Annotated in this window: 57 protein-coding genes, 2 tRNA genes, 1 pseudogene, 1 riboswitch and 1 other annotated feature (1 of these 62 running past the window's edge); of the genes and pseudogenes, 16 read left to right on the top strand and 44 right to left on the bottom strand. The window is 36.8% G+C overall.

Translation table 11 applies throughout. The features are described 5' to 3' along the window. Positions 1 to 226: 226 nt before the first annotated feature. The 9 genes from rlmH to CD172_RS00995 all read right to left on the bottom strand — a co-directional run bounded on the left by rlmH (position 227) and on the right by CD172_RS00995 (position 8,425). Positions 227 to 706 (bottom strand): 23S rRNA (pseudouridine(1915)-N(3))-methyltransferase RlmH, encoded by a 480-nt coding sequence (gene rlmH, locus CD172_RS00955; RefSeq protein ID WP_103345186.1) that lies wholly within the window; start codon positions 704 to 706, stop codon positions 227 to 229. Positions 707 to 1,176: 470 nt separating this feature from the next. Then, the gene (locus tag CD172_RS00960; RefSeq protein WP_103345187.1) at positions 1,177 to 2,466 is read right to left on the bottom strand and encodes an arsenic transporter; all 1,290 of its coding nucleotides are present in this window, start codon (positions 2,464 to 2,466) and stop codon (positions 1,177 to 1,179) included. Positions 2,467 to 2,569: 103 nt separating this feature from the next. Beyond that, complete coding sequence (locus tag CD172_RS00965; protein WP_404829400.1) at positions 2,570 to 3,418, bottom strand: MBL fold metallo-hydrolase; 849 nt, start codon at positions 3,416 to 3,418, stop codon at positions 2,570 to 2,572. Continuing rightward, positions 3,378 to 4,154, bottom strand: a complete 777-nt coding sequence (locus CD172_RS00970) for a two-component system regulatory protein YycI (RefSeq protein ID WP_103345189.1) — start codon at positions 4,152 to 4,154, stop codon at positions 3,378 to 3,380. The genes CD172_RS00965 and CD172_RS00970 overlap by 41 nt, the downstream gene beginning before the upstream one ends. Beyond that, positions 4,151 to 5,488, bottom strand: a complete 1,338-nt coding sequence (locus CD172_RS00975; protein WP_103345190.1) for a YycH family regulatory protein — start codon at positions 5,486 to 5,488, stop codon at positions 4,151 to 4,153. Before CD172_RS00975 ends, CD172_RS00970 begins: the two co-directional genes overlap by 4 nt. After that, positions 5,478 to 7,310, bottom strand: coding sequence for a cell wall metabolism sensor histidine kinase WalK (gene walK, locus CD172_RS00980; protein WP_103345191.1), 1,833 nt, complete (start codon positions 7,308 to 7,310; stop codon positions 5,478 to 5,480). The genes CD172_RS00975 and walK overlap by 11 nt, the downstream gene beginning before the upstream one ends. 12 nt (positions 7,311 to 7,322) lie before the next feature. Then, positions 7,323 to 8,024, bottom strand: a complete 702-nt coding sequence (gene yycF, locus CD172_RS00985; protein ID WP_037565202.1) for a response regulator YycF — start codon at positions 8,022 to 8,024, stop codon at positions 7,323 to 7,325. A gap of 246 nt (positions 8,025 to 8,270) precedes the next feature. Then, positions 8,271 to 8,344 (bottom strand) — tRNA-Asp (locus tag CD172_RS00990). A 6-nt stretch (positions 8,345 to 8,350) separates the two neighbouring features. Then, positions 8,351 to 8,425 (bottom strand) — tRNA-Glu (locus CD172_RS00995). Positions 8,426 to 8,731: 306 nt separating this feature from the next. On the opposite strand from CD172_RS00995, the gene CD172_RS01000 reads away from it, so the two are divergent. Further along, entirely contained in the window at positions 8,732 to 8,986 is a 255-nt protein-coding gene (locus tag CD172_RS01000; protein ID WP_103345192.1) for a YrhK family protein, read from the top strand. 109 nt (positions 8,987 to 9,095) lie between these two features. Here the strand turns inward: CD172_RS01000 and CD172_RS01005 are convergent, their stop codons facing one another. The 22 genes and pseudogenes from CD172_RS01005 to hutH form a co-directional block, all read right to left on the bottom strand. Then, a complete protein-coding gene (locus CD172_RS01005; protein WP_103345193.1) occupies positions 9,096 to 10,382 on the bottom strand; it encodes an adenylosuccinate synthase in 1,287 nt (428 codons plus the stop codon). Positions 10,383 to 10,686: 304 nt separating this feature from the next. Further along, complete coding sequence (gene dnaB, locus CD172_RS01010) at positions 10,687 to 12,087, bottom strand: replicative DNA helicase (RefSeq protein ID WP_037565197.1); 1,401 nt, start codon at positions 12,085 to 12,087, stop codon at positions 10,687 to 10,689. A 298-nt stretch (positions 12,088 to 12,385) separates the two neighbouring features. Next, on the bottom strand, positions 12,386 to 12,832 hold the full coding sequence (gene rplI, locus CD172_RS01015) for a 50S ribosomal protein L9 (protein WP_037565191.1): 447 nt from the start codon (positions 12,830 to 12,832) through the stop codon (positions 12,386 to 12,388). Continuing rightward, on the bottom strand, positions 12,829 to 14,796 hold the full coding sequence (locus tag CD172_RS01020; RefSeq protein ID WP_103345194.1) for a DHH family phosphoesterase: 1,968 nt from the start codon (positions 14,794 to 14,796) through the stop codon (positions 12,829 to 12,831). Before CD172_RS01020 ends, rplI begins: the two co-directional genes overlap by 4 nt. 11 nt (positions 14,797 to 14,807) lie before the next feature. Then, positions 14,808 to 15,713, bottom strand: a complete 906-nt coding sequence (locus CD172_RS01025) for a DUF2232 domain-containing protein (RefSeq protein WP_103345195.1) — start codon at positions 15,711 to 15,713, stop codon at positions 14,808 to 14,810. Positions 15,714 to 16,052: 339 nt separating this feature from the next. Then, complete coding sequence (metX, locus tag CD172_RS01030; RefSeq protein ID WP_103345260.1) at positions 16,053 to 17,018, bottom strand: homoserine O-acetyltransferase MetX; 966 nt, start codon at positions 17,016 to 17,018, stop codon at positions 16,053 to 16,055. 73 nt (positions 17,019 to 17,091) lie between these two features. Further along, positions 17,092 to 17,193: riboswitch (SAM riboswitch) on the bottom strand. Positions 17,194 to 17,251: 58 nt separating this feature from the next. Next, entirely contained in the window at positions 17,252 to 17,581 is a 330-nt protein-coding gene (locus CD172_RS01035; RefSeq protein ID WP_103345196.1) for an AzlD domain-containing protein, read from the bottom strand. After that, on the bottom strand, positions 17,578 to 18,270 hold the full coding sequence (locus tag CD172_RS01040; RefSeq protein ID WP_103345197.1) for an AzlC family ABC transporter permease: 693 nt from the start codon (positions 18,268 to 18,270) through the stop codon (positions 17,578 to 17,580). Before CD172_RS01040 ends, CD172_RS01035 begins: the two co-directional genes overlap by 4 nt. Before the next feature lie 300 nt (positions 18,271 to 18,570). Beyond that, a complete protein-coding gene (gvpU, locus tag CD172_RS01045) occupies positions 18,571 to 18,954 on the bottom strand; it encodes a gas vesicle accessory protein GvpU (protein ID WP_037565179.1) in 384 nt (127 codons plus the stop codon). An 18-nt stretch (positions 18,955 to 18,972) separates the two neighbouring features. After that, complete coding sequence (locus CD172_RS12570; RefSeq protein ID WP_133173854.1) at positions 18,973 to 20,235, bottom strand: hypothetical protein; 1,263 nt, start codon at positions 20,233 to 20,235, stop codon at positions 18,973 to 18,975. 5 nt (positions 20,236 to 20,240) lie between these two features. After that, the gene (locus CD172_RS01055; RefSeq protein ID WP_103345198.1) at positions 20,241 to 21,092 is read right to left on the bottom strand and encodes a hypothetical protein; all 852 of its coding nucleotides are present in this window, start codon (positions 21,090 to 21,092) and stop codon (positions 20,241 to 20,243) included. 70 nt (positions 21,093 to 21,162) lie between these two features. Beyond that, positions 21,163 to 21,474 (bottom strand): annotated as a pseudogene (locus CD172_RS01060) (gas vesicle protein); the annotation flags it as partial. A 25-nt stretch (positions 21,475 to 21,499) separates the two neighbouring features. Next, positions 21,500 to 21,790, bottom strand: a complete 291-nt coding sequence (locus tag CD172_RS01065) for a gas vesicle protein K (protein ID WP_370672133.1) — start codon at positions 21,788 to 21,790, stop codon at positions 21,500 to 21,502. Beyond that, entirely contained in the window at positions 21,729 to 22,034 is a 306-nt protein-coding gene (locus CD172_RS01070; protein WP_037565174.1) for a gas vesicle protein, read from the bottom strand. The genes CD172_RS01065 and CD172_RS01070 overlap by 62 nt, the downstream gene beginning before the upstream one ends. An 18-nt stretch (positions 22,035 to 22,052) precedes the next feature. Then, entirely contained in the window at positions 22,053 to 22,862 is an 810-nt protein-coding gene (locus CD172_RS01075; RefSeq protein ID WP_037565172.1) for a GvpL/GvpF family gas vesicle protein, read from the bottom strand. Between the two features lies 1 nt (position 22,863). Then, entirely contained in the window at positions 22,864 to 23,118 is a 255-nt protein-coding gene (locus CD172_RS01080; RefSeq protein ID WP_037565170.1) for a gas vesicle protein GvpG, read from the bottom strand. After that, positions 23,118 to 23,885: a GvpL/GvpF family gas vesicle protein gene (locus tag CD172_RS01085; protein WP_037565169.1), complete on the bottom strand. Its 768-nt coding sequence runs from the start codon at positions 23,883 to 23,885 to the stop codon at positions 23,118 to 23,120. Before CD172_RS01085 ends, CD172_RS01080 begins: the two co-directional genes overlap by 1 nt. Positions 23,886 to 23,983: 98 nt before the next feature. Next, a complete protein-coding gene (locus CD172_RS01090) occupies positions 23,984 to 24,262 on the bottom strand; it encodes a gas vesicle protein GvpO (RefSeq protein WP_370672132.1) in 279 nt (92 codons plus the stop codon). Between the two features lie 84 nt (positions 24,263 to 24,346). After that, complete coding sequence (gene gvpJ, locus CD172_RS01095) at positions 24,347 to 24,694, bottom strand: gas vesicle protein GvpJ (protein WP_103345199.1); 348 nt, start codon at positions 24,692 to 24,694, stop codon at positions 24,347 to 24,349. Positions 24,695 to 24,785: 91 nt separating this feature from the next. Beyond that, positions 24,786 to 25,274 carry a gas vesicle protein GvpQ gene (gene gvpQ / locus CD172_RS01100; RefSeq protein ID WP_037565168.1) on the bottom strand — a complete coding sequence of 163 codons (489 nt, stop codon included), beginning with the start codon at positions 25,272 to 25,274 and terminating at the stop codon, positions 24,786 to 24,788. Positions 25,275 to 25,825: 551 nt separating this feature from the next. After that, the gene (gene serS / locus CD172_RS01105; protein ID WP_103345200.1) at positions 25,826 to 27,106 is read right to left on the bottom strand and encodes a serine--tRNA ligase; all 1,281 of its coding nucleotides are present in this window, start codon (positions 27,104 to 27,106) and stop codon (positions 25,826 to 25,828) included. A 54-nt stretch (positions 27,107 to 27,160) separates the two neighbouring features. Continuing rightward, positions 27,161 to 27,346, bottom strand: a binding site (T-box leader). Positions 27,347 to 27,411: 65 nt separating this feature from the next. Further along, positions 27,412 to 28,914 carry a histidine ammonia-lyase gene (gene hutH, locus CD172_RS01110; protein ID WP_103345201.1) on the bottom strand — a complete coding sequence of 501 codons (1,503 nt, stop codon included), beginning with the start codon at positions 28,912 to 28,914 and terminating at the stop codon, positions 27,412 to 27,414. 270 nt (positions 28,915 to 29,184) lie between these two features. On the opposite strand from hutH, the gene CD172_RS01115 reads away from it, so the two are divergent. Further along, positions 29,185 to 29,997, top strand: a complete 813-nt coding sequence (locus CD172_RS01115; protein WP_037565162.1) for an NAD(P)H-hydrate dehydratase — start codon at positions 29,185 to 29,187, stop codon at positions 29,995 to 29,997. A gap of 41 nt (positions 29,998 to 30,038) precedes the next feature. On the opposite strand, the gene gyrA is transcribed toward CD172_RS01115, so the two are convergent. From gyrA to dnaA, 7 genes are all read right to left on the bottom strand, one after another. Beyond that, a complete protein-coding gene (gene gyrA / locus CD172_RS01120; RefSeq protein WP_103345202.1) occupies positions 30,039 to 32,702 on the bottom strand; it encodes a DNA gyrase subunit A in 2,664 nt (887 codons plus the stop codon). Between the two features lie 36 nt (positions 32,703 to 32,738). Then, complete coding sequence (gene gyrB / locus CD172_RS01125) at positions 32,739 to 34,670, bottom strand: DNA topoisomerase (ATP-hydrolyzing) subunit B (RefSeq protein WP_172616724.1); 1,932 nt, start codon at positions 34,668 to 34,670, stop codon at positions 32,739 to 32,741. 12 nt (positions 34,671 to 34,682) lie between these two features. Beyond that, on the bottom strand, positions 34,683 to 35,798 hold the full coding sequence (gene recF, locus CD172_RS01130; protein WP_037565158.1) for a DNA replication/repair protein RecF: 1,116 nt from the start codon (positions 35,796 to 35,798) through the stop codon (positions 34,683 to 34,685). After that, positions 35,795 to 36,034: an RNA-binding S4 domain-containing protein gene (locus tag CD172_RS01135; RefSeq protein WP_081858172.1), complete on the bottom strand. Its 240-nt coding sequence runs from the start codon at positions 36,032 to 36,034 to the stop codon at positions 35,795 to 35,797. The genes recF and CD172_RS01135 overlap by 4 nt, the downstream gene beginning before the upstream one ends. 106 nt (positions 36,035 to 36,140) lie before the next feature. Beyond that, positions 36,141 to 36,845, bottom strand: coding sequence for a DsbA family protein (locus tag CD172_RS01140; protein WP_103345204.1), 705 nt, complete (start codon positions 36,843 to 36,845; stop codon positions 36,141 to 36,143). Positions 36,846 to 36,990: 145 nt separating this feature from the next. Continuing rightward, positions 36,991 to 38,124 carry a DNA polymerase III subunit beta gene (gene dnaN / locus CD172_RS01145; RefSeq protein ID WP_082624777.1) on the bottom strand — a complete coding sequence of 378 codons (1,134 nt, stop codon included), beginning with the start codon at positions 38,122 to 38,124 and terminating at the stop codon, positions 36,991 to 36,993. A 180-nt stretch (positions 38,125 to 38,304) separates the two neighbouring features. Further along, complete coding sequence (gene dnaA, locus CD172_RS01150; RefSeq protein ID WP_037565154.1) at positions 38,305 to 39,645, bottom strand: chromosomal replication initiator protein DnaA; 1,341 nt, start codon at positions 39,643 to 39,645, stop codon at positions 38,305 to 38,307. A 539-nt stretch (positions 39,646 to 40,184) separates the two neighbouring features. Here dnaA and rpmH point away from each other — a divergent pair. The 6 genes from rpmH (at position 40,185) to CD172_RS01180 (ending at position 45,895) form a co-directional block, all read left to right on the top strand. Then, complete coding sequence (gene rpmH, locus CD172_RS01155; protein ID WP_000240855.1) at positions 40,185 to 40,322, top strand: 50S ribosomal protein L34; 138 nt, start codon at positions 40,185 to 40,187, stop codon at positions 40,320 to 40,322. A 151-nt stretch (positions 40,323 to 40,473) separates the two neighbouring features. After that, on the top strand, positions 40,474 to 40,821 hold the full coding sequence (rnpA, locus tag CD172_RS01160; protein WP_037565151.1) for a ribonuclease P protein component: 348 nt from the start codon (positions 40,474 to 40,476) through the stop codon (positions 40,819 to 40,821). Positions 40,822 to 41,004: 183 nt separating this feature from the next. Next, positions 41,005 to 42,387: a tRNA uridine-5-carboxymethylaminomethyl(34) synthesis GTPase MnmE gene (gene mnmE, locus CD172_RS01165; protein ID WP_037565150.1), complete on the top strand. Its 1,383-nt coding sequence runs from the start codon at positions 41,005 to 41,007 to the stop codon at positions 42,385 to 42,387. 16 nt (positions 42,388 to 42,403) lie between these two features. Next, positions 42,404 to 44,278, top strand: coding sequence for a tRNA uridine-5-carboxymethylaminomethyl(34) synthesis enzyme MnmG (gene mnmG, locus CD172_RS01170; RefSeq protein ID WP_103345205.1), 1,875 nt, complete (start codon positions 42,404 to 42,406; stop codon positions 44,276 to 44,278). Next, positions 44,279 to 44,998, top strand: a complete 720-nt coding sequence (gene rsmG / locus CD172_RS01175; protein WP_103345206.1) for a 16S rRNA (guanine(527)-N(7))-methyltransferase RsmG — start codon at positions 44,279 to 44,281, stop codon at positions 44,996 to 44,998. A 39-nt stretch (positions 44,999 to 45,037) separates the two neighbouring features. Continuing rightward, positions 45,038 to 45,895 carry a ParB/RepB/Spo0J family partition protein gene (locus CD172_RS01180; RefSeq protein ID WP_103345207.1) on the top strand — a complete coding sequence of 286 codons (858 nt, stop codon included), beginning with the start codon at positions 45,038 to 45,040 and terminating at the stop codon, positions 45,893 to 45,895. A gap of 294 nt (positions 45,896 to 46,189) precedes the next feature. Here CD172_RS01180 and CD172_RS01185 read toward each other — a convergent pair whose 3' ends face one another. From CD172_RS01185 to CD172_RS01200, 4 genes are all read right to left on the bottom strand, one after another. Next, positions 46,190 to 46,777 carry an alpha/beta hydrolase gene (locus CD172_RS01185; RefSeq protein ID WP_103345208.1) on the bottom strand — a complete coding sequence of 196 codons (588 nt, stop codon included), beginning with the start codon at positions 46,775 to 46,777 and terminating at the stop codon, positions 46,190 to 46,192. Further along, a complete protein-coding gene (locus CD172_RS01190) occupies positions 46,778 to 47,413 on the bottom strand; it encodes a flavin reductase family protein (RefSeq protein WP_103345209.1) in 636 nt (211 codons plus the stop codon). A 24-nt stretch (positions 47,414 to 47,437) separates the two neighbouring features. Beyond that, positions 47,438 to 48,397 carry a ring-cleaving dioxygenase MhqE gene (gene mhqE, locus CD172_RS01195; protein WP_103345210.1) on the bottom strand — a complete coding sequence of 320 codons (960 nt, stop codon included), beginning with the start codon at positions 48,395 to 48,397 and terminating at the stop codon, positions 47,438 to 47,440. Positions 48,398 to 48,472: 75 nt separating this feature from the next. Further along, complete coding sequence (locus tag CD172_RS01200; RefSeq protein WP_037565140.1) at positions 48,473 to 48,901, bottom strand: MarR family winged helix-turn-helix transcriptional regulator; 429 nt, start codon at positions 48,899 to 48,901, stop codon at positions 48,473 to 48,475. Between the two features lie 276 nt (positions 48,902 to 49,177). Between CD172_RS01200 and CD172_RS01205 the strand changes: the two genes are divergently transcribed. The 3 genes from CD172_RS01205 to CD172_RS01215 all read left to right on the top strand — a co-directional run bounded on the left by CD172_RS01205 (position 49,178) and on the right by CD172_RS01215 (position 51,778). After that, positions 49,178 to 50,095: a M23 family metallopeptidase gene (locus CD172_RS01205; protein ID WP_103345211.1), complete on the top strand. Its 918-nt coding sequence runs from the start codon at positions 49,178 to 49,180 to the stop codon at positions 50,093 to 50,095. A gap of 171 nt (positions 50,096 to 50,266) precedes the next feature. Beyond that, positions 50,267 to 50,545, top strand: a complete 279-nt coding sequence (locus CD172_RS01210; RefSeq protein ID WP_037565137.1) for a GNAT family N-acetyltransferase — start codon at positions 50,267 to 50,269, stop codon at positions 50,543 to 50,545. A 24-nt stretch (positions 50,546 to 50,569) separates the two neighbouring features. Continuing rightward, positions 50,570 to 51,778, top strand: a complete 1,209-nt coding sequence (locus tag CD172_RS01215) for a hypothetical protein (RefSeq protein ID WP_103345212.1) — start codon at positions 50,570 to 50,572, stop codon at positions 51,776 to 51,778. A gap of 274 nt (positions 51,779 to 52,052) precedes the next feature. Here CD172_RS01215 and CD172_RS01220 read toward each other — a convergent pair whose 3' ends face one another. Continuing rightward, entirely contained in the window at positions 52,053 to 52,976 is a 924-nt protein-coding gene (locus CD172_RS01220; RefSeq protein ID WP_103345213.1) for a DUF5996 family protein, read from the bottom strand. Between the two features lie 231 nt (positions 52,977 to 53,207). Then, complete coding sequence (locus tag CD172_RS01225) at positions 53,208 to 53,723, bottom strand: YceI family protein (protein ID WP_037565133.1); 516 nt, start codon at positions 53,721 to 53,723, stop codon at positions 53,208 to 53,210. Positions 53,724 to 54,151: 428 nt separating this feature from the next. Here CD172_RS01225 and CD172_RS01230 point away from each other — a divergent pair, with 428 nt between their 5' ends. The 5 genes from CD172_RS01230 to CD172_RS01250 all read left to right on the top strand — a co-directional run. Then, positions 54,152 to 55,609, top strand: coding sequence for a carbon starvation CstA family protein (locus tag CD172_RS01230; RefSeq protein ID WP_103345214.1), 1,458 nt, complete (start codon positions 54,152 to 54,154; stop codon positions 55,607 to 55,609). A gap of 177 nt (positions 55,610 to 55,786) precedes the next feature. Further along, positions 55,787 to 56,239, top strand: a complete 453-nt coding sequence (gene ureE, locus CD172_RS01235; protein ID WP_103345215.1) for an urease accessory protein UreE — start codon at positions 55,787 to 55,789, stop codon at positions 56,237 to 56,239. After that, a complete protein-coding gene (locus tag CD172_RS01240) occupies positions 56,232 to 56,921 on the top strand; it encodes an urease accessory protein UreF (RefSeq protein ID WP_103345216.1) in 690 nt (229 codons plus the stop codon). Before ureE ends, CD172_RS01240 begins: the two co-directional genes overlap by 8 nt. An 11-nt stretch (positions 56,922 to 56,932) precedes the next feature. Beyond that, a complete protein-coding gene (gene ureG / locus CD172_RS01245; RefSeq protein WP_060552180.1) occupies positions 56,933 to 57,544 on the top strand; it encodes an urease accessory protein UreG in 612 nt (203 codons plus the stop codon). Between the two features lies 1 nt (position 57,545). Continuing rightward, a protein-coding gene (locus CD172_RS01250; RefSeq protein WP_103345217.1) for an urease accessory protein UreD crosses the window boundary here: on the top strand, positions 57,546 to 57,671 show its 5' portion. Its footprint extends 708 nt past the window's final position; the window shows 126 of its 834 coding nt (coding positions 1-126); it begins with the start codon at positions 57,546 to 57,548; its stop codon lies off the right edge, out of view.

Consider the following 57,671-nt stretch of genomic DNA (forward strand, 5'->3'; position numbering starts at 1 on the left):
TTCTAACATTATATGCCCCTTTTGTATAATATATTTACATCACCATTATGATGTTATATTTTATTTTTGGATTTTTTCACCATATTGAATTTATACTATATTAATAGTTACTCCTATTTTTAGTTTTATTTGTGATATGTTTCAAAAAAACATCACGTCAATTCTCATTAACCTCATACGTTTTGATATGCTCAAAATCCCTTTATGCTAAGGCTGAAAAGCCGCTTCACTTATGATACGCTTCGCCTCTATTTATTTTAAATGCGCGATACACTTGCTCTAACAAAACAACGCGCATCATTTGATGTGGGAAGGTCATTTTACTGAATGATAGCGCAAAGTTGCTGCGCTTCATGACGTCTTGGTGTAAACCGTTTGACCCACCGATGACAAAGGTAAAATCGCTTGCACCTTGCGTCATTCGTTGATCCAGTTCTTTTGCTAGTCCTTCTGAGCTTAACATTTTCCCTTGGATTTCTAACGTAATGACTGTGGATTGTGGTTTGATTTTCGCTAGGATGCGTTGGCCTTCTTTTTCTTTTACTTGTTCGATTTCTTTATCACTCATATTTTCTGGTGCTTTTTCATCTGGTACTTCGATGATCTCAACTTTCGTATAAGCCGTTAATCGTTTTTCATATTCGGCAATGGCCTGTTTCCAATATTTCTCTTTTAATTTTCCAACTGCGATGATGGTTATTTTCATGATTTCCTCCAATTTGTTTATAACTAGCAAGTTATCCACAGGTTATTCAGTTACTCACATATTTATCCTCATTATACCGAATTTGTATAAATTATTTAAGAATAAATGTGGATTTATCCTCAATAGTTGTGTATAAGTCTGTGAATATGTGTATAACTTTGTTGGTAATATAGTTATTAACATGTGGATTGTTTATAACCCCCTCATTTTGTACACATATTTGGGGATAAGTTTTCCTCTGTTTTGCACATTTATGCATGTAAAAAATTGAAAACAGATATTTCTTAGTATCTCAATTTTCTGTTATGTATATCTTACATGATTTACGTTTTCGAGCAATATCACTAACGTAAAATATTTAAGTGCTAAGTATTTTTACCTAGCACTTTTTACTTCTTAGACCATTTTTAATTTGTTTCTTCTCAAACACAATGAGGCATTTTATTGCGTAAAATCAACCAACATTTCCTTTAAAACATAAGCATACTTACATATAGTCCAATAAGCGTCACGAGTAACACTGGAATCGTCGTCACAATACCAATTTTAAAATACATTCCCCATGATATTTTCACACCTTTTTGAGCTAACACATGGAGCCATAATAACGTTGCAAGTGAGCCAATCGGTGTCATTTTAGGACCTAAATCTGCGCCGATGACATTCGCATAAATCATACCTTCCTTAAGACTTCCCGTTACACCTGCCTGATGAATCGCGAGTGCATTAATCATGACAGTAGGCATATTATTCATAACTGCTGATAAAAACGCTGACAACAAGCCCATACCCATGACAGATGCTAACGAGCCATAATTTGAAATCACAGTTAATATATGGCCAATTGCATGCGTGATACCAACATTTTTTAAACCAAACACAACGATATACATACCAATTGAAAATAAGACGATATTCCATGGTGCATCCTTAATAATTGCTTTTGTATGTACTGCAGGTGAACGTCTTGCCATGCTAATAAACATAACAGCTATCGAGCATGCAATAAATGATACCGGTATGCCTACCATTTCGCTTAGAAGATAACCCAGCATTAAAAACGCTAATATCCACCATGATATGTTAAAGAGTCGCCGATCTTTAATTGCCTCACACGGTTGTTTCACATGATGAAAGTTAAACGATTTTGGTATCGCTTTTTTAAAATAGAGCCATAACACAATCATACTTGCCCCTAAAGAAAATAAGTTGGGTAACCACATCCGATGTAGGTATTCAAGAAAGCCAATGTTGAAATAATCTGCTGATACAATATTCACAAGGTTACTGACCACAAGTGGAAGTGATGTGGCGTCTGCGATGAAGCCACTCGCTATAACAAAAGGAAAGACTGCCCGCGCACTAAATCCTAAGTGCCTTACCATAGCTAATACGATGGGTGTTAAAATCAGTGCTGCACCATCATTCGCAAATAACGCGGCAACAACAGCACCAAGTAACATCATATACAAAAACATTTTAAAGCCGTTACCTTTTGAAGCTTTCACCATGTGTAAAGCTGACCATTCAAAGAAGCCGATGTCATCTAAAACAAGTGAAATAATAATCAACGCAATAAAGGTTAGTGTCGCGTTCCAAACGATACCTGTTACTACACCGATGTCATTGAAACTAACGACGCCTGTAAGTATCACTAATGAAGCACCTATGAGGGCTGTAATACCGATATCTAAACCTTTAGGCTGCCAAATAATAAAAATCAGTGTGGCGATAAATATGATAACCGCAAGCAATGTCATCGGACTTTCCTCCTTTCATTTTAATGTGAAACGGACCGGTTTCATGTTTGAAAATATAAAAAGGGTTAAAAACGCAATATGTCGTTTTTAACCCTTGAAGTCGTTATAGCGTATAGATAGTTGTCGGTTGTGCTTTATCAGTATCACATAATTTTACGTCATTTACGGTATCGATATCGTGTTCACGTAAAATCTGTCCGACACTCATGCGTGCTAAATCTTTCATATTATTGTCTTGTGAGAGATGTGATAAATAGATGCGTTTGGTTTGACCAGTAATGACGTCTGTCATCGCGTGTGCAGCGTCTTCATTTGAGACGTGACCCATATCACTTAAAATACGTTGTTTCGTCTTCCATGGATAGCGACACATACGCAACATGTCTACGTCATGATTACTTTCAAAAATAAACGCATCACTGCCACGAATCATCCCTTTCATACGGTCTGAAACATAGCCTGTATCGGTAATCATCGTAAGTTTCTTATAGTTATTATGGAATATATAAAACTGTGGATCAATCGCATCGTGAGACACATTAAATGATTCCACATCAAACCCTGCGATTGATTTTGTTTCATACGGATTGAAAATAAATTTTTGAGCGCTTGGAATGCGTGAATCTTTCTTTTCAATACATGTCCATGTTTTTTCATTCGCATAAACAGGCAGGTTATATTTTCGTGCCAAAACGCCTAATCCTTTAATATGATCGGAATGTTCATGCGTCACAAGAATCCCATTTAAATCTGATATTTTTCGGTCGATTTGATCGAAAAGTGCTTCCATTTTCTTACCTGTTAAGCCGACGTCGACCAACAGGCTGCCTTTATCACTCTCTACAAAAGTGGCGTTACCTGTACTGCCACTTGCGAGGACACTCATTCGTATCAAGTGACCACCCTTTCTATTATTCTGTAATTTGCGGATTTGATGATACCGCTTCAACATAATACGTATGTTTTTTACCTTTTTTACTAACGGTAATTTCCCAGTTTGCTTGTAATACTTGTACGTTTGTTTCTTTAACTACCGTATAGTACCCCAGTCGAATACTATCTACCGACTGGCCAGCTTTTAAATATTGGTTATAATATAGTGTTTCAATAGCTTCACGCGCACTAATAACTTGACGTGGTTTATTATTTTCACCTTTAGACGGCCGGATGTCTTCCATTGTTGATTGCGTGTAAGATTTTGTTTTATTCCCATTAACATCAAAAGACAATCTGGCACGATTATTATTCATGATTGGATACCCATCATATGTTTGTTCATAAATAATTTTACCATCTTGCGTTTCATGATATTGATATTGGCTACCACCGTACACATTAGCATTGATGTACGGTTTTAAAATCGAAATGGGATCTTGACTCACATTCACCGCGTGCGCCATCTTTTGCGTTAACGTAAAACCATCTTTACTGGCTTCAGCATTATCATCTTCTTTCACATCTTTTTCAAAATCATGTGAGTCTCCAGTGATTAACTGCATTTTGACGCCATTAACATTTGGCATATCTTTTGGCAATTTAATATCTTCTTGTTCAAAATTAACGGCATTGTCGTTTTCAGAATCATTGACGTGCGATTTATTCACTTTATCAACATAAATATAAATTAAACATAAATTTGTCAGGAAGAAGACGACGATGAAAAGGGTTTTGGCTTGTTTCCAGTTCACGGCTTAATCAACTCCCCATTTTGAAATTCATACCAATCATTATCGTATTTAATATACCATGTTGGCACAAATTGACTATTATGTTGCACTTCAATACCATCATTTGAAGATTCTTTCGTAATCATACGGTAGCCGACAATCATTTGATCTACTTTAGAAAAATCCACACGACCATTACTTGCGAGCTCCGCCCGTACATCTTCTGCAGGTGGCAATGCTTTAGGCTTTTCGCCATTATCCACAGTGACATTTGTTTTCAACAATCCACGGCTATATTCAAAGATACCGCGCTCACCCCAAATCACGCGTATTTGGTTACGGATTGTTGAGTCAAATATAGGTCTACCATTAATGAACATTTGATAAATCATTTCACCTTTAGATCCATTCGTTTTAAATAAACGAAAATCATCGGTAAAACCACCGTGTTTATTAATGTAATCAAAGGTTCTTGGAATACTGATATTCATATCACGTGTACTATGTTCATCTTCTGATAAATTCGTGTAACTGTAGGTTTCTTTATTGGCATCATAATTTACCATGCCCGTATTGTTATTGTACGTTGTCGTACCGCTTCTTGTTGTCCGCACAATTGGCGTATCATCAAAAAGAATGGAATTAAGGTCTTCAACATTAATGTTGTTAAAAATCGTACGATACGTGCGTAAATCTTTCGGTGCTTTAGGCGCATATAAATAAGTCGCTTTATTTACTGTTGTTTGGTCCGTCAAAATATCCGTGTAAGGTTCAAGATTAGATGACATCTCATCTAGATGCCCTTTTACTGTTTTAACAGACACATCCGTCGTCATTTTTATAGCACGCTGACGATCCGCATCAATCGCATAGACGTCAACATCGTAACGACTGTTCATATCTAAAATAATGCGATTAAATTTAAAATTTGAAGGAACCTTAGCTGGTACATTCATCACTTCATTCAAATACATCGCAAGTGGGGTGTCTGTCGGGTAGTCTAAAATAACAAGATGATCACTTAATGTATCTAATGATAAAACATGATCATTTGAAAATTCTTCTACTTTAGAAATGTGATGCTTACTAAAGAGATTGGCAATTTCATTGACCGATGGAGTTGCAGAAGATCCTTCTATTTTACCTTGGTCTACATGCACCATTTGATTTGGGGTCATCACTTGCGCCGCTTCCTTATCATAACGCGCACCTATGGCTTTCGTATTTTCATGATGTGGATCGCTATATGTATCTGCCACATCAGGAGAAAAGTTCCAAATCTTTACAGTTAAAATGATACTCATTAAAACAAGGAGTCCTAAGATTATGGATTTGATGAGTTCTTTAGTCTGCATCCCAATCACCATCTTCAATAATTTCACACGGTAATGTTATAAAAATAGAGGTCCCTTGCCCTTCCACACTATTTGCCCAAATGCGCCCGTTGTGTGCTTCTACAATTTCTTTTGAAATCGCAAGACCAAGACCTGTTCCCCCCATCTTACGTGTCCGTGCTTTATCTACTCGGAAAAAGCGGTCAAAGATTTTGTCCACTTTGTTTATCGGGATACCAATCCCATTATCTTTAATACGCACTGTCACACGATTATGCACCGCATTTTGTTTCACGTGAAACTCTACACGTTTCTCACCGCGAGAATATTTAATTGCATTTGTAATCACGTTATCAAATACTTGCGTCATCTTGTCAGGATCGATTTCCGTGAATATAGATTTATGTGGGATGTCGCGCACGAATGTTGTATCTTTGGCGGACATCTCATGTCGATTGATGATTTTATTAACAAACATGTTAAAATCAACAATTTCTTTCGTAATTTGTTCTGTTTCATTATCCATTTTAGATAAATGAAGTAAATCATTAACGAGACGAATCATACGCTCTGTTTCTTCTCGTGTCACAGATAAAAATTGAGGCGCAATCGACTCATCTTTCCACGCGCCTTCTTCTAAAGCTTCGATGTAACTGTTCATCGATGTCAGTGGCGTACGTAATTCGTGTGACACGTTCGCAACGAACTCGCGACGTTCTTTTTCTACTTGTTGTTGTTCAGTAACATCATGTAACACGGCAATATAACCTGTTACGAAACCCGTATTTTGAACGATATTACTAAAGTTCACTCGCGCAATAATGCCTTCATCCTCATTAATATCAAGAAGAAAACTATCATGATTGTCGCTTAATTCTTCTAACGTATACGTATCACGTAAATCTAAAATATCAAATATATGTTGCCCAGTAACATCTTCTTTCATCTTACCGAGCATTTTAAGCGCCATGTCGTTGATAATACGCACACGCCCTCGACGGTCTGTCGCAATGATACCGTCACTCATGTGTGTGATAACAGAGTCTAAACGACGCTTTTCACTTTCAGTATTCGCTTGTGCTTCTTGCACACGTTTGGACAAGTTATTGAATGCTAATGCCAACTCACCAATCTCGTCATTGCCGTAGATTTTCACACGTTGCGTGTAATTCCCTTTCGACATTTCAACCGTTTGGTTACGCATATCTGTAATCGGTTTCGTAATTGTACGTGCAATAAAGAATCCCAATATAACTGTAATAATTAAAGAAATTAAAGTCCCAACAATAAAAATTTGATTAATATTATTAAGCTGGTCATAAACTTGGTTAATGTTGGATTCGATGTATATATCACCTATCAATCCTTTATTCGTTGTGACAGGCATATTTTTAACCCAAACCCGTTGCTTTCCTTCGCCATAATCTTTAAGAACTGTATCCGAATTTTCTTGTCCGAGTGAAAGCGCTTTTTGAATTGAACTTTCATTCGCTTTTTGATTAATCATATGACGATTGGATTGTTTAGACGTCGCTAAAATGATTTGATCTGTATCAATGAAGCGTATTTCAATCATTTCATTACGGTTGGCATATTCATTTAAAAGATTTTGAATATCTTTTTGAGTATTCGTCGTGCCATTCTCGTCCGCATATATTTTCTCAATACTGAGCTCAATTTGTTTCGCATTTTGAGAAATATTGGTTTTAAAGGTATCGGTCATTTCTTTTTCAAGACTGTTCGTAAAATAAAGACCGATAATTTGCATACCGATAATGATAAGTAACACATAAACAATAACGAGCTTCGTGTGAAGGGATTGAAATTGTTTTAACCACTTCATATTAAGCTTCCTCTAATCATGTTGTTGAAGAAAATAGCCTACACCACGACGTGTAACAATGTAGTCCGGGTGAGACGGATCATCTTCAATTTTTTCACGTAGACGACGAATCGTTACGTCAACAGTACGTACGTCGCCAAAATAATCATAACCCCACACCGTTTGAAGTAAATGTTCACGTGTCATTACTTGACCCATATGATTTGCTAAGTAATGGAATAATTCAAATTCACGATGCGTTAAATCAATATCTTCGCCACGTTTTTTAATCGAATACGCATCTGGGTAAATGACGATATCTTTAATCGTAATATCATTAGATTGTACTTCTGTATCTTGTGTAGGTTGTGTGTAATGGCGACGTAAGTTCGCTTTCACACGCGCAATGAGTTCACGTGTACTAAATGGTTTCGTAACGTAGTCATCTGCGCCTAACTCAAGACCAAGAACTTTATCAATTTCTGAGTCTTTCGCTGTTAACATAATGATTGGCATTTCGTATTTTTTACGTACTTCACGGCATACTTCCATACCGTCTCGACCAGGTAACATAATGTCTAGTAAGACAATATCTGGTTCTTTTTCATAAATTAAATCCACGGCATCATCACCGTCGTAGGCTACGTATACTTCGTAACCTTCTTTCTTCAAGTTAAATTCTAATATATCCGCAATTGGTTTTTCATCGTCGACTACGACTACTTTTCTCGCCATATGCTTTGACCCCATTTCATATTAAAGTGCAAAATTATACGTTTCCAATTGGCATAATCCTATACCTTATAATGTATCACTTCTAAAGTGCAAATTCTATCATTTACTTTATTCAACATTAATACAAATTAAAAAAGCAACACTATGATAATCGCATGGTTGTCATAGGTTGCTGTGAAAGTATTGTAAGGTTGGAGATGTGTTTGAATCAAAAAAATGCCCATCCATATTTGGATGGGCAAGTAGCGGTCCCGACGGGAATCGAACCCGCGATCTCCTGCGTGACAGGCAGGCGTGTTAAACCGCTCCACTACGGGACCATATCATGGTGACTCCTACGGGACTCGAACCCGTGTTACCGCCGTGAAAGGGCGGTGTCTTAACCGCTTGACCAAGGAGCCTCTTTTGAACACAAGATTGATTATAGCACCCCATTTTCACGATGGCAAGATAAATTTTAAATTTTTTTCAATAATTTTTCACACACGCTTTACAAACGCAACATAATACCTTCAAACCCCTTTATATCAATGATTCACTCTCACCTTTTTTAAACTTTTATCTCTCTCAAACACCTTATCACATCAATAAAATGATAAAAGTTAGTTTCATTATTATTGAAATTAATGTAATTCATAAGCAATACCTATGTCATCATGCCATAACGGGTATAACATACGAGTAAATTTTAAGGAGGGACTACCCACATGCCAAAAAAGCAACAAGCTAGTATAAATTTTAGTAATCAAAAAAATAGAAAGTCTTTTGTCTATAAAGCACTGTATCAACTTAATGATGTCGTACTTGGTCTCATTTTTTTAATCGGTAGTTTTTTATTTTTCTCTGATTCGACCGTATTTCAAGGTACTGTATTATTCGTTATCGGGAGTATTCAGATGATTATTCGTCCACTTATCGCTATGATTCATGATCTTCATATGGCAATAATAGACCGAAATTAACAACAACACTAATATACAAAAAAAGCCAGCAAATCCATTGATTTGCCGGCTTTTATATACTACAAGTCAGTCTTACCGTTATGTTGCGGTTAGACTTACCTCAGATGAATTAAACCCATAATTTTTCAACAATGTTCGTTTGATTACGGTCTGGACCTACAGAGAAGATTGAAATGTGAACGTTACATAATTCTGAAATACGTTCTAAGTAACGACGCGCGTTATCAGGTAATTCATCTAAACTACGTACACCTGTGATATCTTCTGTCCAACCAGGTAGTTCTTCAAAAATTGGTTTACAACGTTTTAAGTCATTTAAGTTCGCTGGGTATTCTGTAATTTCTTTACCATCAAGCTCATACGCTGTACAGATTTTAACTGTATCTAAACCTGTTAATACGTCGATAGAGTTGATTGATAAATCTGTAATCCCACTTACACGACGAGAGTGACGTAACACGACTGAGTCAAACCAACCTACACGACGTGGACGTCCTGTAGTCGTACCGTATTCACGACCAACTTCACGAATGTGATGCCCTTCTTCATTAAATAATTCAGTTGGGAATGGACCATCACCAACACGAGAAGTATACGCTTTACATACACCTACTACTTTAGATACGTGAGTCGGGCCTACACCTGTACCTACTGTTACGTTACCCGCAACTGGGTTACTAGACGTTACAAAAGGATACGTACCGTGGTCGATGTCTAACATCACACCTTGCGCGCCTTCAAATAAAACTTTTTCGTCAGCCACAAATGCATCATCTAACACTTTAGCTGTGTCAGTAACATATTGTGCCAAACGTTGACCCGCTTCGTAATACGGTTCGAAAATTTCCTCAAACGATGGTGCATCTTGTTTGAACATGCCTTGGAAATAGTCATTTTTATACGCTAAGTTTTCTTTTAAGCGTTGTTCAAAAACTTCTTTATCTAGAAGGTCTGCCATACGAATACCGATACGTTGTGCTTTATCTACGTATGCTGGGCCGATACCTTTTTTCGTAGTACCGATTTTATTATCACCACGACGCTCTTCTTCTAGTTCGTCTTGTTTTAAGTGGTATGGAAGGATGACGTGAGCACGGTTAGAAATGCGCAGATTGTCAGTCGCAATTCCACGTTCATTTAAGCCATCTAATTCTTTTAATAAAGCAACAGGATCTACAACGACACCATTACCAATAACAGATAATTTTTCTTTATAGAAAATACCTGATGGTACTAGGTGAAGTTTGTATGTTTCACCATCAAATTTAATTGTATGTCCTGCATTATTACCGCCTGAAAAACGTGTAATGACATCTGCTTGTTCTGCTAAAAAGTCTGTAATTTTACCTTTTCCTTCGTCTCCCCATTGTGTCCCAACTACTACGATTGATGACATAAGAGCACCTCCAACGTTTTCTCAATTAACCAAAGTGTATTTTACCAGTATGACAGATGGAATGCAAACCAAAAAACGAACGTTAATATCTATGAAAATTTTCATGACCTTGTTGAGTCGAATGTCTCCTCAAGCTTATGACAGCGCATTATTATAGCGTTTATCGTACAAAAACAACATTTCAAAATCCATACTTAACACAAAATACAATCGAAAAATCAATTAAAAAACCGTACATTAAAAATATATAATCGTTTAATGTACGGAAAAATTATTTTTTAGACTTAAATTTGTCACATTTTATTTAACCCATATCGGCATGTGCATAATCAATATCTGTAAATTTATTATATTGTTTCATGAAGTGCAATTTCACTGTCCCTGTAGGGCCGTTACGTTGCTTGGCGATAATGATTTCAATTTCACCATTTTCATCATTTGTTTGAGGTTCAAATCCAGCGTCATCATCATCCTCTTCACCATCACCACGATTATAATAGTCATCACGATATAAAAAGGCAACAATATCGGCATCTTGCTCAATGGACCCTGATTCACGAATATCACTCATCATTGGTCGCTTATCTTGACGCTGTTCCACGCCACGTGATAACTGACTCAATGCGATAACAGGACACTCTAGTTCACGAGCAATCCCTTTCAACATACGTGAAATTTCAGATACTTCTTGTTGACGGTTATCAGACGCACGTGAACCGCTTCCTTGAATCAGCTGTAAATAGTCAATCACAATCATATCAAGTCCATGTTCTTGTTTTAAGCGACGACATTTGGAACGTAAATCGGTAATACGAATCCCTGGTGTATCATCGATAAATATTTTTGTACGAGAAAGTTTACCGACCGCAACTGTAAATCGGTTCCAGTCTTCTTCTGTCATTGTTCCTGTACGTAAACGGTTAGAATCAACATTTCCGGAACTACATATCATACGAGTCGCCAGTTGGTCGGCACCCATCTCAAGTGAGAAAATACCGACCGTATATTGATCTTCGTGGGTCGCCACTTTCTGCGCAATATTTAATGCGAAGGCAGTCTTACCTACCGACGGACGCGCCGCTAAAATGATTAAATCGTTACGGTTAAACCCTGCCGTCATTTGGTCAAGATCACGGTAACCAGTAGGAATACCTGGTGTCTGACCGCTATTTTGATCAAGCGCTTCCGCATTATCATACACTTGACCTAATACGTCACGAATATCTTTAAAGCCATCACTTTCTCGTGTTGACGATAGTTCTAAAATACGACGTTCCGCATCATTTAAAACGGTATCAATATCTAATTCATCATTGTATCCATCATTCGCGATACTATCAGCAGTGTGAATTAATTTACGCTTAACCGCATTTTTAAAGACAACATCGGTATAATATTGAATATTTCGTGTCGTCGGGACATTAGACGTAATTTCAGCAAGATACTGTGGTCCCCCGGATTCACTGATGACCCCATCTTGAGTGAGACGGTCTAACACCGTTACGATATCAATGTCATTACCGTCCTCATTAAGGTTCATCATCGCACGGAAAATATGTTGATGGGCAGTGCGATAAAACGATTCAGGTAATAAAATTTCTTGTGTTGACGACATCAATTCAGGATCTAAAAATATCGCACCTAAAACGGATTGTTCCGCTTCATTACTATGTGGCATTTGTTGATGCTCATACATTCCATCCATGCGATTAACCTCCCTACGTGCTTTTATATACTTTACATATTTTAACACTAGTTAGGGTTCATTCCTAGAAAATTAATAGATGTCATAAAGGATTTGAAAAATAAGACTGTAAGTTACCTAGATAATGTAATAAAACTAAAGATGTGTTAAAAAACGGTTGAATCTGCTAAAACATACTTTGTTTATAATGAATAACTTCTATTCGCTAATCATTAATTAATTGAAGCATGTTTACTTTCAACATTTCAATTTAATAAAAATAGGACTGAAACATTTGTTTCAGCCCTAAGTATAATATTTATTTCTCCACCGTATGCACGCGAATAACGCCTTCTACTTCTTTATGCAGTTTAACCGGTACATTTGTATATCCTAACGCTTGGATGCCGTGAGAAAGCTCCATTTTACGTTTATCTATTTTAATACCATGTTGCTTATTTAATGCTTCTGCAATTTGTTTTGTGCTTACAGAACCAAACAATTTGCCACTTTCACCTGATTTGGCAGTGACTTCAACTTCTAATGATTCAAGTTTTGCTTTTAACGCTTTCGCATCATCTAATTCTTGTTGTTTGTCTTTTTCAATACGTTTATTTTGTTGTTCTAATTTTTTTAAATTACCTGGTGTTGCTTCAACTGCATAGTTGTTTTTAATTAAAAAGTTATTGGCATATCCAACTGGTACGTCTTTCACTTCACCTTTTTTACCTTTACCTTTAACATCTTGTGTAAATATTACTTTCATGTATTGTCACTCCTATCGATTTGTTCTTGGATGGCTTTTTTTAATTGTTCAATGGCTTGTTCGACTGTGACGTCTTTTATTTGCGTTGCTGCATTCGTTAAATGGCCACCACCACCGAGTGCTTCCATTGTAAGCTGAACGTTAAATTCACCTAATGAACGTGCTGAAATGCCTACAAGGTCGTCTTCACGTTTAGCGATAACATATGAGGCTTCAACACCATCTAGACTTAATAGCTCATCTGCCGCTTGTGCCACTGTGACAGGATGATAAATTTGATGTTCTTCACCGTGAGCAATCGCAATACCATTATCTTGTAAATCGACTGTACGAATCAATTCCGTACGTTTAATATATGTTTCAATGTCATCTTTTAAGAAATGTTGCGTTAAAATTGTATCGGCACCGTGGGCACGCAAGTAGCTCGCAGCATCAAATGTACGTGAGCCTGTACGTAATGTAAAGTTACGTGTATCAACTATAATTCCTGCGTACATCACTGTTGATTCTAGACGCGTTAAACGTTGTTCTGTCGTTTGATATTCTAATAATTCCGTCACAAGCTCGGCAGTCGAACTCGCATAAGGTTCCATATAAACGAGTAAAGGATTAGAAATAAATTCTTCACCGCGTCGATGGTGATCGATAACAACCTTACGATTCGCTTTATTTAAAATATCTTTATCGATGACCATTTCTGGTTTATGTGTATCCACAATGACTAGTGTCGTTTTACTTGTCATCATATCCCAAGCTTCGTCAGACGTAATAAAACGTTCCTTAAGCTCTGGTTTTTGATCAATTTCGTCCATGACGCGTCGCAATGTCGGATCAATATCAGATTCGTTCAATACGATGTAAGATTCAAGGTTATTCATCATCGCAAAACGCGTGACACCAATTGCAGCACCAATCGCATCTAAATCTGGGCGTGTATGCCCCATCACTATCACTTTGTCACCTTCAAGTAAAATATCTTTTAAGGCGTGTGAAATAACGCGGGCTCTTACACGTGTACGTTTTTCCATCGGGTCAGTCTTACCTCCATAAAAACGCACATTGCCATTCATCGTTTTAATCGCTACTTGGTCACCGCCTCGACCTAAAGCAAGGTCAAGACCAGATTGAGACATCTCACCTAAATCGATAAGGTTTTCGGAACCTTCACCCACACCAATACTTAATGTGAGTTGTGCACGGTAGCCCACACTTTTTTCTCGTAGCTGACTTAAAATATCAAAATTTGTTTCTTCAATTTCTCGTAAAATGCGTCGGTTTAAATACGCTACGAACTGATCTGAACTATAACGTTTAAAGTACACATTATGTTCTTGTGCCCATCGACTAATGACACGCGTAACCATTGAGTTAATTTCCGAACGTTGTGTATCATTCATATTTTGCGTAATCTCATCATAGTTATCTAAAAAGAGCGTCGCAATAATCGGTTGTTCATCGTCATATGCTTGTCTAATCTCTGCTTCTTCTGAAACATCGAGAAAATACAGAATACCTTCATCTTTTGAATATTTAACGCGATAGGTATAGCCGTTATTCATAATTTCTATTTCTTTTGCTTTTTCAAGCTGTTTTAAAATATTCGGATATACTTCGTTAATAGGATCAGAAATAACGTTACGTTCTGTACGCTCCGTTAAGAATTTGTTCATCCATTCAATTTGATCATGTTGATTTAATACTATGATACCTATAGGCATATTTTTAATAGCGCGATCACTTGCTAACGTTACTTTGCCACTTAAATCATCTAAATACGTATCAAATCGTTTAAAAAACCATCTAAATAGAAAAACACAAATGATCAATACGATAAATAACGTAATCGCAGCAATAAACCCGTACAACACACTAAAGAAAAAGCTCACACCGACACTCGCTATTGCCATTAATGTAATCAATATAAAAGGGAGGAGTAACGATTTCTTTACCGACTGACGTTTCATTTTGTCACCTCTTAACGTTTTTTAAGCATGCTTTTTAAATTCAATCCTAAATCTAGTAAACCAATGAGTCGTGTTAACGGATAAGCGATGATGCCTATAATTATGAATAAAACTGAAACACCTATTGGAAATTTTTTTATGGAGCAAGCATAATGAATAAAACTTAAACCTTGGATGACAAGCAAGAAACCAAGCACAATAATAAAGTTTTGACTGATGCTATTCGCAGTCGTTGAAGGTTCTGTCATAATGCTAACTAATAACGCAATGGCATAGATGATAAAAATAGATTTTCTTAATTGCCATAAATATAAAGGGCGATACACGGGTGTAGCCACTTTAAATTGACGCAATATCGGAAACATAATGAGTAATGACAACATAAAAAATAACGTTATGCTTATCACAATAAAACTCGGCATTTGAACGGCCATTTGTTGTACAGATGCTTCTAAGATTTTTGCCGATTGCGCATCTAAGTTTTGCATACGAATCGTTTCATCTACAACGATTTTGTATGGTTCAATTAATTCGTGCGCATAGGGCAGTTTCTTAATACTTTGTAGAAAAATCATTACGCCCAATGTCACTAAACTTGTGACAAATGAGACGACATATAAAATGCGTTCTTTTGACGCTTTAATAAGTAATAATTGACTAATGATTAAACTTGCAAGAAGTAAAATAATCATAAAGGTTTGCACAAATAAACTTCCCGTGATGGTTGCAACCATAATTGAAACCAGCGCAGCAATGCCAAAAGAATATTTAGAACGATACCAAAGAATAATTCCTGGAAGCGGTGCAAAAAATATAACAATTACTCCCAATATAGGTATAAAATGCATCACTAAAGCAACCAAAATTAATGCAATGGTGCCTAATATGGTGTCTTTAGGTTTAATTTTCGAAAACAATAATGCCACTTCCAAACTTAAATTTATAGTCACTATTTTACAGGCTTTGAGAGTGGTTTACAACAGACGTCATGCGTTCGAATTATAGTTTCATATTAAGATTAAAATCACTTAACATCCGTTTTTTATCTTTATTTTTAAAGTAAATTTTAAACCTTCGCCAATACACATTTAAAATAGTTTTGAGATAGCTCCTACACATTGTCTTTCTTTATATCGTGTTCTGCTTAATACAAACAATAGGTAAGCTGTATTTCAGTTATCATAACTCAAATACAGCTCATCAACGTGTATCTCATTTACATAATTATAACAAAAATGTAACATATTCGTCTAAATTTAGCGTCTAAATCTTGAAAGTTCTAAGAAGTGGTACAAATAAGGTGCCCAATCATTGAAATTTAACAAAAAGCCATCATGTCCCACATTGTCCGGTACAAAAAAATGACGGTGATATTTAAAATAATCCCCTATCGCCGCGACTTGATCATCGGGATAGAGTAAATCATCAGTAAATCCCATCGTTAACACCTTTGTATCTAACGAACGAAAAACGTGTTCAACGTTTTGACGCCCTCGAAATACATTGTGACTATCTAACACATCTAGCAGTGTGAGGTAACACTTCAAATCAAAAGATGTTTTGAATTTATCACCTTGATGCTTTTGATAGGTTACTACTTCATCCGGCGTAAATCTCGCTTCATAACTTTTAGACGACCGGTAGGTTAAAAAACCTAATTGTCGCGCAATACTTAAGCCTTCCCTTCCTCCTAAATGTATTGCCTGACGCGCTATTTCATTAAATGCACGTGAATAAGAAGACGTTTTTACGGTAGAAGCCAGAATGACTGCCTTTTTCACTTTAAATTTTTGGTTATACAAGAGTTCTAGTACTTGCATACCACCGAGAGAGGCGCCTATCAACACTTCTATCGTTTCAAATTGAAGCGCTTGTAATCCTAATTCAATAGCACGAACGATATCACGGATTGTTAACCTCGAAGGGAATTGTGAATCTGTTAGCCGCGAACTAGATCCAAATGGACTTCCAATCACATTAAATGTTAAAAATTGGTAATCATGTAATGGCATATAGCCGCCATCAATAATTTCACGCCACCATCCAGGGTTATCTTCTGTACCATAAGTTAAATGGTTTCCTGTTAATGCGTGACATACTAATACCAGAGGTTGTCCTCGATATCCTACATGTTCATATCTCAATTTTAAATCTTGAATCATTTCACCTGATTCTGTTTTAAATTCACCTAAATGCAGTGTATCTACTGTATAATGTGTCAATTTAGCATACCCTCCCTCTAAACAAAAAAGTTGTACTACCGTCTGTACGGCAATACAACTCATGTTAATCATTGACTTATCACTCGAAACATTCGTTGGTTGTAGCACCGTACTTATCACTAAGTGGTTGCTGAAGCGTCACAGGGCCAAATCCCTCAACTTCTCTTAATAAGCTTTCAGTATTCAATTCATTAATTTATATCATAACGTATTCAGAATATTCATGCAAATGTTTACAGAGGTAGAATAAGTCTTAAACATGCCACACTTACCATACCTATAATAACAGCAATGGTTAAACTCCTTGATATCAAAGTAGCGAGAAGTGTTGGTATAACTGCGAATACAAAAATCCAGTTTAAACGAAATCCAAAGTGACCACTTTCTTGAATGATCAATCCATCGACAACTAAGGCAGCAAACAGTGTAATTGGTATAAAAGATAACCATTGAATGACTTTTTCAGAAAGTTGTAATTGTGCGATTGCGATGAAAGGCGTAATACGTAATATTAATGTGCCTATACCAGATAGAATAATGGTCCAAAGAATATACATTGTCATCGGTCCATCACCACCCCTATTGCAGCAGTAACCATTGATGTAATTAAAATGGCGATATAAGATGGCATTACAAGACTGAGTACCATCATTTGTATAACGACAATACATACCAATTTTAAATAGAGATGTAACTTTGGTTTCGTAAGACCTTCAAATTGACTTAACATAAGGAAAATAAACATGGCGATAATCGCATAATCCAATCCTAACGCCTCAGGATTCGAAAAGATATCACCAAGTAACGCACCAAGAATACAAACAAAAATCCAAAATATGTAAGCTGTAATATTGATGCCATGCATCCAACGTCTCCCGATTACGGCTCCTTTTGAATGTGGTGTAATTGCGATACCAAATGTCTCATCCGTTAATAACGATCCGATACCTATACGATGAGATAAAGATGTCGTTTTAAAGTTTGGGGCGAGTGTCATACTTAATAAAAACATACGACTGTTAACGACAAGTGCTGTGAGTACAATAATCCATATAGGCGTTTGAACAGCCATTAGTGCAATAATGATAAATTGAGCAGCACCTGCATAAACGAGTATAGATAGTAACGCGATGTCTAAAATACTGAAGCCAGAGGCAATACCTACGATACCGAAAGAAAAACCAACACCTGCATAACCGAGCAACGTAGGAATACAATCTCTGACACCTTGCCTAAATGAATTGTAAGCCATTGCACCTCACCCCTCCTTAAAATTAAAACTATTTTAGTATAAATCAATAAAAATTACTACAAGGTGAGTCTGAGGTGTTAGTGACGTCAGACTAACGTTTGTCTTAAAACACTGTACTTTTACTGATGATTTATAATTAGCTTTTTCAAAAATAAAGATACCTTTAATAACATAAACACGCGCTATATCATCAAAGTCCCCTCCCCTACACATTTACGCATAAAAAAACTGGATGTATCTTAATAGACCCATCCAGCTACTCATTTATTAAAAATTGCTTATCATTAACTATTGTTAAAATTATTTTGCTTCTGTAATTTTACCTAAGAAGAAACTATCCACTTCAGTTAAACGACCTCTCCATAATGTCGAACCTACTGATGGAATTGGGTGACTGCCATTTAAATAAACGCGTGCATCTTTGAGATGAATAAAGTTCGCGCCACCTTCGCTTGATTTCGCAGATTCACTCGCATCTGAAAATTGTTCACTAAATTCTTTAGCAACATCATTGCCATCTTTAAACGATTCACTTAAAGATTTGTAGTAATCCTCAGCAGAAACTAACGTCCCTGAAACAATTGATCCATTAACAAGTAAAGAAATATCTAATGCAAAACCATTTTCATTCGTAGCCTCTACAAAAGATTCTAAAATACCGTCTTTATTCGTCACTTCACTCATATTGATACCCCCACACGATTATTTTTTAGAAACCGTATCATCATTGATTTCTATTTTAGTTTGAATGCCTTTAGCTTCTTTAGAAACCTCATTTTTCTTGATTTTCACTGATTTTTTATTTTTCGTCAGTTTATCCCAAAAACCTTTTTTCGGCTCTTTTACAGATAATTCAGTGTCTTGATTTTCTTCTTCATCTTCTGTTTCCTCTGCTTCTTCTTCCTCATCTGAATCATCTTCTTCTGTTTCTGAAGCTTCCTCTTCTTCTTTTGAGTCCTCAGAGTCTTCTTCTTCAGCTGATTCTTCTTCCTCTGTTTCTGAAGGTTCCTCTTCATCCTCTTCTTCTTTTAAGTCATCGGAGTCTTCTTCTGTTTCTGAAGCTTCCTCTTCTTCTTTTGAGTCCTCAGAGTCTTCTTCTTCAGTTGATTCTTCTTCTGTTTCTGAAGCTTCCTCTTCTTCCTCTTCTTCTTCTTCTGAGTCATCGGAGTCTTCTTCTTCCTCGGCTGAGTCGTCTTCCTCTGTTTCTGAAGCTTCCTCTTCTTCCTCTTCTTCTTTGTCTTGGGCGTCAGATGCTTCTTTATCATCCGCATCGTTCGCTTTTTCTTTGACATCAACAGTTTCTGTATCTGAAGTCTCCGCGTCGTCTTCTTTTTCTTGTTTAGACGCTTCTTCGGTTGCTTCTTCGTCTTTTACCTCATCATCTTTTTTCTTAGTAGTCGCTTGAGATGACTTGGTAGATTTATTCATTGTTTCATTATTTTCATCTTTAGTTGAATCATCTTCTGATTTTTTTGTTGTTCTACGACGACGTGTCGTTTTTTTCTTAGTTGTATTCTCTTCTTTCTCTTCGTTATCATTATCATCTTTAGTGTCCTTAGCGTCATCAGATGTTTTTTTAGTAGATTTTCTACGACGTGTCGTTGATTTACGCTTAGGTTTTTCTTCTGTCTTATCATCATCTTCAGATGCATCTGTGTTTTCCTTATTTTCAGCTTCTTTTGTCGATTTCTTTGTAGTTCTACGACGTCTGGTTGTCTTCGGTTTGTCTTCTTTTTCTTCTTTCTCATCTACTTTTTCACTGTCTTTAGAAGCTGCATCGTCTTTTTTAGAGGATGCAGCTTTCTTCTTAGTTGCAGTAGATTGAGATCTAGTGCGTGTCGTTTTCTTTTTTGAAGTTGAATTTTTAGACGTCTCTTCTTCAGCGTCTTTTTCTTTTGTTTCACTTACTTCTGTTTGATCGTCTTTTTTTGTACTTCTAGGTGAGGTTTTTTTACTTTGTGGCATGTCTATCACTTCCTCATTTTCCCAAGAAGCCCCTTTTTCTCTTTCTGCTTCTTCTTCTTTTTTTTTAAATCCTTCTTTTTGTTCGCACCATTTTTACTAAACTTATTTAAAATTGAATCTTTTAAAGAATCATCTTTATTTGATTTCTCTTTTTTCTTATGCGTTTTTTTAGATGATTGATCATCTTTTTTAAAACGGTCCAACAAAGAAGGTTTCTCTTTTTCCTTCGTTATTTTAGCTTCTTTTCCATTCTTTTCAGCTTTTTTCGCATCTTTTTTGCGAGCTTTTTCATTTTTTGCTTGATCACCATTTTTTTCACTTTTCTCGGACTTTTTGAAAATAGTTTTCCCTTTGTTCTTTTTCTCATGATTAGATCCCTCTTCTTTCACTTTTGCTTTTGCCTTTTTTGCATCTGTGCGCGGCGTTTTAGATGCTGATTGTGTTTTCTCTTTTTTATCTTTTTTCAAACTGCTTAATACATTTCCCTTGTTATCTGAGTCTTTCGTTGACGTATCATCATTATGAAAAATATGTGAATTAATTTTCGTTTTTTTCATAGACTTCTTGTCCTTTCTATCGCCCTTGTGATCTTTTTTAAATTTATCCAATAAAGATCCTTTACGCTTTGTCGCTTTGTTTTTAGTAAATTTACTAAATAATGAGGACTTAGACTTTTTAGATTGCGATTGTTGGTTTAAAAGTTGTGATGTTAAAGATTTCATATGGTCTAATCGATCTTTCGTCATCATTCCTGATTTCGGATTACTTTTAGACGTAGATAAATAGCCCATTGTAGCGCCTAATAGGCCACCAACAATCGTTTTCTTAATTATCTTTTCCTTCTCCCTTTGCTTCATCTTTTTGTCCCCCATTCTTTGCTGTCGCTGGTTCTTCTACCTTAGTGTCTTGACTTAACTCATTCGCATTAATTTTACTTTCGAGTGCTTCAATTTTATTCAACAATTCTTGATTTTCGGATTCTAAATCTTTTTGTTGATTCATTTTATTTTCAGTCGCTCTTGAAGTGAGATATGGATCTGTTTCCCACCAATCTAAACCAATTTCTTTCGCTTTATCTACTGAAGCCACAATTAGACGTATTTTAATGGAAAGGAGCTCGACATCAGCAATTCCAACACGAATGTCACCTGCGATTACGACACCTTTATCAAGTACTTTCTCAAGTACTTCCACTAAGTTACTTGATCCATTTTGTGGTAAATTTGGGTCATTTGCCATTGCATTTCACTCCTTTTTGTTGGTATTACATCAATCTGCCTAATGGTCCGAGGTCTATATTTAAATCTTCATCGTCAAAGCCGAAGTGATCTTTAAGCTCGTCCATTTTCTCCTCTAAATCCATCAATGCGACGCCTAATTCTTCAATTTGTTCATCCGTTAAAGTCCCACTTTCAACGCGACGAATGGCATGACGTTCAACAATTTCACGTAACAATTCGATAACAGTTAATACAAGTTGTGCTAATCCATCTTCAGCTTCGTCCTGATTGAAGTTGATGCGTCCGTTTTGGTTCACTTGATTCATCTGTGGCATCGAGCAATTCCCTCCTTTGTCTCTCAAAATCTTCTGATGTTAAATCTCGACGTTCTGTTTCTTGAGTTTGAATTAATTTTTCAACTGAAGAGATGAGTACACGTAAATCCAAGTAAACTAAATCAATATTTGCTATTGAAATAATTAAATCTCCGCGAATAACGACACCTTTATCCAAAATGACATCCAAAACATCAATGAGACCGACTTCTTTATTTTCTATCGTTTCTTTAGTAGATGGCATACGCACATCACCTCACTTCTAGTAAAAAACAGAAAAGTGATAAGCTGGCCATGGCCCATTTGCATCAATTCTCAGTTCTTCACCTTTATTATTTTTCTCCCATTCCGCAATATCAGATTTGAACTGTTCCACTTTGTCTTCTGAGAGGAGATAGACACTATTTAAAATCATATCTTCTTTTAAACCAGTGACATCTTTACTCCAGTTCTTTTTCACTTTTTGCTCTATGGCATAGGATTTAACTTGATTGTGAAGTGACTCGCTAATACGATCTTTTTCATTTTCAAGCTCTGTATCAATCAGCCTGTCAATTTTCTTTTCTTCAAAGAAACGACGACCTTTTGGTAAATTACTGATTTCTTGACGTTTAGCTTCAACTTTTTCATTGTTAACGCTTAATTTGTCCCTCAATTTGCTATCATCACAGTAAATTTTAATTGTCCACTCTTCTTTACCTTGAAGATACGCAAACGTTTCTGTCACTTTGTCTTTCACTTCACCAATCGTTTCTCTTAAATTGTCTTCACTTTTATAAATCGTACAGAATTTAAGTGGGATTAACGTGTAATGTTGATTTAATGTCGAAATGGTTTCATGGTGATGAAAGGCTTTTTCTTGTAGCCATTCCATATCATTATCGACTTTGTCTTCAATAATCGATTCAGAATAAGCTTCACCATCTAATGACGTTACAATTGCCACAATGTCATCATTTACTTTTGAGGTAAATAATTCATGTTCACCATCAAAACCGGTAATTGACGGTAAAGGTTCTTTATCAATTTCCGATGCAGGTACTAATGCGTATAAATAAGTTAAGTTTTCCATGTTATCTCTCTTCTTTCTCATCGATTAAGGCTTCCCATTTATCGATTTCTCGTTGTTTTGCAATTTCATAGCGTGCTAATAACACTTCTTCTTGTTCTTTATAAACATCCTCAGGTATTTCCCCTAGTTCAGCCATCATTTGTAGATGAATGAGTTTCTTCTCAATAGTAGGTAAATCGTAAAGTTCTTTATCGGCTTCTTCTTTAACCTTACGTGCTATAGAAGTCAACATTTTAATTGACCCGTATGCTAACATTAAGATCCCTCAATGTTTAATCGGATATTTACAAAGTTATATGCTGGCCATGGACCTGTATATTTGAAGTCCACTTTATCTTGATATTTCTCGTAAAGTTCATTCACTTTTGCATCGAACTTTTCATCTTGATTACGATCGACTAAAAAGGCTGCATTTAATAATACTTTTTCACCTTGTGGATCGTTCACACGTCCAGCAGTACTTAATTTCTCAAGTGGTTTATAAATATCCGCTTCGATATCTTTTCTAAGGCCCTCAATAATTTTTTGAGTTGCCTCACCAAGCTTCATACGATCGAAGTAGCCAGCATCTTTAGATTTACCTTGGACATTTTTACTCATTGATTGGATGTTTGCATTACTTTTTACGGTTGACTCTAAATATTCTTGTTTACCGATAACTTTAAGTCCTAGTTCAAATTTACCCTTAATTTCAGGAAATAATTTCTCAAATTGAGGATAAAGTTTTTCAAGCAAGATTTTGACATCTTCTTTTGATTTGAAAACATTACCAAAACTTACCGGAATCACGGATTCTTTTTCTTCCATCACTTTTGCAACTAATGATTGATGCATCATTAAGTTTTCTTGGTTTGGAGAGTAGATTTTCATCGGTACAGTTGCTGCAACAAATGCCGCATCTTTATAGCGAACAAGATACGTGTCTCTTTCTTCGCCTTCAACTTCTACTGTGCCAAAATTACTGTCATCTTCGGTTTGGATACCACAAAAGATGTAAACGCCCATTTCTTTTTCTTCTGCCATGTGTATAGCCTCCTCTTAACATTGCTACAACTCAATCGTCTTAGAACGAGGGTAGTCTAACCGGTTATAAAAATGATTCATTTGTATAACATTTATACTTATTGATCAACCTTACTACGGTAACGAATGCCTTCACGTTTAAAAGAAGTCACTTCTTTATCATCATCTAAAAGCACTGTGTACGTACCAATCATTTGGTCTTTAGCGTAACGTTTCATATATTCTTTTTCTTCAATCACTTCTACCGTCGCTCTCCATCCAGACTTACCTTCTTCATCTGAGTCACTATCTTCACGACGCTCAACAGACGTTATTTTATAGGGTGGTGCGACATGCTCGTTAAAAAATGATTTAATATTTTCAAGTAATTCCTTCATAATGTGCAATCCCTCCATAATTCTTTCTAAAAATAACGAGAGGGCGACAAACATCAATTTGCCGCCTCCGAGTTAATGTTCAATTTAAACGCCAAATGAACCTTCTTTTTGTTTCGCTTCCTCTTTGTCGGCTTCTTTAGATTGACTATCTGACTCGATGCGTTCTCTTGATTGATTTTCACTTGCGAGTTGTTGTTGAGACTGACCAGGTAAGCCTTCCTCTTCAACTTCATCTCTCAATAAACCAACAGCTTCAGCATAACGTAACCATGTGTCTACACTTGCGATAACAATTCTTGCTTCAATTGTTAAGATTTCAATACCTACAACTGAAACTCTTACATACGCATCAATAACAATACCTTTATCTAAAATACGGTCGATAACTTCCGCTAAACTTGCTGTGTCAGCACTTCTTTGTAAATTACTCATAATAAAATTCCCCTCTCAATTTAAATAAATAATTTGACCAATGACGTTGTCGTCATTTAAAACTGCTTAAACTGCTTTTCTTGGCTGACTTTTAGTTTGTATATAACGATTTATTATCTTCAATATTCTTGATGTCGGACGCATGCTTGATGTCGTCGTAACTTTTCAGATTTGAAACGCCTTTAATATTGCGGACGCTTTTAATATCTTGCACACCTTTAACTTTTCTCTTCGATTTTGAAGATTTGCCTTGGCTCGAAGAAATGTTCTCTTGAAACTTTTCTCCCGCTTCTTTGAAGTCTTTTAACTTTTCTCTTGTAGTGAGTAAAGCATCCTGAACTTTTTCTTTTGCTTCGTTAGCTTTTTCAGGAACAACTTCTTGATTTTTCTTTTTCACTTTTTGAAGTTTGTCTGCTGCTGTGTCTGCTTGTGATTGAACACTATCTTGAATTTTCTGTTCAACCATTTCATGCGCTTTGTCTTTTAGTTTATCTTTTGCTTGGTCTTCAACCTCATCTGGTAAAAGTTCCAATGTTTTCTTTGTCGCTTTTGTCGCATTACGCGCGAGTTTAAAAGCCATGATAACTTCTCCCTTAAAAGTTAGTTATGTCTATATGCTTAAGTTCATTGAATAACCATACATGAAAGTTGAAATGAGATTGTTCTCTCATGATTGAATCGTCTCTGTCAAAGCTATCAACTTCCTTCCCTACAGAAGATGATGAATGAAAACATTTAAAGGTTTCATCATGTATGCGATGATGTTTTACACTAAATTTCTGTATTGCGTATTTTGAAATACACTGACCTATGTCAGTTTCTAATGTTACGTTTACCACCTGTGTAATTCTCAAAACATATTTAATGTTACAAGTTATTTTTTTGTGCAAAAGAACAAGCCTCAAACCTTGGTTAATAATTACCAAAATAGTTGATATATAAATGCATTTTGTTGCTTTAATGATAAAAATGACTAGGATATGCAAGCACGATTACTCAAACTTAATACGATTTCAATCAACATATGGATATAAAAAAAGGCGAGACAAAATGTCTCACCTTTACATGAATTTTGAAAATCGTATATTTTTTATCCATTAATGGTATTGGATTGGGCATGATGTTTAATTTTTATAATGCTTTAATGACAGTTTGACCACCCATAAATGGCACAAGTGCTTCAGGTACAGTTACAGAACCATCTTCGTTTTGATAATTTTCAATGATTGCAGCAAATGTACGTCCTACTGCTAAACCTGATCCATTTAATGTATGCGCATATTCAGGTTTCGCATCTTTATCACGTTTGAAACGAATATTTGCGCGACGTGCTTGGAAATCAACACAGTTTGAACAAGAACTAATTTCTTTATAATCATTATAACTTGGTAACCATACTTCTAAATCGTATGTTTTACTTGAACCAAAACCGATGTCACCTGTACATAAAATTACACGACGGTATGGTAAACCTAATTCTTCTAAAATAGCTTCTGCATGGCCTGTCATTTCTTCTAAAGCGTTCCAAGAATCTTCAGGTTTTTCAATGCGCACCATTTCAACTTTATTAAATTGATGAAGTCGAATAAGACCACGTGTATCACGACCAGCAGAACCTGCTTCACTTCTAAAGCATGCCGTTTGACCAGTGAATTTCTCAGGTAAGACTCCCGGCTGGATAATTTCATCACGATAGTAGTTTGTAAGTGGCACTTCCGCTGTTGGAATCGTGTAAAGCCCTTCTTTTTCAACTTTAAATAAGTCTTCTTCAAATTTAGGTAATTGACCTGTTCCATACATCGCTTTAGGATTTACAAGTTGTGGGGCAATCATTTCTCTATAACCATGTTGTGTCGTATGTTTCGTTAACATGTAGTTCATTAAAGCACGTTCTAGTTTTGCACCTTCACCAGTTAAGAAAACAAAACGTGCACGTGCGATTTTAGCTGCGCGTTCAAAATCAGCCATTTTCAATGATTCTAATAAATCCCAATGTGCTTTCGGTTCGAAATCAAATGTTCTTGGAGTCCCCCATTTTTTCTGTTCTACATTTTCTGTATCATCTGCACCTTGAGGTACATCGTCATGAATCAAGTTCGGAATACGAGATAATTTATCATGTAACGCATCGTCTACTTCTTTTAATTCAGTATCAATCGCTTTAATTTTTTCGCCGACTTCACGTTGTGCTTTAATCGCATCATCTGCATTTTCTTTATTACGTTTCTTTTGCGCAATCGCTTCTGAAGCTTTATTACGTTCAGATTTTAATTCTTCTGTTTTTTGAATTAACTCACGGCGTTTTGTATCAAGATTTAAAATTTCATCTACGACTGAAGTGTCATCACCGCGTAACGCAATTTTCTCTTTGACGTGTTCTGGGCTCGTTCTAAATAATTTAATGTCTAACATGTATATCATCCTTTCTATGATTGCGAGTAACAAAAAAACCACGTCCCCTTGACTACAAGGGACGTGGTTCAACGTGTTGCCACCCTATTTAACAGATATTCATCTGCACTCTACAAAGTTAACGGTTTGACCCGAATTGTTCATCACGTGGGTAGATTTCATATGCAACGTATTATTTGTTCACACCAACCACAAACTCTCTGAAATCGATACATATTACTTAGTCCACAAACAATTGTTTATTAATTTAACTTCAATATAGCAAATTCATTTTCAGTAAGCAAGTGCTAATTTTGTGAACACGTTTAAGCGTGATATGCGACGTTTTTTAAAGCTTCCGCCATAACATCAATATCCTTATGGAATTGACGGTCTTCTGTAATAGAAGGGATTTGTGTTCGGTAATGATCATATTTATCACGCGTTTTTGGAGACAATCCTTCAATGCCTTTTAATTCAACTGCTTGCAATGCAATAATCGCTTCAATCGCTAATACACGACGCACATTTTCTAAAATTTGGAATCCATGTCGTGAAGCAATCGTCCCCATTGAGACGTGGTCTTCTTGGTTCGCTGATGAAGGAATGGAATCAACACTTGCTGGATGGGCTAATGTTTTATTTTCTGATACTAAACTTGCAGCCGCATATTGCATAATCATCGCACCGCTTTGTAAACCAGGTTCTGGACTTAAAAAGGCTGGGAGCCCTCCATTAAGTTGTGGGTTCACTAAACGTTCCAAACGTCGTTCAGATACATTAGCTAATTCACTTAAACCAATTTTTAAGAAATCTAACGCAAAGGCAACGGGCTGACCATGGAAATTCCCTCCAGAAATGACTAACGTCTCATCTCCATCATCGAATATGAGTGGATTGTCATTTGCTGCGTTCATTTCAAATTCTAATTTCTCTCTCACATAATTAAATACTTGGAAACTGGCACCATGAATTTGTGGAATACAGCGTAACGTATATGGATCTTGAACACGGATTTCACCTTGATGCGTCGTTAATTTTGACCCTTCTAACCAGTCTGACATCCGTCTTGCCACAGCCGTTTGTTCTTCAAAATTACGAACGATATGGACGTTTTCATTATATGCGTCTGTAATACCGTTTAAAGCTTGATGTGTTAGTGCCGCAATCCATTCTGCTTCATATCCCAAACTTTCCGCTTCAATAAATGTAATAACACCTTGAGCGGTCATCGCTTGCGTTCCATTGATTAATGCAAGCCCTTCTTTTGCCTGTAATGTCAAAGGCTGACGATGAAGTGATTTTAAGACGTCCGCGCTGTCTAAAATTTCCCCTTTGTAAGACACGCGACCTTCGCCAATCAATGCTAGAGCTAAATGAGATAATGGTGCTAAATCACCTGAAGCACCTAGTGAGCCTTGTTGTGGAATCACTGGAATAATACGTTCATTTATAAAATACGTTAGTTGTTCAACGAGGTCTGTAGTTACCCCTGAATGTCCTTTTAGTAATGTGTTCAAGCGTAACACCATCATGACTAAAGAGACGTTATCTGCAAACGGTGCACCTACTCCACAAGCATGCGAACGTATGAGGTTCACTTGTAGTTGATTGTATTTTTGTTGATCAATTAACACATCACTAAACAACCCAAATCCTGTCGTAATACCGTAGATTGTTTCCTTATTTTGAATAATACGTTCTACAGTAGCACGGCTTTGTTTAACGCGCTGTATCGCATCTTCAGTTACTTCTACGTTATCGTGATGGGCTAAAAAATCTCGTATGTCTTGAATCGTAAGTTGTTCGCCTGTTAAACGTAATGTCATAATAATTCCCCCTTTGTTTATGTCTCATCCCATTTAAGTATAGATGTCATAAAATTGAGTGACAATAGTTCTAGCGATATCCGTAACGTATTATTGAGGTAGCCATTTAATGCGATAAAATATTCATAGATTTACTATTGACGAAAGATATAGACAGGTATAATATATCTTGTTGTATTTAAACTATTTTAATTAAGTAAATGGATAGGTTCATCACGTTAAAATATAAAGAATATATGGAAATGAAAACGGTTATAAAGGAGGTCAAACATGCAAACATTATCAAGTGTTAAAATTCCTAAGCGAAAACAAGAAACGCATAAAGGGGATTATGGACGCATTTTGTTAATTGGCGGAAATGCAAATTTAGGTGGCGCCATTATACTTGCAGCACGCGCATGTGTATATAGCGGTGCAGGTCTTATCACTGTGGCAACACACCCGACAAATCATGCCGCACTACATTCTCGTTGTCCAGAAGCGATGGTCGTTGATATTAATGACACGAAAAAATTAACGAAGATGATAGAATGCTCGGACTGTATATTAATCGGTCCAGGGCTGGGTCTTGATTTTAAAGGAAACAATGCCATGACATTTTTACTTCAAAATATCTTACCGCATCAAAAATTGATTGTTGATGGCGATGCGATTACTATCGTGAGTAAATTACGTCCAGAAATCCCTTCATGTCATGTCATATATACACCGCATCAAATGGAATGGGAACGTTTAAGTGGCATTCCCATTGAAGAGCAAACGTATGAACGCAATCGTGAAGCAGTCAATCAACTCGGCGCAACAGTTGTACTTAAAAAACATGGTACTGAAATTTTCTTCAAAGATGACGAATACAAATTACAAATCGGTAATCCTGCCATGGCTACAGGCGGTATGGGTGATACGCTTGCGGGTATGATTACTGGATTTATTGGTCAATTTGATAATCCAATCGACGCAATCACGAGTGCCACGTACACGCACAGTTATATTGGTGAAAAGTTATCAGAAACGATGTACGTCGTACCACCATCGAAAATTATAGATGAAATTCCTTTTGCAATGAAAGCATTAGAAAAATAAAAAAACAGGGCTGGCAATCATCCAGTCCTGTTTTATTTGATTTATGCTTCGTCATCATCAGTAGATGCGATATCTTCATTCACACGATCCATGAAGTCTTGGCGTAAGTCTTCACGTTCGTCGTTATTATCCTGTTGGTCTTCCGTCTCAGTGACTTCAGTGTGAATGGTGTCTTCAGACATTTGATCATCAATCACATGTTCAGTTTGCGATTCCATGCCATCTTTATTGATAGCTTGATCTTCAACATCCTCGATATCTTCAGGTTCACGTTTAACTTTTGCAACAGTTGATACAAATTGATCATCTGCCATTTTAATTAAGCGTACCCCTTGGGTCATACGGCCATTTTTAGAGATGTCTTGAACTTCCATACGGATAATGACACCATGATTTGTAACGACCATGATATCCTCATCACCAGACACTGTACCAATGCTGATGAGTTGTCCATTACGTTCCGTTAGTTTCGCTGTTTTAACACCCATTCCACCACGATTTGAAACGCGGTATTCACTTACAGATGTACGTTTACCGTAACCTTTTTCAGTAACAACAAGAACTTCATCTTCACTATCTTCGTCCGCGACACCTAAACCAACAACTTCATCCTCATCGCGAAGTCTTATGCCTCTTACACCAGAAGCTATACGACTCATCGCACGTACGTCACTTTCTTTGAAACGAATAAGCGACGCGTCTGATGTTCCAATAAGGATATGTTTATGGCCGTCTGTTAAACGAACAGCCACGAGTTCATCGTCATCTCGGAAATTGATCGCGATTTTACCATTTTTATTAATGCGGTTGAAGTTACTTAAAGCAGAACGTTTAATTAACCCTTTTTTCGTCGCAAAGACGAGGAAGTTTTCTTCAGAATCTAAATCTTTCACCGCTATCATCGTACTGATTTTTTCATCATTATCAAGCTCAATCGCATTCACGATAGGGATACCTTTAGACTGACGGGAGAGTTCCGGCACTTCATATCCTTTCAATTTGTATACGCGACCTTTATTCGTAAAGAATAAAATATGATCATGTGTGCTTGTCGTTACAAGTTGACTCACGAAGTCGTCTTCTAATGTGTTCATACCTTGAACGCCACGACCACCACGATGTTGTGAACGATACGTAGATGCAGGTAGACGTTTAATATAATTTTTGTGACTTAACGTAATTACAATTTGTTCTTCAGGTATTAAATCTTCATCTTCAAGATTGTCTACGCCACCTAATTGAATTTCAGTGCGACGTTCATCTCCATATTTATCTCTAATTTCGATTAACTCTTCACGCACTAAGTCTAATAATTTTTCTTCATCAGCTAAAATTGCTTCCAATTCAGCAATATAAGCAATAAGATCATTGTACTCTTGTTCAATTTTATCGCGCTCTAAGCCTGTCAGACGTCTTAAACGCATATCTAAAATCGCCTGGGCTTGACGTTCTGAAAGTTTAAAACGAGATTGTAAACTTTCCATTGCGACTTTATCAGTATCAGATTCTCGAATAATCGTAATGATTTCATCGATATGATCCAGCGCTATACGTAAACCTTCCAAAATATGCGCGCGGTCTTTCGCTTTACGTAAGTTATATTCCGTACGACGACGTACGACTTCTTTTTGGTGCTCTAAATAATGATAAAGCGCTTGTTTCAAGTTAATCAATTGCGGACGTCCATTGACGAGCGCAATCATGTTGACCCCAAATGACGTTTGAAGTGGTGTTAATTTGTATAAATTATTTAAAATTACGTTGGCATTTGCGTCTTTACGCACATCGATAACAACACGTACACCTGTACGTAAACTTGTTTCATCTCGTAAATCTGTAATACCATCAATTTTCTTATCACGCACTAAATCTGCAATTTTCTCGATCATACGCGCTTTATTGACTTGGAATGGAATTTCAGTGACAACGATACGTTCACGACCGCCACCACGTGATTCGATTTCTGCTTTGGCACGCATAATGATTGAGCCTCTACCTGTTTCATAGGCGCGTCGAATGCCGCTTTTACCTAAAATTAAACCAGCAGTAGGGAAGTCTGGCCCCGTAATATCTTCCATCAATTCATTGATAGAGATTTCTGGGTTACGACTTAAACTCAATACACCATTAATGACTTCGGTCATATTATGCGGTGGAATGTTGGTAGCCATACCTACCGCGATACCAGATGCACCATTGACTAAAAGGTTTGGAAAACGTGAAGGTAGCACACTTGGTTCACGTTCATTGCCATCATAGTTATCGATAAAATCAATCGTGTCTTTATTAATATCTCTTAATAATTCAAGTGCTAACTTTGTCATACGCGCTTCGGTATAACGCATCGCTGCTGCACCGTCGCCATCCATTGAACCAAAGTTACCTTGACCGTCTACGAGTGGATAACGATAGCTGAAATCCTGTGCCATACGTACCATTGCTTCGTAAATAGATGAGTCACCGTGAGGGTGATACTTACCCATGACGTCACCAACGATACGTGCAGACTTTTTATAAGGTTTATCTGGTGTCATACCTTGTTCATTGAGGCCATATAAGATACGACGATGTACTGGCTTCAAGCCGTCTCTCACATCTGGCAAGGCACGAGACACAATGACACTCATCGCGTAGTCTAAAAAGGACTCACGCATCTCGTTACTGATATTTCGTTCATTAATTCTTGATTCAGGTATTTCAGCCATCAAGATATCCTCCTTCTAATTGAACCGTTTTCCATTTTAGAAATCTAAGTTGGCATAAACAGCATTATCTTCAATGAATTGACGACGATTTTCTACGACGTCACCCATTAACATCTCAAATGTTTGGTCCGCTTCAATCGCATCATCAAGTGTCACTTGAAGCATCGCACGATTTTCAGGATTCATCGTCGTCTCCCAAAGTTGATCCGCATTCATTTCTCCAAGACCTTTATAACGGGCAATAGACCATTTCGGTGTTGGATTTAAACGTTCTTTTAATTTATCTAATTCACGATCGTTGAAGACATAATATTTTTGTTTTGCTTGCGTCAATTTATATAACGGTGGTTGTGCGATATACACATATCCCGCTTCGATTAACGGGCGCATAAAACGATAGAAGAACGTTAACAATAACGTACGAATATGTGCACCATCGACATCCGCATCAGTCATGATTACAATTTTGTGATAACGCGCTTTTGAAATATCAAATTCTCCACCGATACCTGTCCCAAATGCAGTAACCATTTGGCGAATTTCGTTGTTATTTAAGATCTTGTCTAAACGTGCTTTCTCAACGTTTAAAATCTTACCTCTTAAAGGTAAAATTGCTTGCGTACGTGAATCACGACCTGATTTTGTAGACCCCCCGGCAGAGTCCCCTTCGACTAAGAAAATCTCACTTTCAGAAGGATCTTTGCTCGAACAGTCTGCCAATTTTCCTGGTAGACTAGATATATCTAAAGCCGACTTACGACGTGTCACTTCACGTGCTTTTTTAGCTGCAAGACGTGCGCGTGATGCCATAATACCTTTTTCAACGATGACGCGTGCAACTTGAGGGTTTTCATATAAGAAACGCTCAAAGAGTTCAGAGAATACACGGTCTACGATTTGACGTACTTCAGAGTTCCCAAGTTTCGTTTTCGTTTGGCCTTCGAATTGAGGGTCGCCATGTTTGATTGAAATGATAGCTGTGAGCCCTTCACGCGTATCTTCACCAGATAAGCGTTCTGAATCGTCTTTCATAAGCTTATTTTGAGAGCCATAGCTGTTTAACACACGTGTTAAAGCACGTTTAAATCCATCTTCATGCGTACCGCCCTCATATGTGTGAATGTTATTCGCATACGTTAACAAGTTAGCAGCGTAACCGCCGTTGTATTGTAAGGCGATTTCCACTTCAACTTCATCTCTAGATTCATGCACGTAAATAGGTTCTGGATGAATGGCCTCTTTATTCTCGTTTAAAAGCTCCACATACGACTTTATTCCACCTTCGTAGTGGTAAGTATCCTCACGTGGAGAATCGTCGTCACGCTCGTCTCTGAGCGTAATTTGAATACCTTTATTTAAGAATGCCAATTCACGAATACGAGATTGTAACGTTTCGTAGTTGTAAACCGTTGTTTCTTGGAAAATTGTGCCGTCCGCTTTAAAACGAATAACTGTACCTGTTTTATCGGTATCATCAATTTGCTTAAGGTCAAATGCAGGTACACCTTTATGGTAAGCTTGGTGGTGAACGCGTCCATCACGGTGAACGTAGACCTCTAACGTATCACTAAGTGCGTTTACAACAGATGAACCTACACCATGAAGTCCACCTGACACTTTATAACCGCCGCCGCCAAATTTACCACCAGCATGTAATACAGTTAAGATAACTTCAACGGCCGGACGTCCCATTTTTTCTTGAATATCTACAGGGATGCCTCGACCATTATCAGTTACTTTTATCCAGTTATCTTTTTCAATTACTACTTCAATTTCATTCGCGTATCCTGCGAGCGCTTCATCGATACTATTATCGACGATTTCCCAAACAAGATGATGAAGTCCGCGTTCTGAAGTTGATCCAATATACATACCTGGGCGCTTACGTACTGCTTCCAGTCCTTCTAAGACTTGAATCTGACTGGCACCATAGTTTTCTGAGTTGTTCACATCAGCCAATGCTTCCACCTTCACTTTCTACTATTTCTCAATATTTCCTTGCGCAATTTGATATACTTTCGCATTTTTCATAATTTCATGATCAATGCCATCTACAGAAGTCGTTGTAACGAACGTTTGTACTTTATGTTGAATGGTACTAAGAAGATGTGTTTGCCTAGAGTCATCAAGCTCACTTAACACATCATCAAGTAAAAGAATGGGATATTCTCCCACTTCTTGATGCATCAATTCTATTTCAGCAAGCTTTATGGAGAGCGCGGTTGTTCGTTGTTGTCCTTGGGAGCCAAAGATTTGTGCATCCATGCCATTAACTTGAAAAGATAAATCATCTCGATGCGGTCCAAACAAACTATTCCCACGCTCAATTTCTCGTTCCATTTGCTGTTCTATAAAGCGATATGTTTCTTCAGTTAAGACATCCTCAGACTGCGAGACGTCTTCATATTTAAGACTGGGCATATATTTTAATGTCAATGACTCTTTCCCATTCGTGATGCCATGATGAATAGGTTGTGCTAACGTTTCTAATTCTTGAATGAATTGACGACGTCGCTGTGTTACTTTTACAGCGTATAACGCAAATTGTTGATTTAGAACCTCTAACATTGTTGTATCTTGTTTTTGTTTGAGTTGGAGCTGTTTTAAGTAATGATTACGCTGCTTTAATATGCGTTGATACTGTGAGAGATCATTTAAATACAGACTAGAAATTTGACCTAATTCCATATCTATAAAACGACGTCTTATTTGCGGTGAACCTTTCACAATATTTAAATCTTCAGGCGCAAATAATACGACATTTAAATGACCAATGTATTGTGTCAAACGACTTTGCTCCAAATGATTCACTTTTACCTTTTTGCCTTTTTTCGTAATAAACATCGTTAGTGGCATCGTGCCATGACGAAAATGAAGCTCACCCTCTATTTTAGCATATTCTGCATCAAAGCGAATGAGCTCTCTATCATTGGATGTACGATGACTTTTTGCCAAAGCAAGTACATAAATTGATTCAAGTAAATTTGTTTTACCTTGTGCATTTTCGCCAATTAAGATATTGACGTCAGGATGACATTTCAGTAAAACAGAAGCGTAATTACGATAATTCTCTAATTGGAGTGTTGATAATTTCATTGCTCACCAAATTTGATAATAAATGAACCCACTTCAGGAATATCGAGCTGATCGCCATCACTTAGCTTTTTTCCACGACGTGTTTCGTGTTCACCATTGAGGTAGACGTCATATTCTTTTAAAAACCATTTCGCTTGGCCACCTGACTCAACAATGCCTTCATAGTTTAAAAATTGTCCTAAAGTTAGTTCACCATCAACGATTATTTCCTCAGCCAAATCCATCACTCCATTCATATTTGCTCACTTATATATTATACCGTTTTACTCATAAAATTTCATGTGCAAAAGTGTATAAATGTCAGGATTCAACATGTAAACGTTTTACGTGAAACATTTCGATTTATTTTGAGTTGTTATCTTCACGTAGCGCGGCATCTATCGCTTGTTTAACACTTTGATAATCAGTGATATCTTCCACGCGTTTGCTATTCACATATAATGCAGGGACTTGTTTAACTTGATATTTTTTAAATAAGTGATGGTCTGCCTTAGCTTGGGTTAACGACGCATCTGATTGAGCTTGATACGCTTGTATAATTGCTTGTTTTTGTTCAGGAGATATATTTAATTGATTGACACCTTTCTTAATCAAATCATCTGTCAACCATGTCTGTTTAGAAACGGCTTTTTTAGAATGCGGTTGTTGCGCATATAAATAGTCGTGAAAATCCCAATAAGCTTTTGGTGCAATTCGATGTACAGTTAGAGCGGCACGTGTACCACGCATTGACTCTTTATCGTGAAGCAGTACATTGACATAACGAAATTCAACTTTGTTCGTATCGATATAATCTTTTTTTAATTTTGGTTTGATGTCTTTCTCAAAATCGCCGCAATATGGACATTTATAATCACCGAATTCTGTGAGAATCACTTTGTTACTCTGTCCTGCCGTTGGATTATTAAGGGTGTCTTTATGAAATGCTTTAACATCGTCTATTGTTTGAGCGCTATTTTTTGATATATATGTCTTGAAGATGCCAGCACTGGCTAAAATAAAAAGTGACACGATGACAATGACCATTATTGATTTTTTTAAGCTCATGATTTTCCTCCAAATCGTCCTACTTATATTTTACTAAAAAAGAAGTCCTTTTAATATTACACGTCCGTTAAAACAACATTTCTTTAATTTTCTTTTTAAAACAAAAAAAGAAGCCAGTTTAAGCTGACTTCTCTTAATGCTGATATTAGTATGTGCGAATTGGTAAAATCAGTTGCGTCACAGTATCATCATCTTTTGGTTTTAAAATAAATGGTTTCATTGTGCCAAAAAATTCAACTTCAACCTCATCATTATCAATTGCTTTTAACGCATCCATCATATATTTAGAGTTGAAAGAGATTTTAAGATTGCCGCCTTCAACATCATTTGCTGTCACTTCTTCTTTTACTGTACCGATTTCTGGAGACGTTGAAGACAATTCAACGAGCGAATCCCCTGTACTTAATTTAATGACATTATTGCCACCTTCACGCGCCAATAATGATGCACGGTCAATGGCATGATAGAAATCATGGTTGTTTAATCCCAATTTAATTTCGTAATTCTCTGGGAATAAACGTGACGTATCTGGATAATGTCCCTCAAGTAGACGTGAAATGAAATTAATATTGCCTACTCGGAATAATACTTGGTTGGATGCAAAGAAAATATCAATGTGATCTTCATTTTCAGTCATAATTTTATTTAATTCCGCTAATGCTTTACCTGGAATGATGACATTTTTATCTTCAATGTCTTCTTCTAATTTTAACTTTCTTACAGCCAAGCGGTGTGAGTCGGTCGCTGTGCATATTAATTCATTTTCTTGTATAAGCCAGTTTACCCCTGTCAATACAGGGCGTGTTTCTGAGGTGGACACGGCGAAATTGGTTTGAGCAATGATATTTTTTAACACTTTTATTGGTAATTGAAGTGCGTCATCACTTGAAACCTGTGGTAATAAAGGATATTGATCTGGATCTAAGCCGCTTAAGTTAAATTCAGAATGACCTGAAGTGATTAACGTTTGGAATTGATCGTTTGTTGATAATTTAACTTCAGTACCTGGTAATTTTTTAATGATATCTACGAAGAAACGGCCTGGTAATACGACTGAACCTGGTTCTTTTACTTCTACGATTTCTTCTCCATCTACTTCATTAGGAATCGTGATTTCGATCGAGATTTCAGAGTCAGAGCCTGTTAAGACAATACCTTCGTTTGTCGCTTCAATTTTTATCCCTGTCAAAATAGGTAATGTTGTTCTTGGGGATATCGCTTTTAATGTATCGTTTAATTGCGTGATAAAATAATCTCTCTTAATAGAAAACTCCATCATTCAATAAACTCCTTTCAGTCGTTTATATAGTCTTAGTTATATTAAAGATAGTATTAATAGTCATAGGTGCTGTGGATTAGTGGATAAGTCTAAAAAGTTGTGATGATACAACATTGTGCACATGTGGATAAACTGTGCATGATGTGTATAATTGATCAACATTATCCACAACTAGGTCGCTTAAGCATTGCGGATTTCTTTTTCAAGTGATTCAATTTCTTGCTTCAGTGTTGGATCATTTTTAATGTCTTTAATGATTTTGTCATGTGCGTGTATGACTGTGGTATGATCACGGCCACCAAACTCTTCACCAATTTTAGGTAAAGAAAAATCGGTTAACTCTCGTGATAAATACATGGCGATTTGTCGTGGATAGGCAATCGATTTCGTTCGTTTTTTAGCTGCGAAATCCTCAATGCGCACACCATAATATTCCCCAACGACTTTTTGAATATCTTGAATCGTGATTTTTTTAGATTTTGGTATTTGAATAATGTCTTTAAGTGCATCCGCTGTAAGTTCCGTCGTGATAGGCTTCCCTTGAAGTTTTGAAAATGCAAGTACGCGTGTTAATGCACCTTCTAATTCACGAATGTTTGTTTGAATTTGATTTGCGATATAAGTTAACGCTTCAATCGGAATATCCAAGTTCTCTTCTTCGGTCTTCTTCTGTAAAATGGCCATTCGAGTTTCGAAATCCGGTGGCGTAATATCAACGATAAGTCCCCACTGGAAACGCGATTTTAAACGTTCTTCAAGCGTTGAGATTTCTTTTGGTGGACGGTCACTTGAGATGACAATTTGTTTATGATTTTGATGTAAATCATTAAACGTGTGGAAAAATTCTTCTTGTGTTTGTTCTTTCTTTTGAATGAATTGAATATCATCGATGAGTAAAATATCAATATTTCGATACTTTTCGCGAAATGATTCCGTATCATTATTTCGGATCGACTGAATAAATTCATTCGTAAATTTTTCACTTGAGGTATAAAGCACTTTCGCGTTTGGATTATTTTCTAAAACGTAATGTCCAATTGCGTGCATAAGATGCGTTTTACCGAGCCCAACACCACCATAAATAAATAATGGATTGTATGCTTGAGCTGGAGCTTCGGCCACAGCTAAACTTGCAGCGTGTGGGAAGCGGTTGCCTGGACCAATGACAAAGGTTTCAAATGTATTATTCGTGTTGAATTGTTCACCATTCGTCTCAGGATTTGTCGCAGGCGGCGTTGCCTGTGCTGATGAAGGTGGTTTCAGTTCATCAAAATCTGCTTCTGTTAAAAATCGTACGTGTTTTACGGATTTTCCAGTAACAGTTTTAATAATGGTTTGAATTAATTCCGTATAATTGGTACTCAACCAACTTGCTACAAAGGGTTGATTGACTAATACAATTGCTTCTTCATCAGACAGAGTATGCAACATTGTGTCTTTAAGCCAAGTTTGATAAGAAATATTTGATACTTCTTCTTTAGATAAGTTGAGAACTTTGTCCCAAATTTCTTGTTCTGACATTTACACTCCATCTTCCTAAGTAATATTTTTTTGAGTTATACACAGATTTCCCGTCAGTGGATAAAACTAATCACACCTTGTTAATAATTATCCACAAATTAATCACATGTTGTGGGTAACTCTAACGTTGAACGGGATTATTCACAGGTATATGCTACGTTATCGTGATAAAGAAACCTATGTATCGTAAGGGATTAATCCACTTATCCACACAATTATACTTTTTAACAACACCCCCTGTCAAACGGGTGTGAATATGTGTGACAACTTTCGAGTAACTTGTGCACAAAAAATAATTATCCACAAAATATTCGGGCGCAATTGTGTATAAGTGGATAACTTTTACACATCTATCATCGTGGCTTATTCAAAAAATACGCTTGATTTACCAATATGAATTTGATATTATGTAGTAGTTGCTTGAAATGTAGACATTTCATTTAAGAGAAGAATATCTATTTAACGTGGCAGTGCGTTGAAATTGAAGATAGTTAAAATGAATGAAGATCATCGAATAAAGCAAGATGGAGGTGTTTTTAATGGTAAAACGTACTTATCAACCAAACAAACGTAAACATAGTAAAGTGCACGGTTTCAGAAAACGTATGAGCACTAAAAACGGCCGTAAAGTATTAGCGCGTCGTCGTCGTAAAGGCCGTAAAGTCTTATCTGCATAAGACAGAAGATGAATAGGGGTCTAATGCGCGTTAAGGATTTCCTTAACCGCTTTGATAGGGGCTAGGACAGCATATGATGTCCCGGCCCTCTTTTTTTCGGTACGAAAATGTAACGAATGATGTTCGAATTGAGAAAGCTGAGTGATGTTCAATGGAAAAAGCATACCGCATCAAAAAAAATTCAGATTTTCAATTGATCTATCGGAAGGGGAGGTCAGTTGCGAATCGACAGTTTGTCGTCTATACGTATCGTCATAACCAAAATGAACATTTTAGATTAGGGATTAGTGTATCTAAAAAAATTGGTAATGCGGTAACACGTAATAGAATTAAACGCAGTGTGAGAGAATGCTTTAAAATTCATAAATTAGATATATTACCTTTAGATATAATTGTAATCGCAAGACATCCTGCAAAAGAAATGTCTACATTAGAAATTCAAAAAAGTTTAGAACATGTTTTAAAAATAGCGAAAGTATTTAATAAGAAAATCAAATAAAATTAGACATCCGTTTGTGTGACTTCAGACAAACGTAAGACTGACTCGCGTGTTATAAACACCTCATATATCAAGGTTTGCGTAGGTTAGGGCGTCTTTACACATGATTGATGATGCACATGAATCGTAATAAGGTTTGAAACATTTTACAATAGATATAATGGTAAAGGAGGTACGTGTGTCATGGAACAATTAGATACAATTACAAGTATATCAACCCCAATGGGGGAGGGGGCAATTGGTATTGTCCGTTTATCAGGTCACGATGCCGTAGAGATAGCTGATAAACTCTATAAAGGTAAACGTGCATTAAAAGACGTTGCGTCTCATACGATTAATTATGGTCACATTATTGATCCTGAAACGAATGAAACGGTTGAAGAAGTCATGGTCTCAGTGTTACGTGCACCAAAAACATTTACACGAGAAGATATTATTGAGATTAACTGTCATGGTGGTATTTTAACAATTAATCGTATACTCGAACTGACAATGACACATGGCGCACGTATCGCAGAGCCTGGTGAGTATACAAAACGCGCATTTTTAAATGGACGTATTGATTTATCACAAGCTGAAGCTGTGATGGATTTTATTAGAGCGAAGACTGACCGCGCGTCTAAAGTAGCCCAAAATCAAATAGAGGGACGCTTAAGTGATATGATCAAGGCACAACGTCAATCTATTTTAGAAATTTTAGCGCAAGTTGAAGTGAATATAGATTATCCAGAGTATGATGATGTTGAAGATGCGACAACTGAGTTTTTATTAGAACGTTCAAAAGCGATAAAAACAGATATCCAAAAATTACTTGATACAGGTGTTCAAGGTAAAATTATGAGAGAAGGCTTATCTACGGTCATTGTAGGCAAACCTAACGTAGGGAAGTCTTCCATGTTAAACAGTTTAATTCATGATAACAAGGCAATCGTGACTGAAATAGCAGGGACTACACGGGATGTCTTAGAAGAATATGTTAATGTGCGAGGTGTGCCACTTAGATTAGTTGACACAGCTGGTATACGTGAAACGGAAGATATTGTGGAACGTATAGGTGTAGAACGTTCGCGCAAAGCATTAAGCGAAGCAGACCTCATTCTATTTGTTTTAAATTATAATGAAGCGCTCACAGAAGAAGATAGAAAATTATATGAAGTCATTAAAAATGAAGATGCGATTGTGATCATTAATAAAATGGATTTAGAACAACGCCTTGATATTGATGAAGTGAAAGCGATGGTAGGGGACATGCCTATTATTGAAACGTCTATTTTAAAACAACAAGGTATCGATGATCTCGAACTTCAAATCAGAGATTTATTCTTTGGTGGAGAAGTCCAAAGCCAAGATATGACATATGTATCTAACTCACGACATATATCTTTATTAAAACAAGCAAAACAAGCAATTCAAGATGCCATTGATGCAGCCGAAATGGGTGTCCCAATGGATATGGTACAAATTGATCTAACGCGCACATGGGAAATTTTAGGAGAAATCATAGGCGAATCGGCAAGTGAAGAATTAATCGATCAACTTTTTAGCCAATTCTGTCTTGGAAAATAAAAAAGGAGGATTTAGAATGACACAGAATTATGATGTCATTGTCGTAGGGGCAGGGCACTCTGGAATTGAAGCTGGATTAGCGGCAGCACGTCGTGGCGCCAAAACGCTGATGTTAACGATTAACTTAGACAATATTGCGTTTATGCCATGTAACCCATCAGTTGGCGGACCAGCGAAAGGTATCGTTGTTCGTGAAATCGATGCCTTAGGTGGTCAAATGGCTAAAACGATAGATAAAACGCATATCCAAATGCGTATGTTGAATACAGGTAAAGGGCCTGCAGTACGTGCATTACGTGCACAAGCTGACAAAGTATTATACCAACAAGAAATGAAACGTGTATTAGAAGATGAGCCTAATCTTGATGTGATGCAAGGCATGGTTGATGAGCTTATCATTGAAAATGATGAAGTTAAAGGTGTGCGTACAAATATTGGTACGGAGTATATGGCACAAGCCGTTATATTAACGACGGGAACGTTCCTTCGTGGTGAAATCATCTTAGGAAACTTAAAATATTCTAGTGGCCCTAATCATCAATTACCATCTATTACACTAGCAGATCATTTAAGAGGTCTTGGATTCGATGTTGTACGTTTTAAAACAGGTACACCACCACGTGTGAATGCTCGATCAATTGATTATAGCAAAACGGAAATCCAACCGGGTGACGATGTTGGTCGTGCATTTAGTTATGAAACGACAGAGTATATTTTAGACCAACTTCCGTGTTGGTTAACATATACAAATGGTGACACGCACAAAGTCATTGATGATAATTTACATTTATCTGCGATGTATTCCGGTATGATTAAAGGAACAGGTCCAAGGTATTGTCCATCTATTGAAGATAAATTTGTGCGTTTTAATGATAAGCCACGTCATCAACTATTCCTTGAGCCTGAAGGACGTCATACGAATGAGGTCTATGTCCAAGGCTTATCGACAAGTTTACCAGAGCATGTTCAACGCCAAATGTTGGCTACCATTCCTGGATTAGAAAAAGCAGACATGATGCGTGCAGGTTATGCGATAGAGTATGATGCGATTGTACCAACGCAATTATGGCCAACACTTGAAACGAAAAAAATAAAAAACCTTTATACTGCTGGTCAAATTAATGGTACGTCAGGATACGAAGAAGCAGCAGGCCAAGGTTTAATGGCAGGAATCAATGCGGCAGCGCGTATTTTAGGGAAAGAAGAAACGATTTTACAACGTTCTGATGCCTATATTGGTGTATTAATAGATGACCTCGTTACGAAAGGGACAAATGAACCGTACCGTCTCTTAACATCACGTGCAGAATATCGCTTACTTTTACGTCATGATAATGCAGATTTACGCTTAACTGATATTGGCTACGAATTAGGACTCATTTCTGAAGAACGTTATGCAAAGTTCCAAGCAAAACGACAACATATTGAAGCAGAAATAGCCCGTTTATCTCAAATCCGAATTAAGCCAAACGAACGTGTACAAAGTATTATTGAGCGTGAAAGTGGTTCGCGTTTGAAAGATGGTATTTTAGCGAAAGAATTATTACGTCGCCCTGAAATGACTTATACAACCATTTTAGAAATATTAGAAGAAACGTCTCAATTAGGTTCAGATATTGAAGAGCAGGTAGAAATTCAAACGAAATACGAAGGCTACATCACGAAATCTTTACAACAAGTTGATAAAGTGAAACGTATGGAACAAAAGAAAATTCCAGAAGACTTGGATTATAGTAAAATTGATAGTCTTGCAACGGAAGCACGTGAAAAACTTACGGAAGTAAAACCATTAAATATTGCACAAGCATCACGAATTTCGGGTGTAAACCCTGCCGATATCTCCATATTGCTCGTGTATTTAGAACAAGGTAAATTGCAGAGGGTGAAATAAATGAGTGTCACATGGTTAGCATCTCAACTTGAATCTCATGGTATCACGTTATCGGATAAGCAAAAACAACAGTTTGAAACATATTATGATATGCTTATCACATGGAATGAAAAAATTAATTTAACAAGCATCACTGAAGAGCATGAGGTGTATTTAAAACATTTCTATGATTCTATTACACCAAGCTTTTATCATGATTTCACTCATGATATGCATTTATGTGACGTCGGTGCAGGGGCTGGTTTTCCAAGTATTCCATTAAAAATCGTTTTTCCCAACATCCATGTCACGATTGTTGATTCTTTAAATAAACGTATTCAGTTTTTAAATCAACTTGCACATGCATTAGATCTTGAAGGTGTACATTTTGTACATGATCGTGCAGAAACATTTGGGAAAAATCAAGACTACCGAGGGTCTTTTGATATTGTAACAGCAAGAGCTGTGGCACGTATGGCAGTTTTAAGTGAATTGTGCTTACCACTTGTTAAAACGCGGGGCATGTTTATCGCTTTAAAATCATCAAAAGGTCAAGAAGAACTAGAAGAAGCACGATTTGGCATTGGTGTTTTTGGAGGGCGTATTGGTGATGTGCATACTTTTGAATTACCAGAAGATGCAGGAGAAAGACAAATTATTAAAATTGAAAAGCGTAGTCAAACACCTAAAAAGTACCCAAGAAAACCTGGCACACCAAATAAATCACCTTTAATCGACTAAATGGTGTAGGTTTGGGATGGTTTAAGGGAGAGAAGACATATGAAAAAACCTTTTTCTAAACTATTTGGATTAAAAAATAAAGATGAATTACTTGAGGTTGTAAACGATAGTGCACAAGGCGTGGAGACGATTAAGATTGAACGTATTGTGCCTAACCGTTATCAACCGCGTCAAACCTTTGACCCTGCACGCATTGAAGAACTCGCTGAGTCTATACACGCGCATGGATTACTTCAACCCATTGTCGTACGACCTATAGAAGAAAATATGTATGAAATTATAGCAGGTGAACGCCGTTTTCGTGCTTTACAACATCTTCATAAAAGTGAAGCGGATGTCATTGTTAGACCACTCAGCGATGAAGAAACTGCGGTTGTAGCACTTATCGAAAACATTCAACGTGAAAACCTGTCGGCAGTTGAGGAAGCAGAAGCGTATAAGAAATTATTAGCGTTCGAAGGTATTACCCAATCAGAACTTGCGAAAAGCGTTGGTAAAAGTCAAAGTTTTATCGCAAATAAGTTGCGCTTGCTTAAACTGGAGCCGATAGTTCTGGATGCGGTACGTGAACATAAAATCACGGAACGTCACGGACGTGCTTTAGTTGGACAACCGTCTGAACGCCAAAAAGAAATGTTAGAAATCATTTTAAATGAACAATTGAACGTGAAGCAGACAGAGGAGCGTCTGAAAGCGACACATACAGCTGTTGAAAAACCTGAAGACAGTGAAATCGTCACAGCGCGACCTCCTGAATTTGTACGTGATATTTCGGAAGCACGAGATATTATTGCCGATAGTTTATTAGAAATTAAAGCGAACGGCATTAAATATGAACAAAAAGAAAAAGATCATGACGACTATTATGAAATTAATATTCGGGTCTATCGAAAGTAACTCAGGACATTTCCTGGGTTATTTTTTTGTCAAATATTAAAAAGAGACTGAAGCTCATTAACATACATAAGGCTGAGACTATGTTGGTGAGAATGCTTAAGCTAACATGCTCGTAGAAGTAGCCATATTTAGTATGTAATATAATGACATAGAAAAAACCTTCAAAATTCATGAGGGTATGAACTTTGAAGGCGTAAATACATATTTTATAAAGAATATTAAATGGTTTGAAGTAAACGATGAAATAAGATATGCGACGTCATTGAACTAGCGTCTTGAAAAGTCACCCTTGTATTACAGTGTGGCTTTTGCGGCTTCGATTGCGTCACTTGTGAGTTCATGGCTATTTACCCAATAAGATGTAACATGTGCGCCACGTTGCTTAAATAATTGTTCCACGTCATGACTTTGTTGAACAGTGACGATTGGATCATTTTCACCCATGGATAGGAACACGGATTTTTGTGATAAGTCTAAATGTGTGTCAACGTCCAAAGGGTAGAGTGGCGCAAAAAGTAAGCCTTTACGATATGGCATATCCGCATTTAATAATAATTCAATCGCGATATTCGCACCATTTGAAAACCCGACTAAAATCACATGATTGATATCAAACCCATAGTGTTGTGCGGCCGTTTGAATATATTGATGCAGTTCATGGGCGCGGAATTTTAAATCTTCAACATCATAGTTGCCTTCACCATGACGTTTGAAAAACCGGTTCATCCCGTTTTCTAAAACATTTCCTCGGACGCCAAGTGCGTGATACGATGGGTCAAGTAATTCAGCTACGGGTAATAAATCATGCTCATTGCCTCCGGTACCATGTAAAAGTACAAATGTCGGTGCCTGTGCTTGACCTTGTTTAAAAATATGTTCCATTTATTTTTCACCTCGTTTAAATCTAGGTCGTTCAATTGTAAAAAAGTCACCTAATGTCGCATAATCATCACCGGCAAGACGGCTTACCGGTTGAAGTCTGGCTACATCCACATAACCTTTTTCGGGATCGTAAAGTGTCTCATCAATATAGAGATGTGTGATTTCTAATAGCATTAAGTCTGAGACAGTATGCCCTTCCGTCTTAATTTCAATATGCTCATATAGCCTTGTCTCAAATCGTACAGGGCTTTCATTTAAAGCTGGAATGCGTGATGTTGACGAATGACAAGTTGTAAACTGAGTCAAATCAAGTTCACTGTTATTGATATTCAATGGTGCAGCGGTTTGATTCGCATCATGAACATTAGTTTCTGTCACCACATGTACGATTGCCTCCTTAAGTGATGCGATATGATGGGCAGTATCTTTCATGGCGCCATCGTCGTGTCGCTGTATTGCTACAGATAGGATGGGCGGTTGTGATGACACGATATTAAAGAAACTAAATGGTGCAATATTCGTGATACCTTCTTCAGATAAAGTTGTAATGAGCGCAATGGGTCTCGGCACAACGGTGCCAATTAAAAACTTATATAATGCGTGTTTTGTTAAACTTTCTGCTTGAATATGATACATCTCATCAGACCTCCACATAGAGAATTAATGGGATCGTTTTGTATTAAATGGTCTTATTTCTGATTCTATAAAGTCTCTTTTGCTTTCTAAAAATGGTGGTAAAGATAGTGATTCACCTAATGTTTCATAAGGTTCATCTCCCATGAAACCAGGACCGTCTGTTGAAAGTTCAATTAAGATATGTCCAATGCGTGCATAGAGTGCTTTAAAGAAGAAGCGGTCAATGATGCCTGAATTTCTTACGCCTAATGCTTCATAACGTTCAAACCAATCTTGTATTGCTGTATCATCTTCAACACGGAATGATACGTGGTGTACTTCACCGTAGCCTTGACGTGCTTGCGTACCTTGGTCTTTACGTAAAATCACTTGTCCCCCATTACCACCTTCACCTACTTCTAAAATCGAAACATCTTCTGTTTCTAAAATAGGTGTCATGCCATAAAGATCAATGAGTGTTTGTTTAAATTTGTCATAATAACTTATTGTAATTTCAATGGGACCTAATCCATAAATCGCTTTATCTTCTGGGACAGGTCCATTTTTCCAAGGTACGCCAGGTGCGACACCTGTATTATTTTCATCAGAAATCAATTGGTAAGTCTGACCGTCCTCTTCTTCAAAGGGTAACACTTTTTTACCGAATAAGTCTTGAATACCATCATGTTTTACATTAAATGCATCAAAACGTGCTTGATAGTATTCGAGTGCTGCATCATTTGGAACACGAAATGAAGGACGGCTGATTGAATTTGTTCCTTTTTGACCTTTTGGATTGTTTGGAAAATCAAAGAATGTCATATCAGTACCTGCATTGCCTTCATCATCGGCAAAAAATGTATGGTACGTATAAATATCATCTTGATTGACTGTTTTTTTCACAAGGCGCATGCCTAAAACATCTGTAAAAAAGTGGTAGTTACGTTCAGCATCATCTGTCATTGCAGTCACATGATGAATACCTTTTAATGGAAATTGAATCATAATCAAATCTCTCCCTTAATTATATTTCTAATTCGAAATAATTTTAATGTAAAAATCAAGTACACTGAGCCCATATTACTCGGCTTGTGTACTAATGCGTTTGAGAACTTTTTGTAAACTTTCAAGTTCTTCTTCTGTTAAATCTGAGAATACTGAAGCAATAGCGTCAGCGTGCTGTGGAAAAATCTCTTCCATAAATGCTTGTCCTTTATCAGTAAGTGAGGCATAACTCACACGTCTATCTTTTGGATCTTGACGACGCTTTATATATCCTTTTTTCTCTAAGTTAGTAACGACATACGTGGTACTACTACTTGCGATTAAAATGCGCTCTTTAATGCGTTGAATGGTATGTTCTCCACGATTGTAGAGCACTTCTAATACAGCAAATTCTGTAACATTGAGACCATATGATTTGATATCTTTATGAATTTTCTTATCTAACATGTCGTTTGTGCGTTTAAGGCCAATAAAAACTTTTAATGACGTCTCTGTACGATTCAAAGACAACACCTTCTTTGTTTATTATTTCGAATTCGAGATAATTATAACCGATACTATCATTTCTGTAAAGTAGAAAGTTTCAAAATAATGTGCTGAGTTGTGTATGGAATGATATTACAAAACAGAAAATGCAATGTTATTAAATTGTTAAACAAACGCTTTTGTTTACTACTGTTTTACAAAATGACTTTAAATTAATAACAAACCTTGCTTGGTGGTATAAATATGTTACCATGCTGTTAGCTTTAATAATGCATTAGTTTTAGGAGGATTTATATGAAAAAAGTAACAGCTGCGACAATCGCTACTATTGGATTTGCGACGTTTGGTCTCATGCATGGAGATGCCGAAGCGTCAGAAGGTATCCAACTGTCAGCTTATACTACAACATTTTCAGAAGAAACGAATGATTATATTACGATAGATGTGCATGGTAATTATCATCATACAATAGATGGTCATTGGGATGTGTCGATGTTTGAACAAGGTTTATATCAATCATCATATACTGATGCCAACGGTCATATGCACTATGTGTATTACACACAAACATTCCAAAATGACAATAGTGACACACCTAGCCAATCTCATGAAGCCATTCAAGCCCAATACCGTAATAATCAATCACAATACGATGCGTCACAGGCGTACACGCAGTCTCAGGGAGATTGGCATGTAAATGCGACAGATCAAACAGGTAATGGTACACAAGGTGGAAGAGCCGCTTCTTATGGCATGCCTCAACAACATTCTGGTGGTAATGCTCAGCAAAATCATGACGGTACGTCGAACACGAGTCAAGCTGCGTCGGGATGGCTTAAAAAGTATCCGAAGTGGCAACCATATGGACAGTATACGACAGGTGGGGCACACTACGGGGTAGACTACGGTATGCCTGAAAATACACCAGTGTATTCATTTACTGATGGTAAAGTTATTGACAGTGGTTGGAGCAATTACGGTGGAGGTAACCAAATTACTATTCAAGAAGCGAATAGTAATTATTACCAATGGTATATGCATATGAATCAATTAAATGTTCAAGCAGGTGATACTGTTAAAAAAGGACAACAAATTGGTTTATCAGGTAGCACTGGGAATTCTACAGGTCCACACTTACATTTCCAACGTATGTCAGGTGGCATAGGAAATCAGTATGCAGTGAACCCAGACAATTATTTAGCAAATCAATAACCATTAAGACGGGTGTGTCTCTACGATAGACATACGCGTCTTTTTTATATTAGCGTTGTTTTAACACGGCACGTTATGTCTAAATACTTTTATAGCATAATATTGGTTAAATGGTGCGCAATGGTGGTATCATTTTTATAGTAGGAAAAATAATGATAAAGGATGATTGCTATGGTAGAAGTTAAACATGGAGAAAATAAGTTTTATGTCGGAGAGTCAGAAAATCATTTCGATGCGCTGATGACTTATGTTCCATCAGGTAATGATCGTATTATTATTGACCATACTGAAGTGAGTGACCATTTACAAGGTCAAGGTATCGGAAAAAAACTTGTACAAGCAGCGGTAGATTATGCGCGTGAAAATGACAAGATGATTTTAGCAACGTGCCCATTCGCAAAAGGCATTCTTGAAAAGCACTCAGAATATCATGATGTATTTCAAAAATAATAGACAGAGATAGGTGGCGTAATAATGGTAGAAGTTAAAACATTAGAAGAATTAAATGAAGCCAACGTAGAGCATGCACAGATTGTAATAACAGACAATATTAATGTGGAAAGTCCCATTACTTTAGCAACAGGTGTGCAACTTGAAGGGAAAGCGCGTTCAATCGAAATTACAGGCAATGGTCAATTGATTATCCTAACTGCAAATAACGCATTAAAAAATTTGACTTTACGTACTAAGAAACATGAAGATGCGGTGAGTTTTCAATCGCAAGGTGTGAACGGTGACTTTAAACTTGAACATGTCACAACTTATGGTGCGGTTAATCTTACTGCAGACGATGCTTCTGATGATATTCATGTGGAAATCACTGATGTTAATGTGGTAGAAGCGGATGTTACTCACAAATCTGAAGGACCTTCTGGGTTTGGCGTTACTGTTATTCAAGGGGGGCTTACGGTTTGGAATCGTACGCCACAGATTCGTTTTGATACGCAAATTACTGATGTTTCCATTGGACGTGACGGCGAACCCGTGAATGGTAGCGGTGTTTTCGTATCAGGTACAAAAGAGGCAAAAATTCACGCAAATTTAATTACGACTAAAGATGTTTATACGCATGGTCTATTGAAACAAGGTGTAGCTGATCGTATTTCTGGTGGTGTATTTACAGTAAGTAATGCACATGTTGAACGTGTAGAGAACCATGGTATTACAAAAACGTACGGGTTTAATGACATGGTTCTTGATAACTGGGGTGCTGTTAAAGAATGGATTGTTCAAAATGATGTGTTGTCAGAAGGTACCAGCGGAATCGGCTTTGTGAATTTCGGTCATATTCAGTTGTTGGATATTCAAGCTCCAATTATGACTAAAGGAACAGGTGCGCGAGGTATTAATAACTATGATGGAACGATCAAGGAACTTCATTTAAAACGCATTGAGACACATGGTGATGGTGCAGTAGGTATCCAAATCAGTAAGCCTGTGGGTCAAATTACGGTACACGAAAATGTGGAAACGTATGGTGGCACAGGTGAATCATTAGTAAAAGGTGTCATTAAAGAATTATCTGCGATTGGCATTAGTATTTTAGATGGTGCAGAAGTAGAAGGATTAGAAGTTAAAGGCAATGTATATACGTACGGCAAAGAAATTGCGCCAGTTCAAAACGAAGGCATTGTTAAAAATGGCTTAAATATACATGGAGAAGCAGCAAATAAATTTGAATAGTGCTTTCTTTGTTTTATAAGGTAAAAGAAGGTGGACATAACAATCCTGTATATCAATACAGCCATCAAAACGTATTCATATATTACTCCCTATAAAGTAGACACTTAAAAAGTGAAAACTTTATAGGGGGTTTTTGTATGAGGAATTAAACATGACTTTGATTACTTCCTTAGCCGAGAATTCAGAGGTACCTCGAAAAGCGAGGTGTTAGGAATAATCAAAATGAGGTGGTTGATGTCCTGCCTTCTTTTTGTCATCATCTATGAGGGAAGACTTACCGCTGTGTTTTAATAGGTGATTTTCCAATTTGATTTTGTGCCATTTTTAGCGGTACTTCATAATGTTGACAATGTTGCCATGATAAATGGTCTTTAAAAATATGAAATCCTTGATTAAAAAATGTTTGTAAGTCATAAAATGATTCTGGAGTTACAGCATCTAATGGATAGATTAATTCTGTTAATGACGTATCAAAATACGCGTGATCCAATAAAGGTTGATCAAATGTAAACGATGCATCGACAAATGGATAGGGCAATATAAAGAAAGTTGGACCTTCAAATGTTTCGTCTCCAAACCAAAAGCCAAATTCGATAAAATGTTCATCAAAAGCTGCGTATTCAATCACTTGCGAAGGTTTAAATGTTTCGTGAAAAGCGTTGTAATTGAGTAACGTGGATATATCAAATGTTCCCCAAAACAAGCCTGGCTTCACTTTACGCGCACGAAATGGAGCAATAAATTGGCTTAACGCACGTACCGCAAATTTCATTAACTGTAAAACTTCTAAACTTATTTTTTCATTATAGTGATGATGAACGGTATCTTCATCAAAAGGTGTAAGATCCGCTACTTCTTGCGGTACAGGGTAGATTGAAACATCAATATCGAATTGTTTTAACGTACGTGTGATCCAGATGTAATAGGTTTGGATGGATGTGCCATCTTTTAATGGATAATCAGCGCGGCCACGATCTGTTACAATTTCGATTCGATGCGCTTGTAAGTCGACTTGGATGGTATAGGTACAATCATGATAGAATAATAGACCTGTTGAAAAGCCGGTCGTTGTAACGTCTAAAATAACATGTGCCCATTGGGGTTCTTGAAAGGCACTCGCAAGTTTATATTTACCGAGCATTTGCGCAATGCGATGCAGTGTGTCGCGTTCTTTTTGCCATGCTTTCATTTTAAGCATATGGATGACCTCCTTAACGTTTTCAATGAACTATACCCGCTTTTAAAAATACATAAAAAACATGTAAGTTTGGTAATGTGTGATATTGTTTAATATTCGCTATTAACACAGCATCTGAATTGAATGCGCTTAATACGCATAATAAAAGCCTTCAGCGTATATCTCTAAAAGTTTACGTTGAAGGCCATTTTTATATGAATTTTACGTGAAAAGCATTATAAAGAATACGTACTATTCTTCTACAGAGAATTCAGCATCAGCTTCAAATTTTACATCTTTACCAATCATAACGCCGCCTGTTTCTAAAGCTTGGTTGAAATCTACGCCGTATTTTTCACGGTTGATTTTACCTGATACAGAAAAACCAGTAACTTTACCACCTGACATAGGATTCACACTAATGCCATTAAAATCGAAATCAAATGTTTCTTCATGTGTTTGACCAGCTATTGTTAAATCTCCAGTTACGCTATCTTCAGTAATTTTAGTCGTTTTAAATGTAATTTCTTTGTTTTCATCTGTGTTGAAGAAATCAGCTGATTTTAAGTGATTATCACGATCTTTGTTACCTGTATTAATTGAATCAACATCAATTTTCACTGTTGCTTCTACAGTTGAAAGGTCGTTTAGATCACCAGTTAACTCGACATGATAATCATCAAAAGTGCCTTTAACTTTAGATACCATTAAATGTTTAATTGAAAAGTCTAATGTGCTGTGTACTTGATCGAAATTATATTTTGCCATTTTAAAATGCCCCCTAGTTATGTTTTATTACTTTACGGTATAAATAATATACCATAATTCAAACCATTTCAAGCAAAAAATTTCAAATTCGAAATAAAATTTAACAATCGCACAATTCTAATGGTGTTCACATTAACTGTTTACCTAAGTCATACGATATTGAAACATCCTTTTTAAAGTGACGATGAAAAGCGATACCTTATAAATTTGTGAATCTTCAATGTCGTCTTAGCGCGTTTCATTACTTTAGATGCCATAAGAAAACTTCGGGAAAAAAATGCGACGAAGGTTGAATCGCGGTAAACACGTAAGCGCGACATTTTATTTTTTGAATTTAAATTTGTGTCAATATTGTGAATGAAGAGCATATCGTATACAATATTAGAAAGCGCTTTCAAAATTATTTAAGGGGAAAAAGGGGGAGTACGATGATTACGTTTATTGTTTGTATCATTGTGTTGATTTTAGGCTATTTTACTTATGGAAAATATATTGATTACATGTTTGGTCCTAAATATGATCGACCAACACCAGCACACGACCAACGCGATAATGTCGATTATGTCCCAATGAAAACATCTTCTAATTCACTTATACAATTACTTAATATAGCGGGTGTGGGACCTATTTTTGGACCGATTATGGGAGCACTCTATGGTCCGGTTGCCTTTATATGGATTGTAGTTGGATGTATTTTTGCTGGAGCGGTCCATGATTATTTAACAGGGATGATTTCTATTCGAAATCGTGGTGCACATTTACCACAGCTTGCTGGGAAATTTTTAGGTCAAGCAATGAAGCATGTGGTGAATGTCTTTACATTATTGTTACTTTTGCTAACAGGAACGGTTTTCGTAACGAGCCCTGCCTTGTTACTTCATAATTTAATGGATGGTCGCATAGCATTAGGCTTTATTATTTTCGTGATTTTTGTGTACTATATTTTATCGACAGTATTGCCAATCGATAAAATCATTGGACGTATTTATCCTGTATTTGGGGCGTTACTTGTCATTAGTGCTGTGGGCGTAGGATTCAGATTAATTCAAACTGGCGCGCCAATTCCTGAGTTAACATTACAAAATATGCATCCTGACCATGCGCCGATATTTCCTCTGCTGTTCTTTACGATTACTTGTGGGGCGTTATCAGGTTTTCATGCGACACAGTCACCGATTATTTCACGTACGACAAATAAAGAGAAAAATGCGCGTGTGATTTTTTACGGTATGATGATCGCAGAAGGTATCATCGCAATGATTTGGGCAGCGGCAGCGATGAGCTTGTTTGGTAGTTACGGAGGTTTACAAAACGTATTGGCTCAAGGTGAAGCGGCACTTGTAGTAAGTAAAGTCGCAACGATGCTTTTAGGTTCAGTGTTTGGAACAATTGCTATTTTAGGTGTTATTATTTTACCGATTACAAGTGGTGATACATCATTTAGAAGTGCGCGGATGATTATTGCAGATTATATTCATTTAGGACAAAAGGCCATTGGTAAACGATTTCTTGTGGCTGTTCCGTTATTTGTAGCAAGCTTTTTACTGACTCAAATCGACTTTACGATTTTATGGCGCTATTTTTCTTGGGCTAATCAGACGACTGCAGCGGTCGCATTATGGGTAGGTGCAATGTATTTGTTGATTGCGAAGAAAAACTTTTGGGTAGCGGCAGTTCCAGCAACGTTCATGACATGGAATTTGTTCACTTATATTTTAAGTCAACCAATAGGATTCGGTTTGGACCTTAATTTGAGCTACGTTATCGCAATAGGGTGTACGGCGTTATGGCTCGGCTATTTCATTTACCAATATCGTAAAAATACAGTTGGCGCCACTTTTGTATTAGATCATCCTGTAAAAAAACAAAAGGTGCCCAGCATCTGAAATAGTATGATAATAAAATAATGGAATTTAAAGGGCGTTGTCAGATGTACTGGCAACGCTCTTTTTAGTGTGACCTGAGACTACCTCTTTGTTTATTTGTTATTCTACGAAAGTGTTTTATTATTCGTTTCTATCTGTAAATGTTAAAATAAGTGTCGAAGAAAAGGAGATGACCACATGATAGTAGAATCCATTCAAGGTAATATCGCAAATTTAACACAAGAAGAAAAACACATGCACATTGAGAAAGTATATCTTGAAAATTCTGATCTCGTTAAACGTATCCAACGTGTCACAACGGATCACGGTACAGAAATAGGCATTCGCTTAAATCAGCCCATCGATTTACAATATGGAGATATTTTATATCGTGATGAAAGCAATATGATTATTATAGATGTTAATTCTGAAGATATTATCGCGATAAAGCCACGCTCGTTGAAAGAAATGGGTGACATTGCGCATCAATTAGGTAACCGTCATTTACCTGCACAATTCACTGACACGGAAATGCTCGTTCAATATGATTACTTAGTTGAGGACCTATTGAAAGGTTTAGGCATTCCTTATGAACGTGAAGCACGTAAAGTCAATCAAGCCTTTAAACATATAGGACATTCTCATGATTAATCAAGCTGAACTAAAGCTCTTTCAATTTTGTGATTCACAATTTCCAACGGGTGCATTTAGTCATTCATATGGATTAGAAACGTACATTCAACGGAATGACGTCGACGATGCGGCATCGTTTCAAAACTGGTTAGAAGTGTTTCTTACAGAGCAGTTAACGTATACCGATGGTTTAGCGATGCGTATGACGTATGAAGCGGTTGAAAATAACAATATCGCAGAAATGAAACGCATTGATCAATTATTGTTTGTACAAAATATTCCTAGAGAAACGCGTGTGGGTACAAAGCAAATGGGAAAACGTATGGCACACTTGGCACATACGCTTTATGATGACCAATGGTTAAATTGGTATTTTAAAGAAGTCAGTGCATATCGGCTTCATGGTCATCCTGCAGTAGTATTTACATTATTAGGACATCATTTAGGTATTGCTTTAGAACGAATTATCGATTATTTTTTATACCAAAATATTTCAAGTTTAACGCAAAATGCGGTGCGAGCCATACCGTTAGGACAAACAGAAGGACAAAAAATTGTTATGGATATGATGGCTTTTATTACAGAAACGCGTAAGTCTATTATGCATCAAGAAACATCCAATTTTGGACTTACTGCACCAGGCATTGAGATGAATCAATTAGAACATGAAAATGTGAACGTTAGAATCTTTATTTCGTAGGAGGATTTAATATGAAACCTGTAAAAATTGGTATTGGGGGTCCTGTTGGGGCAGGCAAAACGCAACTTATTGAGAAAGTCGTGAAACAATTATCGAAGGATAAAAGTATAGGTGTCATTACAAATGATATTTATACAAAAGAAGATGAAAAAATTCTTGTCGCAACAGGTGTTTTACCTGAAGATCGTATCATTGGCGTTGAGACCGGAGGCTGCCCGCACACTGCCATCCGTGAAGATGCCTCTATGAATTTTGCGGCAATAGATGAATTAATGGAACGACATCCTGATATAGAATTATTGTTTATTGAATCAGGTGGTGATAATTTAGCAGCAACATTTAGTCCAGAACTTGTGGACTTTTCAATCTATATCATTGATGTTGCGCAAGGAGAGAAGATTCCTCGAAAAGGGGGGCAAGGGATGATAAAATCTGATTATTTTATTATCAATAAAACAGACCTTGCGCCGCACGTTGGTGCCTCTTTAGATCAAATGGCTGAAGATACGACGAAGTTTAGAAAAGACCGCCCCTTCACATTTACGAATTTAAAAACAGATGAAGGTTTAGAAGATGTCATCGCGTGGATTCGTAAAGACGTTTTTCTTGAAGGATTAGCATAGTATGGCCATTTCAGATTGGACAGGGGAACTGGATCTCACATTTAAACATGATGGGTCCAAAACGATAAATGGTAAAACGTATTTTCAAGGTGGGCTCAAAGTATTACGTCCATCGTATCTTAATGGC

Origin of the sequence: Staphylococcus agnetis, from assembly GCF_002901865.1 — a bacterium.
In the GTDB taxonomy this organism is placed as follows: domain Bacteria; phylum Bacillota; class Bacilli; order Staphylococcales; family Staphylococcaceae; genus Staphylococcus; species Staphylococcus agnetis.

Excerpts from the sequence above, each read along its gene's own strand:
- rlmH (WP_103345186.1), bottom strand. The coding sequence starts at position 706 with ATGAAAATAACCATCATCGCAGTTGGAAAATTAAAAGAGAAATATTGG.
- CD172_RS00960 (WP_103345187.1), bottom strand. The coding sequence starts at position 2,466 with ATGACATTGCTTGCGGTTATCATATTTATCGCCACACTGATTTTTATT.
- CD172_RS00965 (WP_404829400.1), bottom strand. The coding sequence starts at position 3,418 with ATGTTGAAGCGGTATCATCAAATCCGCAAATTACAGAATAATAGAAAG.
- CD172_RS00975 (WP_103345190.1), bottom strand. The coding sequence starts at position 5,488 with ATGCAGACTAAAGAACTCATCAAATCCATAATCTTAGGACTCCTTGTT.
- walK (WP_103345191.1), bottom strand. The coding sequence starts at position 7,310 with ATGAAGTGGTTAAAACAATTTCAATCCCTTCACACGAAGCTCGTTATT.
- yycF (WP_037565202.1), bottom strand. The coding sequence starts at position 8,024 with ATGGCGAGAAAAGTAGTCGTAGTCGACGATGAAAAACCAATTGCGGAT.
- CD172_RS01000 (WP_103345192.1), top strand. The coding sequence starts at position 8,732 with ATGCCAAAAAAGCAACAAGCTAGTATAAATTTTAGTAATCAAAAAAAT.
- CD172_RS01005 (WP_103345193.1), bottom strand. The coding sequence starts at position 10,382 with ATGTCATCAATCGTAGTAGTTGGGACACAATGGGGAGACGAAGGAAAA.
- dnaB (WP_037565197.1), bottom strand. The coding sequence starts at position 12,087 with ATGGATGGAATGTATGAGCATCAACAAATGCCACATAGTAATGAAGCG.
- rplI (WP_037565191.1), bottom strand. The coding sequence starts at position 12,832 with ATGAAAGTAATATTTACACAAGATGTTAAAGGTAAAGGTAAAAAAGGT.
- CD172_RS01020 (WP_103345194.1), bottom strand. The coding sequence starts at position 14,796 with ATGAAACGTCAGTCGGTAAAGAAATCGTTACTCCTCCCTTTTATATTG.
- CD172_RS01035 (WP_103345196.1), bottom strand. The coding sequence starts at position 17,581 with ATGACAATGTATATTCTTTGGACCATTATTCTATCTGGTATAGGCACA.
- CD172_RS01040 (WP_103345197.1), bottom strand. The coding sequence starts at position 18,270 with ATGGCTTACAATTCATTTAGGCAAGGTGTCAGAGATTGTATTCCTACG.
- gvpU (WP_037565179.1), bottom strand. The coding sequence starts at position 18,954 with ATGAGTGAAGTGACGAATAAAGACGGTATTTTAGAATCTTTTGTAGAG.
- CD172_RS12570 (WP_133173854.1), bottom strand. The coding sequence starts at position 20,235 with ATGCCACAAAGTAAAAAAACCTCACCTAGAAGTACAAAAAAAGACGAT.
- CD172_RS01055 (WP_103345198.1), bottom strand. The coding sequence starts at position 21,092 with ATGAAGCAAAGGGAGAAGGAAAAGATAATTAAGAAAACGATTGTTGGT.
- CD172_RS01065 (WP_370672133.1), bottom strand. The coding sequence starts at position 21,790 with ATGCCACAGATGAATCAAGTGAACCAAAACGGACGCATCAACTTCAAT.
- CD172_RS01070 (WP_037565174.1), bottom strand. The coding sequence starts at position 22,034 with ATGCCATCTACTAAAGAAACGATAGAAAATAAAGAAGTCGGTCTCATT.
- CD172_RS01075 (WP_037565172.1), bottom strand. The coding sequence starts at position 22,862 with ATGGAAAACTTAACTTATTTATACGCATTAGTACCTGCATCGGAAATT.
- CD172_RS01080 (WP_037565170.1), bottom strand. The coding sequence starts at position 23,118 with ATGTTAGCATACGGGTCAATTAAAATGTTGACTTCTATAGCACGTAAG.
- CD172_RS01085 (WP_037565169.1), bottom strand. The coding sequence starts at position 23,885 with ATGGCAGAAGAAAAAGAAATGGGCGTTTACATCTTTTGTGGTATCCAA.
- CD172_RS01090 (WP_370672132.1), bottom strand. The coding sequence starts at position 24,262 with ATGAAGGAATTACTTGAAAATATTAAATCATTTTTTAACGAGCATGTC.
- gvpJ (WP_103345199.1), bottom strand. The coding sequence starts at position 24,694 with ATGAGTAATTTACAAAGAAGTGCTGACACAGCAAGTTTAGCGGAAGTT.
- gvpQ (WP_037565168.1), bottom strand. The coding sequence starts at position 25,274 with ATGGCTTTTAAACTCGCGCGTAATGCGACAAAAGCGACAAAGAAAACA.
- serS (WP_103345200.1), bottom strand. The coding sequence starts at position 27,106 with ATGTTAGACATTAAATTATTTAGAACGAGCCCAGAACACGTCAAAGAG.
- hutH (WP_103345201.1), bottom strand. The coding sequence starts at position 28,914 with ATGACATTACGTTTAACAGGCGAACAACTTACGATTCAAGACATACGA.
- CD172_RS01115 (WP_037565162.1), top strand. The coding sequence starts at position 29,185 with ATGCAAACATTATCAAGTGTTAAAATTCCTAAGCGAAAACAAGAAACG.
- gyrA (WP_103345202.1), bottom strand. The coding sequence starts at position 32,702 with ATGGCTGAAATACCTGAATCAAGAATTAATGAACGAAATATCAGTAAC.
- recF (WP_037565158.1), bottom strand. The coding sequence starts at position 35,798 with ATGAAATTATCAACACTCCAATTAGAGAATTATCGTAATTACGCTTCT.
- CD172_RS01135 (WP_081858172.1), bottom strand. The coding sequence starts at position 36,034 with ATGAATGGAGTGATGGATTTGGCTGAGGAAATAATCGTTGATGGTGAA.
- CD172_RS01140 (WP_103345204.1), bottom strand. The coding sequence starts at position 36,845 with ATGAGCTTAAAAAAATCAATAATGGTCATTGTCATCGTGTCACTTTTT.
- dnaN (WP_082624777.1), bottom strand. The coding sequence starts at position 38,124 with ATGATGGAGTTTTCTATTAAGAGAGATTATTTTATCACGCAATTAAAC.
- dnaA (WP_037565154.1), bottom strand. The coding sequence starts at position 39,645 with ATGTCAGAACAAGAAATTTGGGACAAAGTTCTCAACTTATCTAAAGAA.
- rpmH (WP_000240855.1), top strand. The coding sequence starts at position 40,185 with ATGGTAAAACGTACTTATCAACCAAACAAACGTAAACATAGTAAAGTG.
- rnpA (WP_037565151.1), top strand. The coding sequence starts at position 40,474 with ATGGAAAAAGCATACCGCATCAAAAAAAATTCAGATTTTCAATTGATC.
- mnmE (WP_037565150.1), top strand. The coding sequence starts at position 41,005 with ATGGAACAATTAGATACAATTACAAGTATATCAACCCCAATGGGGGAG.
- mnmG (WP_103345205.1), top strand. The coding sequence starts at position 42,404 with ATGACACAGAATTATGATGTCATTGTCGTAGGGGCAGGGCACTCTGGA.
- rsmG (WP_103345206.1), top strand. The coding sequence starts at position 44,279 with ATGAGTGTCACATGGTTAGCATCTCAACTTGAATCTCATGGTATCACG.
- CD172_RS01180 (WP_103345207.1), top strand. The coding sequence starts at position 45,038 with ATGAAAAAACCTTTTTCTAAACTATTTGGATTAAAAAATAAAGATGAA.
- CD172_RS01185 (WP_103345208.1), bottom strand. The coding sequence starts at position 46,777 with ATGGAACATATTTTTAAACAAGGTCAAGCACAGGCACCGACATTTGTA.
- CD172_RS01190 (WP_103345209.1), bottom strand. The coding sequence starts at position 47,413 with ATGTATCATATTCAAGCAGAAAGTTTAACAAAACACGCATTATATAAG.
- mhqE (WP_103345210.1), bottom strand. The coding sequence starts at position 48,397 with ATGATTCAATTTCCATTAAAAGGTATTCATCATGTGACTGCAATGACA.
- CD172_RS01205 (WP_103345211.1), top strand. The coding sequence starts at position 49,178 with ATGAAAAAAGTAACAGCTGCGACAATCGCTACTATTGGATTTGCGACG.
- CD172_RS01210 (WP_037565137.1), top strand. The coding sequence starts at position 50,267 with ATGGTAGAAGTTAAACATGGAGAAAATAAGTTTTATGTCGGAGAGTCA.
- CD172_RS01215 (WP_103345212.1), top strand. The coding sequence starts at position 50,570 with ATGGTAGAAGTTAAAACATTAGAAGAATTAAATGAAGCCAACGTAGAG.
- CD172_RS01220 (WP_103345213.1), bottom strand. The coding sequence starts at position 52,976 with ATGCTTAAAATGAAAGCATGGCAAAAAGAACGCGACACACTGCATCGC.
- CD172_RS01225 (WP_037565133.1), bottom strand. The coding sequence starts at position 53,723 with ATGGCAAAATATAATTTCGATCAAGTACACAGCACATTAGACTTTTCA.
- CD172_RS01230 (WP_103345214.1), top strand. The coding sequence starts at position 54,152 with ATGATTACGTTTATTGTTTGTATCATTGTGTTGATTTTAGGCTATTTT.
- ureE (WP_103345215.1), top strand. The coding sequence starts at position 55,787 with ATGATAGTAGAATCCATTCAAGGTAATATCGCAAATTTAACACAAGAA.
- CD172_RS01240 (WP_103345216.1), top strand. The coding sequence starts at position 56,232 with ATGATTAATCAAGCTGAACTAAAGCTCTTTCAATTTTGTGATTCACAA.
- ureG (WP_060552180.1), top strand. The coding sequence starts at position 56,933 with ATGAAACCTGTAAAAATTGGTATTGGGGGTCCTGTTGGGGCAGGCAAA.